This is a genomic window from Gardnerella sp. DNF01199S (genome assembly GCF_049244155.1).
Lineage (GTDB): Bacteria > Actinomycetota > Actinomycetes > Actinomycetales > Bifidobacteriaceae > Bifidobacterium > Bifidobacterium piotii.
Genome location: NZ_CP058380.1, coordinates 1,441,787 through 1,499,457, shown reverse-complemented (window position 1 = coordinate 1,499,457; position 57,671 = coordinate 1,441,787). Strand labels below are relative to the sequence as shown.

Sequence of the window (57,671 nt, the reverse complement as noted above, 5' to 3'; positions counted from 1 at the left end):
GTGGCGATGAGCGTGAAAATGAGCGTGAGAATATTGCGCATAATAGTGGCAAAAAATCAAAAGTGTCTTACTTAAAGAAAGCATTATTTGCCATTCTCAGTGCCTTCTCAACTGTAATAAACATTGTTTGTGCTTTGTTGATTCCTGTTTGCGCAATCGCAGCAATGTTTGCTATAGCAAGCAGGCCGCTTTTTGGCTTAGGTGTTAAAGACTACGTTCTTGTTGTAGTTGTTTGCGCATGCTTAAGATGCTTAACGCTTGTTGCGTCTTTTGCAGGACTAGACCTTCACCACGCTCACTTACACAAGGCAGGTCTTAGTATGAGCGTTGGAATGATTCTTTCGATTATTCCAGCAATCGTTTTGCTAAGCTATTTTAGTGTTCAAATCGCGATTTTTGCGTCTGTGATTTGTTTGCTAATCGTGTTTGTAATCCCAGGATTGTTTAGTTTGAGCCTTAAAAGCTTTATTAATAAAGTTCATCTAGATCAAAAAATGGTTGAACTAGAAGTAGATGATGTAGAGCTTGGTTTGCAAGAAGTATTGGCATTCCGTCAAGGAGACTATTGCGTTAAACGAGTTGTTGATTCAATGCGAAAATTGGCTCAGCAACGCGTAAGATTATCGCGCAAAGTCGGCAGAATGCAAGCGATTCTTATGTCGGTTTCTCTTATTGGAATCGCAAACGCAATAATGCTTGTTTCTAGCACAATACATCCGCTTGTAACTAAGAATCCGCAATGGAACGTTGTGTACGCAGTTATGGCAATCATTATTCTTATTAGCCTTATTCAGCAAGTGCTCAACATTGTTATACGTCGTATTCCTTGGGTTGTAGATATTAATCATGCTGCGCAATCGTAGTAACCGTAGAGTAGGTGATGCGCGCTATAGCAACGCTCCAATCTCTAGGAGCGTAACGTCTTTTATATGGCTTATTGCGCTCGCGATTCTTGTAGGCATTGTTATTGGCTTAGTTTTGCCTAAAATCAACCAAGATGTTGGGAATATTACTGGAGAATACGTTGCCAGTGGAGATGCTGCAGAAAAGCTTAGCAAGCTAAAAGTAGATAAGTCGCATGCTTCTGGATATAACAGAAGCGTTTTTGGGTATAGAACTACAGACGATAATAAAAACGGTTGTGATGTTCGAGAAGACGTTCTTGCGCGCGATTTAACGCATGTTCGCTTTAAGTATGCGGGATCTTGCAAAGTGGCGTCTGGGCTTTTACATGACCCATATACAGGATTAGATATTAACTTTGTGCGAGGCAGAAAAACTAGCGCGCTTGTTCAAATTGACCACGTTGTTGCTCTAGAAAACGCTTGGCAGTCGGGTGCTTGGAAGTGGAATCGCGCTAAGCGACTTAAGTTTGGTAACGATATGCTGAACCTTCTTGCTGTGCAAGGAGCAGCAAACCAAGAAAAAGGCTCTGCTTCTGCGGCCTATTGGCTTCCATCTAATAAGTCTTTTAGATGCGGTTATGTAGCTAGGCAGATTGCTGTTAAGTATAAGTACGACCTTAGCGTTACAAGCGCCGAAAAGCAGAGTATGGCGTCTGTTTTGCACGGGTGTTCTGCGCAAGAGCTGCCTACAAAGTAGAGCGGTGAGCGGTGTTGTTGCGTTGTGGCGCTGTTGCGCTGTTGCGTTGTTGTGCTGTGCAAATAAAAAAGTGTGCAAACCAAAACTGATTTGCACACTTATTAATCAACATTAATATTAAAGGCTTAAAGCTATGTTAGGCTTTTAGGCTTCCCACTTAGTAGGCTCAATAACCTCTTTGCCACCCATGTATGCTTGCATAGCTTTTGGAATATCAATTGAACCATCTTCGTGCTGATGATTTTCCAAAATAGCAACAAGCCAGCGAGTAGTAGCCAAAGTGCCATTAAGCGTGCTAACTGGGCGAGTTCCGCCATCTTCTATGCGCTCGCGAACATTCAAGCGACGAGCCTGATACTCAGTGCAATTAGAAGTAGAAGTAAGCTCGCGGTAGCGACCCTGAGTTGGAACCCAAGCTTCGCAATCAAACTTGCGCGCAGCAGAAGAGCCAAGGTCTCCAGCAGCGGTGTCAATAATGCGGTAAGGCACTTCCACCTTAGCGAGCATCTCTTGTTCCATTCCAAGCAACTTTTGATGTTCTGCGCGAGAATCTTCTTGCTTGCAATAAACAAACATTTCTACTTTATCGAATTGATGCACGCGAATAATGCCAGAAGTATCTTTTCCAGCAGCACCAGCTTCTCGGCGGTAGCAGCTCGACCAGCCACAGTAGCGCAAAGCGCCATTGCTTAAGTCAAGGATCTCATCCTCATGCATGCCAGCAAGAGCAACTTCGGATGTGCCAACTAGGTATTGATCATCTGGCTCGCGAAGGCGATAAATCTCGTCTGCGTGAGAATTCAAGAATCCAGTTCCGCGCATAACTTCTGGACGCACAAGTGTTGGCGTAATCGCAAGCGTAAAGCCGTGCTCTTCTGCTTGGTCTACAGCCATTGTAAGCATTGCGATTTGCAAGCGGGCAACAGCTCCGCGCAAGAAGTAGAAGCGAGAGCCTGCAACCTTAACGCCTCTGCGCATATCGATTCCAGCAACGCCAGTTCCAAGAGTTAAGTGGTCTTTTGGCTCAAAGCCTTCTGCCGCAAAGTCGCGAGGTGTGCCAACCTTTTTAACAACAACGTAGTCGTCTTCTCCGCCTTCTGGAGCTTCGTCTTCTACAATGTTAGAAAGCTTCCACATTGCTGTTGTGTAGTCGGCAGTAGCTTGCTCGGATTGAGCCTTAAACTGTGCAACTTTTTGCGCTAACTCTTTTGTTTGTGCAATAAGTTCGGCTTTTTGATCTGCACTTGCGGCTGCTACCTTTTTGCCGATTGCTTTTTGATCGGCTCTAGCTGCCTCAAATGCCTTTAAGCTTGTGCGGCGCAAATCATCTGCGCGAAGCACTTCATCGACAAGTTCTACGGACTCGCCACGCTTGCGTTGCGACTCCTTAACTACGTCGGCATGTTCACGAATAAATTGGATATCAAGCATGTTTTCTAGCCTAGTGCCGTAAGGCGACAGATGATGCGAATAGCTACAGATGATGTGAATAACTACAGTGCAAATGAGTATGTGTTCGTGTAAAATTTATTAAATCTTGTTTTAAGGAGTAAAAATGGCACTTATTCACGCTACTCAAGAAGATTTTGAGAAGATTGCAAGCACCAACGAGGTAGTTGTTGTTGATTTTTGGGCCACTTGGTGCGGTCCTTGCCGCGCTTTTGGGCCGATTTTTGAGCAAGTAAGCGCAAAGTTTGAAGATGTTCCGTTTGTTAAAGTAGATATTGATCAGTCTCCAGATTTGGCGAGTGCAGCTGCGATTAAAGCGGTTCCAACAGTTATGGTTATTAAGCGCGGAGATGTTATTTATCGCCAAGCTGGCGCTTTGCTTCCAGCTGATTTAGAAGATTTAGTTAATCAAGCTAAGGCTTATGATCCTAGTAAAGATGATGAAAATAATAAAGATAATTAAAAACAGTAAAGATAATTAGGTGATTCTGTAAGCGAGTAAAGCGAATTTAATAAGAGTGTGAAATAATCGCAAGAACCTTGATTTTTAGCGCTTCTCTTTACGTAAGACTACAATTACATATACTTTGTGCAAAAAGTCGTATAACTAAAAATCGTATAAAAGATCGTATAAAAAGTCGTATAACGTTTTAGATTTACACTTTGCACTAACTTCTATCAAGGAGAGTTATGACAAGTCACAGAAAGAAAACTGTTACGCTTACTTCATTGAGCATGCGTCAATGGGCAAGAGTTGCAGTGATTTTCGTTAGTATTGTGGCTGTTGTAGTTCTTGGAGTTGTTTCTCGAAACTTTTATTCTGGTTCCAAATCAAATTCCGCAAAGTCTTATGTAACTGCCTATTCGGCTACAGATAGCGAAAATCAGGTTTCTCGTGGAGCATACAGAAACTCGCTCAACCCATCTAAAAAAGGCGCAACTTCTTATATTACTGTAAATATAAATGGCCATCATCGCGCGGTTTTTGGAACAGATTTTACAAACGTTAAGTCCGTTTTAGAAGCGGGAGACATAACTTTGGATTCGCACGACGTTGTTACGCCGTCTCTTGATTCAAAGGTTAGTGAATCTACAGTTATAACTATTAAACGCGCTGGTGCAAAGCTTGAAACTTCCGACGAGCCTATTGCTTTTAATACGGTTAAAAAAGAGACGTCGGCTCTTCCAAAAGGTACAGAAAAGGTTAAAGATCAAGGTGCGCCTGGCGTTATGGAAACGAGCAAAATCGTTACGCGTGCAGGTAAGAAGATTGTGTCTTCCAACGTTTTTGTGTCTTTTGTTAAGCAAGCTCCAAAAGATAGGGTTGTTCTTGTTGGAACTGGCGGCGCTAGTGTAGATTCTGCTTCTGCTGAGTCTATTGGAACCACAGTTCCAGCTGGTGAGATGCAAGAGTGGGCGCATTCGTGGCTGCTTTCGAATGGATACAGCGAGGCTGATTTTACTGCTACTGTGTTTATTATCTCGCATGAATCTGGTTGGCGCGTAAACGCTATGAATCCTTCTGGCGCATATGGCTTGCCTCAAGCTTTGCCTGGAAGAAAGATGTCTTCTATGGGAGCCGATTGGGCAACTAATTATCAAACTCAGCTTCGTTGGTTCTGGAATTATTGCAATGGTCGTTATGGCTCAATCCAGGGCGCGTATAGGCATTGGCTATCGCACAGAAGCTACTGATTTGGCGTGTAGCTACTGATTTGGCGCGTAATGAATTTTTTGAGAATCGTTGGTTTTTGAGAATCGTGTGTTTGTAGTTTGTAGTTTGTAGCTTTGTAAAACAACAAACTCACGGAGTAGTCTTATAGCTTGTTTTAAGGCGATTATTGTAGAGTCGAGTATATTTCTTGATTTTGCAATAATCGCTGATTATTTTATGCGTGTTTTGCAAATATGGAAGGAAGTTTAAGTGACAATATTGCCTAGAAAATCATGGTTTAATAAGAGTAGTGACTCTGTTAGCAAGTCTTATAAATGCAAGCCTTTTGGGAATTTGCGTGAACTTAGCCATGCTCTTGTTGGTGAGCAGGCGTATAAGAACAATCGTCTTACTCGAGCAGCCTTGGTTTCTTTGGCAATTCTAACCTTTATAACGTTTATTGGTAATTTTGCGCAATTGCAACTTACGGCCGCGCTGCCAACTATTGTGCGCGAATTTAACATTAGTGTTACTACAGGTCAGTGGCTTACATCTATTTTTCAGCTGATTATGGCCATTATGGTGCCGCTTACTGCGTTTTTAACTAGGCGATTTTCCACTCGTCAAATCGTTATATCGTCTATGATTCTTTTTACGCTCGGCTCAATTATGGCATGGCTTAGCAATGACTTTATTATGGCGCTTGCTGGTCGAACTTTAGAGGCGATTGGCACGGGCGTTATGTGGCCAGTGTTGCAAATCACCGTGTTTTCCGTGTACCCAGTAACACGGCGAGGAATGGCAATGGGCAGCGTTGGTATGGCTATGAGCATTGCGCCTGCAATCGGCCCAACTGTTGGAGGAATACAAACTGATTTTAACGGGTGGCGTTCAATTTTCTTGTCGCTTAGTATTATTGGCGTAATTTCTATTGTTCTTTCTGCATTCTTCTTGCACAATTTTGGTGAGCAAGATCGCAGCGCCAAAGCCGACTTTTTCTCCGTTGGACTTTCGATTATTGGCTTCGGCGGCGTTATGTTTGGCTTTACAAATATTGAAGCGTACGGAATTGCTAGCGCGTTTTCTTGGGCGCCTATGCTTGTTGGTGCGTGCGGAGTGGCGTGGTTTGTTGCTAGACAATTGCGCGCGCACGCGAGTGGTAAGCAACCGCTGCTTGGCATTAACGTTTTGAAGAATCGCTATTTTACAGTTGGAACGGCTTGTGCATGCTTAACGTTCTTTGCGTTTAGCTCGATTATGGTTGTTATTCCGCTTTATATTCAGTCTGATCGCGGTTTTTCCGCCACTATGAGCGGACTTGTGCTTTTGCCAGGCGCGTTTGGAATGGCCATTTCGCAATACTTTGGTGGGCGTATGCTGGATCGTTTTGGTGTGCGGCCAGTGGCAATGGCTGGCTCGTTGATTTTGCTTTTTGGCACAGTCATGATGAGTCTTATAGACATGCACACGTGGATTTGGTGGATTTCTATTTGGCAATTTACGCGTCAAATCGGCATGGGTTTCTTGCTTATGCCTGTTACAACTTGGTCATTAAACTGTTTGCAACAAAGCGAGCTTGGCGATGGATCGGCTGTGACTAATACAATGCGCCAGCTTTGGGGTGCGATTGGCGCGCCTGTGCTTGTTGTAACAATGGCTACTTTTACGCAATGGCATCACGTTCTTACGGGAGTCGGAAGTGCGGATAACGTTGCAGCTAGTATTTTTGGCGTGCAATGGACTTTGAGAATTAGCGCGATTATTACGGCTATTATGGCGTTGATTGTTATTTTTGGAGTTAAGGGAGAAGGCGCGGGTTCGGCGCATCAGCTTGCGCGCAGGGCGATTGACCGTATGCGCGTTTTGCACATTCCGCACGCATCGGAGCATAAAGATGTTATGCACGATCATACGCATCATCAATACTGATAGCTCGCATGAATCTTTGTCAACCTTACTGTTGTGCGATTCCTATTTAGCGTTGCTGAGGGCTGGGTGTTTCTACGTTCGCGCGTTACAGCGCGCTCGCGCCTTCGCCGTGCAGAAGCAGTGCTTCTGCTCTAAGCGGCTCAGCGAATCGAGGTGACTTCTCGCGCATTATGCAGCTCGAAGTCGTCGATTCGCACAACGCTTCGCCTCTTACGTGTTGATTGTTGTTGCGGTTGTTCCGATTTGGCTTTGATTTTATTTTTAGTTTAAGTTTGTTTGTAGGCGTGTGTCATTGTTTTTTTGGGTATCGGCTGCCGCTCTTATACTGTTCGACCAAGAATCACCCAGCCCTCTTGCATGCTTGAACAATTGCGTATCGCTAGTCGCCTGAGATTCTCGATTTTTCTTGCTCTCTCGGCGAGTCACCACCTTCGGCGCTGCGAATCGACTTGCATGAGCGCTTAAAGCGTAGCGCGCGAATGCACTTCGATTCGCTGAGCTTGCTCAAAGTTGAAAGCACAGTGTGCTTTCAACGCAAGCGAAGACGTGAGCGCGCTGTAACGTGCGAGCGATACGCCTCGCCTCGATAGCTGCGAAAAATCTCGAATCTCTACAGTGCTTGGTAACGCGCACTTTTTACAAGCATTTGTTCGTTTTGCCAGATTTTATGTGATTTTTGTTAAATACATAACGTTTTGAGCCTAGAAACGCTCATCTGCGTTTGTTTTTTGCGTTTACTTGTGCGATAATGTTCACATGATTTCTTCACAGCGTCAACAATTGATTTTGAGCCGCCTTCGCACCAGGGGGGCCGTGCGTATTACCGCTCTTTCTAAGGAACTCGCCGTTTCTGCAATGACAATTCGCAGGGATATTGCGGAGCTTTCGGATCGCGGTCTTCTAAAACGCGTGCACGGTGGTGCTGTTACAACTAACACGCTTCTTTCAGAGCCGCTGTTTTCCGTAAAGTCGCAGATGGATATGGGTCTTAAGGATGCAATCGCCACTAAGGCGGTGGATTATGTTCAGCCAGGGGATGTGATTGCAATAGGTGGCGGCACAACCGCATACGTATTTGCACAGCATCTTCTTGAGTCTCGCAGGGCGTCTGGAATCACGATTTTAACAAATTCGATTCCAGTTGCGGAGCTTGTTCAAGCGCTTGAATCTAAAGATATTGAGGTTATTGTTACTGGCGGTGTGATTACGCGTTCCAACTCGTTGGTTGGGCCTATTGCCGATAAAGTTGTTTCGTCTTTGCGCGTAAACACAGTATTTTTGGGCACGCATTCCGTTAGTTTGCCGCGTGGATTCCTTATGCCGAATTCGTTGGAAGCTGCTACCGATATGGCTTTGATGGATATTGCGGATCGCACGATTATATTAACGGATCACACAAAGTGGACTTGCACATCGCTTTCGCTTTTTGCGCGATTTGACCAAGTTGACACGGTTATTACAGACGATTGCTTAGATGCTGATTCGCAGCTTCGCACTCGCGAGTTGGTTAAGAATCTAGTTCTTGCGCCAACAGTTACTGGTGAATAGTTTGCGCGACGACCTGCCTTTGCGCTTAAAGCGTAGCGCGAATCGACGATTTCGAGCTGCATAATGCGCGAGAAATCACCTCGATTCGCTGAGCCGCTCAAACGTAAAGTCCAGTGGACTTTACGTGCGGCGAAGACGTTAGCGCGCTTAGACCGCGCTAACGATTTTCCAATTCGGAGCGCTGAGCTTGCTTAAGGTTGAAAGCACGGTGTGCTTTCAACGCAAGCGAAGACGTTCGCACGGCTAATCCGTGCGAACGACACGACCTGCCATGTAGTGCGTTTGTACCGAATTTCGGTGTTTTTTGATACAAACGCACTACATAAACACGCAAAACTGTAGTGTGTTTGCATTTGATTTACTACATGACTTGCCTTCTCGCTTAGGCCGCGCTAACGATAAACCAGCATCATTCTCAGTTTTTTATAGTGCGACACGCGCGAAAAGTCTTTCCTTAAAAAAACCTGGGAAAATTCTTCAAAAACCTTGAAATGCGTATTTTTACGGTTTAATCGTTGTTTATCCACAAATTTTACGGCGAGTGTGGCTTAATTGTGGATTAGTTTGTGTATAACATCATTTTTTTCGGTTTAGCATGTGTGGCTGGGGCTTGACTTTTTCAAACGGGGGGGGGGTATGTTAATAGCAAACATGGCCGCACCTAGTTTGGCCGTGTGCCACAATCCGTTTTGGATTGTGGAGCAAATTTTTCTATGCGCCCCTAACGCATAGGAGAAGAAGAAAGGAAAATAAAATGATGAATAAGAAGGCTATCGCCGCTTTCGCTGCTGGCGCAACTTTGCTTGCTGGCTTCGCAATGGCAACCCCAGTGTTCGCTGCTGATGCTCAGGCTCCTAAGAATGATCAGAATCCTGCGGCTCCTAAGAATGATCAGAATCCTGCGGCTCCTAAGAATGATCAGAATCCTGCGGCTCCTAAGAATGATCAGACTCCTGCGGCTCCTAAGAATGATCAGACTCCTAAGAAGAAGGATTCTGAGTCTACAGATGATAAGATTCATGCTCTTAAGTTAGCGGATGCTAAGGCTGAGTTTGATAAGCAGAAGGCTGAGTTGGGTAAGAAGAAGACTGCTCTTACTACTGCTGCTACTGATCTTAATAATGCTACTCAGGCTGTTCAGCAGGCGAAGAATAGTGTTGATGATGCGAAGCGTGCTTTGGCTCAGAATAAAGATAAGAAGAGTGTAAACTCTTTGAAGGATGCCCTAAATGGTGCTGATGCTGCTTTGAAGAAGGCTGAGAAGGTGCAGGAGAAGAAGAGTGCTGCTTTCAAGGATGCTTACAAAAACTTTATGGAGTTGTTGACTGGTGATTATGCTAAGGCTGTTAACGCTTTAACTGCATTGGATGAGACAGCTGTTAATACTGATGATACTGTGGCTGGAGTTGAGGAAGCTTTGGCTGATGATGAGTCTGTTAAGAATGCTTTGAATATTGTTCCATCTGCAACGATTCAGCAGGGCAATACTGGCGCTACCAAGCAGGGTCAGGCTGGTGCTAATGGTGCTGCTGCTGGTGCTAAGACCACTGTGGTTGAGAAGAAGAAGGATGGCGGTAAGAAGTTGCCTGGTACTGGTGTTGGCGTAACTTTGACCGCTTTGGCTGCCACCATGCTTGCTGGCATGGGTGCTGCTGTTCGCAAGGCTCGTCACTAAGCACTGCGCGCGCACTGGTGTTCGCTGGTGCGCGTGTAAAAAATAGGCTTGCGTTAGGCGGCGGCGCGTGTTTTGTGCTGCAGCTTGCACGCGGGGTTTAGAGTTTGCTCGGTTTGCCGAAATTTCCTTTTCTTACCGTGTAGGTTCTTTATTCTGCTTGTGGGTGCTTAATGCTTGTTGCTAGAGATGGTTTTCCGCTAGGGACGGGACTCTGTTCTTTAGTTTTAAAGGCTTGTTAGGTTTCTAACAAGCCTTTTTCTTTTACGTGTTTTGTTGCTCAATGCGCTGATTATAGCTACAAAAAGCGTCTACTGGTTTATCAAACTGCTTTTAGGCATAGTTATACTTGTTTCTAAAGTATATTTGTCTATAAAAGATGGTGTTATCTCTTCTCTAGAATTCGAATAATTTGCAGCGTAGGCCGCAATTTCTGCTGCTTGGTTTGTAGTGTAACCATATAGCATATATGCTGCTAGTGCTGATACAAAAGCATCACTGCAGTTGCTATACTTCTCGATGTTGGGTTCGTTGCTATTTACTATTTTTTCTTCTTTGTAATCAGATAGTAAGTATCCTTTATGCAGCATATTTATAATTACTGTTTTTACGCCTTTATTTATAAAAGATGAGGACTTTTCTTTTGCTATTTCCTCAATTCGATCAGTGCTTTTACTATCTATATTCGTAAATAAAATATCTATTTTATCTATTATTTCTTTCGGTATGTTTTCGGATGAAACATGATTGAATATGATTTTTGCACCAGCTTTTTTAGCGATTTTGCACGCAGATATTATTGCATCGACAGGTATATCTGATTGAATTATGCAATATGCTGTGTTTTCAAACAAATTAGCTCTATCTTGTATGTTTGATTGATTTAATGTGCTATTTGCGCCAGATATTACAGATGTTATTGAATCTCCGCAAGCGTCTACTAATGTGTACGCTTTTCCAGTGTGAGATTCATGTTTGCGTATTACGCCAGATGAATCTATTGCCCATTGTGAAAGTGTTTTATATATTTTGTCTGCATCCAAGTCGTATCCAACATTTCCTATTAGGGTTACACGTTGGCCAAGATTAGATACTGCTATAGCTTGGTTTATTGCGCTACCGTTTGGATAAGTTTTAGAAGTTTGAACATTAATGCTTTCATTTTTACTTGGCAAATTTTGCACAGATAGGCATGTGTCTAGGTTAATAGATCCTATAATTGTTATCTTTTGTTTTCTTAGCTGAGATGGTGATCCTATAGTTCTTGTGTTGTCCAGATGGAATTCTTGAACGAAAGAAGTCTTTGATTCATTTCTTTTTTCTATTTTGTCTATAAGCTTGCTGCACAAGTATGACCCAAAATCAGCGTTGCGGATTGTATATGTAGATATTTCAGAGTTTTTTGCCAATATAGGCTGTTCGTTTGTGTCATTTTTTATGGATACGAGTGACACGTCCTCGGGAATGCTTCTATTTAGAGAAGTCATTAACTGTTGAAATTCTAAAGCTTTTCTATAATGAGAAGACACGAGCGCAGTAATAGAGTGATCGCTTATTTTTTCTACTAATTTGTCGTTGAGGTCAAAAAATATTCTGCTTTCGTCAAAATCGAGGTGATGGTCAAATAAGCATGATTTGAATCCGTTAAGAAAATCTTTTGTTCTTCTTCCATCTGTCATTAAACATCCTATTGATGTGTGACCATGCGATATTAGTTGTTCCGTCAGTTTATATGCTGCATCTGAATAGGGCAATAATAGTGATTCGTCGCCTCCTATTGATCCAATAGTTAGCCATGGTATTTCGTGTTCAATTCCTTTTAATTTATTAAAGCTTTCTTTGCTTACTGGCTCCCATATAACACCGTCGATTTTGTGTTTGCTAAGCGCGCTTATATTTTTACTTTCTTGTTCTATGTTTGAATAGCTATTGAAAACTACTGTTCCATAGCCTGATTGTTGGGCTGTTTGTATTATTCCGTCTAAAGTTGTGTCAAAAGATATTGAAGATCTAAGAATTACTGCAATATGCCAAGTTTTTGATTGCGATGATATTTTTGCATATGGAGTGTAGTGATATTGTCGTATTACAGATAAGACGCGCTCGCGAGTTTCAGAACTGATTGAATCATCTTTACTGTTAACAATTTTTGACACAGTTGATGCTGAAACTTTGGATAATCGAGCTATGTCTTTAATGTTCATTTGATTCCTTCTTTTTTGTCTTCAAAGATATAGTTTATTCATAACTGTGCATTATTGACAATAAGTATTTATTATTCTAAGATGAATTATGAAAACTGTTTAGGAAACAATTTTCATACAGTGTTGTTTTGTTGAAATTTTGAAAGAATTAACAACTTTGCAAGACTTATCAACATTTTGTTGAAGGGTGGTGCATGATGGCAAAGAAGCTATTGTTTATTGAGAATATTAAGAATCAATTCTCAACTAAATCGTTAGTTTTGATTCCTATTGCAGTAGGTATAAATCTTATTGGCGGCACGCTGTGCTCGACTCTAAAGCTCCCTCTGTTTCTAGATATGATTGGAACTATGGTAGTTGCCTGCTTATCGGGACCGTGGGTTGCTGCCTTAACTGGGTTCTTAACAAATGTATTTTTAGCATTGGTGGCAAATCCAGTTAATTTACCTTATGCGGTAGTTAGCGTTTTATGTGGTCTTGTTGTTGGTTATATGGTTAAGGCAGGTTTATTCAAAAAGTGGTGGGGTGTTCTAATTGTTTGGGTTGTTGTAACCTTAGTAAACGCCGTTTCTGCATCACTTATAACAGTATTTGTTTTTAGTGGAGCAACTGGCATTAATGGAACCTCGGTGCTTACTGCAACGCTTGTTGTAGCAATGAAAAATATTTTTGCTTCTGTATTTTCATCATCAATTATTGAGAACCTATTAGATAAGGGAATTGCTGTTGCTGTTGCCTACTTTATTGTTAAAAAGGTGCCTAAGAGGTTCTTAAGTCAATATGCTGCAGGCAATTCAGATGATTCGGATAATTCTGATGAATCAGATGAATATGATGAAGATTCTGTTGATTAATTAGTTTTTTGGCGAAGAAGCTGATTTAACAATCTTGAATCAGCTTCATGGTTTTATAGTTTCATAAGTTTAACGAGGGAGTTATGTTGCAATGAGTGATAATAAAAGTTGTTTAACATGGCAGCGTTGCGATAATAATCCTGTTTCTATGCTGAATCCTATAACAAAAATAATTGCTATTTTTACTTTAGGAATCTCATCTATGGCATGGCCAGATCCTTGTCTAGGAATTGCATTTATTGTAGTTCTTTTTGTTGTAGCAATTATTGCAAGGATTGTTGTTCCATATGTAAAACTTATGTTTGGCTTTGGAATACCAATGACATTAATGCTTATGTTTATACAAGGGCTATATAGTCCCAGTAATAAAACCTTTATAGCGGATTTTGGATTTGCAAAACTTGGTCTCGAAGGAATGATTTATGCGGGAAGAGTAGTAGTTACTGTTCTAGTATTTTTGGGCAGTTTTTACATTATGAATAAAACTACTTATATAGGCAGTATGGTCGCTGCTTTAACTGGCATAGGTTTTCCTGCAAAAATAGGTTACTTAGTTTTAGCAAGCTTAAATGTTGTTCCGCAAATGCAAAGACGAATGTCTGTTATTAGCCAGGCTCAAAGCGCTAGAGGGTTAAAAATGTCTGGAAGTGCGATTGGCAGATTGCGTGCGCTAATACCTTTACTTGGGCCTGTTGTTTTAAGCTCTTTGACTGATGCTCAAGAGCGAGGAATGACATTAGAAACGCGTGGCTTTGGTGTAAGTGGAGTAAAAAGAACAAGCATAGTAGAAGTCCAATGGAGAGTTTATGACTCAGTTTTGACTTACATGTTATTACTAATTCTTGCTATCTCTTTAGTCTTGTCTACCTGTTTCTATGTTGGAATTATTCCTTATTATGGGGGTCTAAAATGAATAATATTCTCTCCGTAAAAGATTTTTCATATAGATACAGCGGTAGTAAGAAAAGTGCATTAAAGCATATAAGTTTTGATGTTAAAGAGGGAAGCTTTTTATGTATCATAGGCGCTAACGGATCTGGTAAATCAACATTATGTAATGCATTAGTTGGTTTAATACCGCATTATTTTGTTGGCAAATCGCGTGGGAAAGTGGTTGTTGACGGCAATGATGTTTCTTCTTCTAGTGTAGCTAAACTTTCTAAAACAATCGGTCTAGTATTTCAAAATCCGTTTAATCAACTTAGCTACACTTCGGGCACTGTTGCAGAAGAGCTTGCATATGGATTATGTAATCAAGGTGTTGCTCGTAAGGAGATGACTGAAAAAGTTATTCAAGTTGCAGAATTAATGCGTATAAGTGATATTTTAGACCGAAATCCTCTTGAGCTTTCGGGTGGACAGATTCAAAGAGTTGCATTTGGGTCAACTTTTATTATGGAACCTAAGATTTTGGTTTTAGATGAGTGTACAACACAACTTGATCCACTTGGCAGCGAGGAGATTTTTGACATTGTAAAACGTCTTAATAATAGTGGCGTAACTGTGATTATGGTTGATCACGATATGGAGCGCGTTGCAAGGTGCGCTGATACTGTTATGGTGCTGGATAATGGCGAAGTTTTTACAAGTGGATCGCCTTATGAAGTATTTACAAATCCAGATATTACTAATCACGGAATTGAACCTCCAGATTACGTAAAACTCGGTTTTGCTATTGCTAATTGCGGAGTAAATGTGACTAAAATTCCTATCACCGAGAATCAGGCAGTTGATCTTGTTAAAAGTAGCATACGTTCTAATAAAAGTGAGGTTAACTCATGAAGTTAGATGTTATCAATCTTGTGCACGAATATAAATCGGGGCACAAAGCGCTTGATGGTGTTTCTTTTAGTATTAGCGGCAATGAGCCTGTTGCAATAATTGGTCAAAATGGCGCTGGTAAAACAACGCTTGTTAAGCATTTTAACGGTATTCTTAAAGCAACTTCGGGCAAAGTCTTAATTGATGGGATAAATGTTGATACTAAAGATACCTCTGAATGGGCTTGCGAAGTTGGGTATGTATTCCAAAATCCAGATGACCAGCTGTTTTTAGAGAGTGTTCGTAAAGAATTTTCGTTTGGTCCAGAACAAATAAAAATGGATTCAAAATTAATCGAAGAACGCATGGAATTAGTGTCAAATCTTGTTGGTCTTAACAATAAGTTAGATATTCATCCTTTTGACCTATCTTTAACAGAGAAAAAATTCTGCACTATTGGCGCAATACTTATGATGGATCCAAAAGTCATTATTTTTGATGAGCCTACATGTGGTCAAGATGTTTTAGGAAATCTACGTCTTAAGAAGATTATAAAGACGCTGCAATCTCAAGGAAAATTGTGCATAACAATATCGCATGACATGAAGTTTGTTACGGAGAATTTTAGTCGAATAATTGTTATGCAGTCTGGAAGAGTTTTGTTAGATGGGCCAGCAGAGAAGGTGTTTTCTCAAACGGATATCTTGCGATTATCTTTTGTAACTCCTCCACCGATTACAAGAGTTGCGCAAAAAGTTGGTATGAATGGCACTCCATTTACTGTGCCAGCGTTTGTTGAATTGTTTAACAGTGAAAGGTGAATAATATGGCTGACGTTATTGTACAAATTTATGGAATTAGGACTGTGGAAGATGCGCGTATGGTTGTAAGTCTTGGCGCTAAGCATATTGGCGTAAGCTATGGGCATATTCAACATACTCCAGGTCAGTTGTCTTGCTCGCAAGCAAAAGAGATTTTTAATGGCGTACAACCAGGTGCCGTAAGAATTGGCTTAACGTGTTCGGAGAATATAGACGAAATTAGTGAAGACTTAAATTTAGCAATGCCAGATGTTTTGCATTTATCTGGAAACATAGAAGGTATAACTCCTGAACAAGTTGGTGAGTTAAAAAGTAGGTTTCCTGAGCTTCTTATTATGCAAGCTATACCTGTTCTTAAAGGCGTTCCTTTAGAAGAGCAAAAAGTTCTCCAATATGTTAAAGATTATGAAAAAGTTTCCGACTTCTTTTTAATAGACACAAAATCACCAGATGCTAACGACATAGGCGCAACTGGAATTGAGCACGATAGGTCTATCGATAAGGAGATTATTGACTCTACATCTGTTAAATGCATTATTGCTGGAGGCCTTGATGCTTCTAACGTTGCTGATGCGATTCATGATACTAACCCGTATGGTGTTGACTCATTTAGTCTTACAAATTACAAAGACGAGCGTGCAAATACGTTGAGATGTAAGGATCCTGTAAAAGTGGAAGCTTTTATTAAGGCGGCGTTAAATGCATAATGTTATTGTTGTTGGCGATGCAAATGTAGATATTATAGTTCCTTATCCGCGATTTTTGAATGAGCAAAGAACTATTGTTGAGTATCCTGATGTATCTATTCAAGGTGGAGGTACTTCTGCCAATACTGCTGTTGCGCTTTCTAGATTAGCAGTTAATACATCTTTTGTTGGTTCTATAGGGAATGACCAATATGGTCGTTTTGTTTTAGATGATTTTGCTAAGGAAGGTGTTGACACAACCTATTTGCGCACGCATGCTGAGTTAAATACCGTTGGAGTGTTTGCGTTTGTAGATGAGTTTGGTGAAAGGTATTTGTGGGGTTGGCCAAGAGAGAGCCAATCCTTTAAGGTGCTAGATCTTGATGATCGCATTATGAATGCTGTTAGAAACTCTGATTGGATTCATTCTTCTGGTATGTGCCTTGTGTATAACAATTCTGCAAGAGATTCTATTACGCGCATATTTAGAGAGGCTTATAATTTCGGAATTCCTACTTCATTCGATTTGAATTTACGAGTTGATAATGGCGTATTAAATCCTGATTTTTATGATGCTTTGATGGGAATAATGCCATATGTAACTCATTTATTAGGTTCTGGTCCAGACGAGTTTTCTTATTTAGGAGATGATACATGGGAAAATAATGCAAAAGATTTATCTGTTAACGGACGTACAGTTGTTGCAAGAGATGGTGCAAACGGCTCTATAGGATTTAAGAATAGTAGCGTTATATCTGCTCCACCGTTCAATGTTGATGTTGTAGATACTATAGGTGCTGGCGATATTTATAACGCTGGTTACATAAAATCTATGTTGGATTGTTCTAATATTGAACGATCCTTACTGTATGGGAATGCTGTTGCTGCGTATTCAGTAGCGCATAAAGGTGCTAGGAATTCTCCTAATATCAATCAAATTAATGAATTTTTGTTGCATTATGATGTAAAAACTTTCAAATAACAATTGAGGTTATTGATTAATAAATCATGCAATAAATAATAAGTTACCAAACAATATGATAAGGAAGTCATTAATAATGAGTAATAAAAAGAAAGTAATTTTGGATTGTGATCCAGGTCATGATGATGCATTTGGAATAATGATTGCTGTTAAGCATCTTAATGTTCTAGGAATTACAACAATTGGCGGTAATAGTCCATTAGAAAATGTGACGACTAATGCAATTAAAATTCTTGAAGTTTTAGGCGAGGCAGATAATATTGGTGTTTACCCTGGGCATAGCTGTCCTATGGTTGCGCCTCTTGTTACTGCGCCTCAATTCCATGGTGTTACTGGTCTAGATGGTCCAGTTCTTCCAGATCCTGTTCATACGCCACAGAATAAGCATGCTGTAGATTTTATTGTTGACACAGTTATGAGCACAGATGATGTAACTCTTATAGCTACAGGTCCGCTAACAAACATAGCATCTGCAATAAATAGAGAACCTAGAATTGTTGATAGAGTCAAAGAAATATGCATCATGGGTGGTTCTGTTACTTTTGGAAATTGGACTCCATCGGCAGAATTCAATATTTTTGTTGATCCAGAAGCAGCATCTAGAGTGTTTAATTCTGGAATTCATGTAAAAATGACTGGAATTAATTTAACTCGTCAATGCGATCTTAAAGCAGAGCATGTTGCTAAATTTAGGCAAATTGGAACAAAAGCAGCAATGTTAGCTGCTGATTTAACTGAATTCTTTATAGGAACATGTGCTGAAGAAACAAATCTAACAGGCGCAACAATGCATGATGCTTGTGCTGTAACATGGGTTGCCTTCCCTGAACTTATTAAGGCTGTTCCAATGCATATTGACGTTGAGCTTGATGGAAAGCTAACAAGAGGAATGACTGTATGTGATTACAGGCATCTACGTGGCGAAAATCCAGCTGTTGATTTAGAGCGTACTCCAACTATGGAGCCAAGAGGTAAGGAACCTAACGCAGAAGCAGCTCTTGAGCTAGATTTCCCTGGATTTGTAGATATGCTTTACAAGACTCTTGAAAGTTATAACTAATTTAGTTTTAGAAACAGTATTAAGAAACGCTATTTAGAAACATTGTTCATTATTGACAATCTATAAAGAAAGGGCTTGGGATGAGGTATAAATTAATCCTTTGGGATTTTGATGGAACCATAGCCAGTACAAGCGAAGACGTGTGGCGTTCCATAAACTATGCCGCATGTGCTTGTGGGTCTAAGCTTCCTGAAGGATTTATATCTAATAGTTCTAATTTGAGTAAGTCAACATTAGAAATATTTAAGTACCTCATCCCATATCCTGGATTTGAATTTTATAAAAAATTCGATTCAGATATTAGTAATCATTATAGGAATTTAAATAATTTTCATAGTACGCACATGTATGCGGGCATTGCTCAGCTTATTTTGAAACTTAAAAAATGCGGAGTAATAAATGCAATAGTTACGAATAAGCCATTGGTTGCATTGGAAAAGATTTTGAATATAAAAAAATGGATTGAGCTATTCGACAGTTGGATTTCTCCAGATTCTTTGTATTCTGAATCGAAAGTTTATATGAGCAAGAAAGAAATGATCTCTTTAATGATTAGTAAATATAATATTAGCCCTTTTGATTGTGTATATATTGGAGATTCCTATAGCGACGTTGAGTCTTCTAGAGAAAATTGTGTTGATTGTATTGCTGTATCTTATGGAGACGGTGAAATCTCTGCATTGAAGTTGGCCAGGCCAAAGTATTTAGCTAATTGCGTAAATGACATTTCTTCAGTTCTATTTTCTTCTGATATTGCAAATGAAGAAAGAAACTCTTTGCTGGAGGTTCGGTAATCATGATTAATAATTTTGATCTTTGCATTGGAACTAAGTTTGTGTTTGGCAGGAATGCTCAATGTAAAGTTGGAAAAGAATTAAAAGATAGAGGTATATCCAAGGTTCTTCTTCATTATGATGGGGGAGAATACCTTTCACATATTCTTTTTGATATTAAAAATAGTTTGCATAAATACAATATTGATTTTGTTGATCTTGGTGGAGTTGAGCCAAATCCGAAGCTATCGCTGGTTAGAAAAGGTATTGAAGTTGTAAAAAATAATTGCATTGATGGCATCGTTGCAATTGGAGGTGGTTCGGTAATTGATTCTTCTAAAGCTATAGGTATTGGAGCTGCTGGTAATTGTGATGTATGGGATTATTTTACTGGGTTTGCGAAAGTAAAGTCTAGTTTGCCAGTGTTTTCTGTGCTTACTTTGCCTGCGTCGGGTAGTGAATCAAGCAAAGTAGTGGTTATAAATAATGACTCTGAGCATCTTAAGCTGCTTATATCTAATACAATAGTCAGACCTGTTGTTGCTTTTATGAATCCAGAGCTAACTCTTAGCGTTCCAGCATATCCAACAGCATGCGGAATAGTAGACATGTTTAGTCATATTTGCGAAAGATATTTTAGCGATGATAACGATTTCGGGGTAGTGGATTCAATGTGCGAGGGCGTTCTGCGCACTCTAATTTCCATAGGTCCGCGCTGTTTGGAAAATCTGGAAAACTATGATTTGCGTGCGCAGATTATGTGGATTTCAACAATTGCTCAGAATAATACTTTTAGTATTGGTCGCAATGAAGATTGGTCTACGCACACGTTAGCGAATGAGATTAGTGCTCTATATAACACTCCTCATGGTGCAACATTATCTATAATCATGTGTTCATGGATGAAGGTTGCTTCTAGCAAGAATGCTAAGAGATTTGCTAGATACGCAAAAGAAGTGTTTGGCATTTCTACTGAAGCAAATGTTAGCACTGTAGATAGTGAATCTTATTTAGCAAATAAGGGAATTTTGGAAACTGAAAAGTTTTTCAAATCCTTAGGTATGCCTACGAGTTTTGAAGATGCGGGTTTGCCAAAAGATGGAATCGATAAGATGCTGAGTCAAATTGAGTTCTTTGGTGAAGATAATTCTATAGGTTCCGTTGCAAGGCTAAATCCAGATGATTGTAAAAAAATATATCAGCTTTCTATGCATAGGGAAATCTGTTAGAAAATTCGTTTTTTAGTGGGTATTGCTGATTTAGCTGATTTATAAGTAAATGTTGTTGACATAAGTCAAATGAAGATTTGTGCCAGCGATGCTGCGTCAAAAATATAGGCGTGGCAAAAATATTCCATTTAATTGGAAGAATAGAAGAAAGGAATAGCCATGACTAAAGTTGAAGTCAGTGAGCGAACTAATGGCATTCCAGTTCCTGAAGAGGGAACTGAAGAGTTCGCAAAAATGAATAAAATGGCAAAAGTTGCAATTCCTGTTGTGCTCGCTATTTTTACTCTTGGCGTATTGCAGCAGCAGGCTTTTGGAATGATTTACGTAAATATTGGAGACCAGCTAAAACAAGCAAACCTTGCTCCATTGATCACGTCTTTGCCAGGAATTGTCTTGGGTATTGTGTGCGTTATTTATGGTTCGCTTGGTGATTTTGTGTCGCTAAAGAAGATGATGACATTAGGAACTGTTGTGTTTGTTGCTGCATCGGTTCTTGGATGCTTTGGTCATCTTAATATTTGGATTGTAATTATTGCTAGGATTTTACAATCTGCTGGATGGCAAGTTTCTGGCTCTATATTCTTGGTGCTGGTTTCTAAGTATGTAGAAAAGAAGAAGCGAGTTATTTGGTACGGAATATTTGTTGCAGTATTCCGTGCTGCTGCCGCTTTAGGTGTGTTCCTTGCAGGATATATGACCCTAGTTGATTGGAGAATTCTGTTTGGCATTGGCGTGTTGGCAGTGTTCTTGCTGCCAGTATTGCGTAAGAATCTGCCAGATGAACATTGCAAGGGCGCAAGGATTGATGTTATTGGCTTTGCGCTTATAGGTCTATTTGCAGCATCTGTAACTATGTTCTTTACAGATATGAATTATTTCTGGCTTGCTGCTTGCGTGGTTACGTTAATCGCATTTGTTGTTTATATAAATAAGGCTAAGAACCCATTCATTACACCTAAGATGCTTACAAATCCAGCATTTGCAATGACTATGGTTGTAATCTTTGTTGGATACTTCTTTAGCTACACTTTGAATGCAGGATGCAATGCTATTGGATTAAATGTTTATAAGATTGATTCTTCCCAAGTGTCTAATTGGCTTGTTTGGTCAATCATCTTAGCTGCGATTATGGGATTTGTTGCTGGTCCTATTATTCAAAAGATTGGACGCAAAGCTTCGGTAATTCTCGCTCTTGCGTGCATGGGATGCGGCTTGATTGCAATAGCTATTTTGATTCCTGCAGGTCAGATTTGGGCGCTTGCTGTTGCTCCGTGCATCTACTACTTTGGCACTTCATTCTTCTACCAACCAATTGTTGATACTGCAACTTTGACAGTAGAACCTGAAGAATCTGGTAGAGCTTTAGGATTTAATGATTTGCTTCAAGCTATTACTGGTTCGATTGGTGTATCGTTATTCGGACAGCTTATGGCCAATGGCTCGATGAGCGGAGGATCTATGTTTGGAACAGCAAGCGGCCTTGCTTCCACATATGCAAACGTGTTTATGATAGGCGGAATTATCGTTCTTGCAGCTATGGTTATTTTCATCTTCTCTATGAAGATGATTTATAGCCATTCGCACGTTGAGAAAGATGAGGCGTAGTAGAGTCAGGTATTGTAGTCATGTATTTTAGTAAATAAATTATTTATTGCCGTATTTAACTGTAATTGTTAAATTGCAGAGTATTAGGCATTGTTGAAAATTTTAGAAAGGTTTATAAGCAATAAAAGCCGCAGTGGATTTTTCGTTGCGGCTTTTATTTTGTTGTTGAACACGCTGATTATAACTACAAAATGCGGAAGATTTGCGGTTTCATGTAGTGCGTTTTCGCGATGACCTGCCTTGCGCTACGCTTTAAGTTCTCATGCAAGTAATTGTTCGCGCGGTCTAAGCGCGCGAACGTCTTCGCTTGCGTTGAAAGCACACTGTGCTTTCAACCTTAAGCAAGCTCAGCGCTCCGAATTACCTTTTCGTGCTACGCTTTAAGCGAAAAGGTAATTCGTCGCGCAATCACACTACAGTTTTGTGTAATGCATACTTTCTTCTTTGATTGCCAACTCTTTACATCAACTGTCTTATTTTATTAATTAAGATTTGCGCAGCATTTTTATGTGCTATTTTTCCAGGGTGACTGCATGCGCCAAGATTATTATCGCTAGTATTTTGTAATTCAATATAAAATATTTTCTTGTCGCTCGTTTTATTGCAGAAATCATTAATGGATTGTTTAATAAGATTCTCCAGCCTATTTCCAAGCATCCCATAGCACCAAATTATGGTTGAGTCTGGGTTAATCTTTCTAACTGTTTCTAATAGGTTATTTACGCCGTTTTTAACTATCTTTGCAGACTCATTATCTAAGAAGCCATTTTCACTTGAGTTTAGAGCGTTTTTATCTAAACTTAACTTGAATTTTTTATGCGTTTTCGGGTCTTCCCACTCGTTTGCAAGGCAAGCTGTGGCGTCGTTTGTTCCAAGATTTATAACAATAAAATCAGTGTTGATTACTGGTTTATAGCTATCGTTGCAACCAAATTCAATGTTTCTCCCTTGAGCAGGTTTACAAATTTTTGAGTATATATTTGTTAATGTGCAATTAGGATTATTTTCGCAGTTGCAAACTATTCCCCAGCCTGCTTGAGATATTACGCTAAAATCTGCATTTAAGGCGTCTGACACTATTCTAGGGTATCCATTCCAAGCGCTAAAAATGGCGGAGCAATATTTCTGTATACTCGCATTCGCGCATGCTCCTTCTGCGCTTGTTATACTGTCTCCTATAAATTCAAGGGTTAAAGATGGTTTTTCTGGATTCCTAAAAGTTCCATCATATATGACTTTTTCTATAACAAAAGTTTGGGTTGGGTCTTCGTGCATAAACTGTGTTTCTTTTAGCAAACGTATTTTATGATATCTGTTATCTTCTAAATCGTTAGACAATTGGATTAAGTTAATGCCATTGTTAAGTGCTTGTTTGCTTATTTGGCATCCATCTATGTCTACGCTTACCCAAGGTTCATATTGTGTGTAAGATGACTCAATTACAAGTTTTAGTGAGTTTCCTGAATACAAAAATTCAACGCCGCTTCCAGTCCAATAAGTTGAATAGTATTTTTTGTTTCCACAAGGATTTTTTACATTATTATATCTTCCTAAAACTCTATGTTTTACATCGAATATGTTAGATATTTTTAATCCAGAGTCTAGAATTGCTTGTTCGTTGATTGAGCAGTTTGTGTTATTCATAAAAGCCTTCATCTTGTATTTATAATTTTCGTAAAATAGTCATAGGATAATAAACAGTAATAAAAAGTAATATATTTAATTGGAATTTTTTAGCAGCCAATCTATGTACCAATCAAAAACTTGTCGAATCCTGTACAAGTCTGCAGATTTTCCTATAGAATTCCACCTATTTGCATATTGAACAAACCAATTGTTTATAGTCTGTACAAAGTAAGCTACTTGGTCTTTGCTTATTTTACTGCTGCTATTTGAATATTCTGCGCTTGCGTTAAGAATATACAATCCAAGGCTGTTAAGTATTTGCTGGCCTTGAATGCTTAAAATTGTTGTGTTTATAAAGTCTTTATTTATTCTTTCTTTGAGTGTGTAGCATTTGGAGCAAGAGTACGTTTTATAAAGATCATTTATGCATTTGTACAATGTGTTGTTGTATTTTTCTGCATTTAATATTTGTTGATTTCTATCAGTCAAAAACTGTTTTCTTGCTTCTTTTAGAGATATGTCTTTTTTGAATCCTAATAAGAATAAAACATCTTTGTTTGAATCGCCATTATCATCAAGCTCTTTAAATTGCACCGCGTCTGACCAGCTAAATGCTTGTGAGTGTGATGCTTCTTGAAGAATATTGCATAATTGAGGGCAAACATTATCGGTAAGAATATTGCTTATATCTTTTAATAAGGTATTTAGCGAATTGATATCTGCAAAATCGTGTTCTACATTGTTTTTACTTATCTTGCTAGATCCCCATGAGTATTGAGCAGTCATAATCAAATAAGGCAAAGAGAGAATTGGGTCATTTATATGACCATAATCTCCCCAGTCTGTGAGTAATAATCCACAAGCGTTATTTTTGTGAGCATATTTACACATTTTAGATATGTTGCTAACTGCGCAATCAAAGTCTGGTATTAGTCGATTCCAAGTTTGTGTTCCAGGGCATACGTATTGCTGTGCGTTTTGATTATGTATTAATTTAACACTATCTTCTGTAACGTTTGCTGCATAATTCCAGTTTGCAAAAATAACATTTTTTGGAATGGCGCATAACATATTTGTATGTTTTAATGCAATATCTGCATACATTATTGGCTGTGATCCTATTTCTTGTAACGTATTGCATAATTTTTGAACGTAAGATGAATATAGGTTTGCTACGCCATCTTTTTGCGCAATTTCTTTGCTTTCTCCGCAGCCAAGATCAAAGGTTTCATCTGCACCAATGTTGAATTTATTTGATCTAAATAATGCTGCATAATCTTTAATTCTTTTACTTATGAATGGTATTGTTTGTGGGTTTACAGGATTAAATGTGTGATGCAGCATTCTTTCTACAAAGCTAAACGGCCTTTGTGATTGGTTAGGGAATTCGCCAAGATTTTTATAAGACGGACTTCTTAAAACTTCGTACATATGGCCAAAAGTTGCCATAGTGGGAACAAGCTCAATTCCTCGGTTGTAGCAATATTCGTCTAGTTCAATAATTTCACTGCATGTAAGTGGAGTATGCTTAATCCACGATTCAATAGTATTTTCTAAATCAATAGTATGCTCAACATAAAGCTGTAACTGGTTATATTTGTATAAGCACAATTGATCTACCAAAATTTTTAGCCAAGAAAGCTTAGGTATTCTACCTCTTGAAACGTCGTAAGAGTATGCTCTGACTGGTATTTTTGGAAAGTCTTCAATTTCTATTAAAGGCATACTTGTTCCAAATTGTTTAATTAACTGTCTTATAGTTTGTATTGCAAAACAAATACTCTGAATATCTTTAGCTTCTACAGTGATTATTGCACGATTTATTCTTGGTTGATTATTTGCTAATGACGTATAAATTTTATATTCTTGTGCGCAAAGATCCTTGTTTATTGATACATTTATGGCGCTTTTATAGCCATCCCCGTAGCTAACATTCCAATCAAAATTAAATTGATTTTTTAAGTCTACGCATAACTGTTTTCCAGCAGTAGTAATTCTTGTATCTGGTTTAATATTTTTGAAACTAATATAGCTTGACTCTGGAAGAGTTATGGAGTCATTTCCTGTAATTTTTAATTTTTGTGGATAAGGCACAAGTATTATTGTTGATTCTTTTATATCCATGATTAATGCTTCTTTGCTATTTTTGTTTAAGTTTTATCTTTTAATACATATTCAATATGATTAAAGATTTTTATTGGTAAATATTGGTATATTTTCGTATATTAAAGATGCATAATTCTGTTTTGAATAACAGAAATACATTCCCCAATAAGCGTTATGTCGTTATTACATGTACAGCGTCTTACTGTGCACAAGTGTTTTGGATTATAAGGGCCGTACTCTTGTATGGCTTCTTCCGTGGCGCTTATAAAGACTTTGTTTACAATGTCGGATGGTCCATAAATAACAACATCTGTTAAGTCTAAAAGATTAATAGTTGTTGTAAGAGCTTTTCCTAAATAATGACCAGCTTCAGTTAGTATGTCTATTCTTGCTTGATCAGATGTGAACATTTTTTTATGCAATATTTCTGCAGATATATATGTTTCTAAACATCCCTTTTTTCCACATGTGCAAGTTGGACCATTAGGGTCAATGGTTATATGACCGATTTCTCCTGCAGAATTGTTTATGCCAGTAATTATTGCGTCATTTATTAATATAGATGCTCCAACGCCTAGTGATAATTGTATAAATATAGTGTTTGAGACTCCGTTGCCGAAAAATCTTTCTGCTAGAAGTGCGCTATTTGTATCGTGGTCAATAATAATAGGGCAGTCAAAATATTTGTTTAATTCTTCTTTAAGATTTATATTTTCCCACTTAAGATTTAATGAACGTATAACTTTTCCGTTGTTGTCTACAATTCCAGGAACAGCAATGCCTATTCCCAATATATTATTATTCGATTGCTTTATAAGAGTTTTGCACAATTCAACTATTTTGTCTGCGCTAACATCTGTGTTTTTGTATAGTGATATTTCTGATCGTTTTAATATATCTCCGCATAGGTTGAGGATTGCTCCTTGTATTAAGCATGGTTGAGAAATATCAATAGCTATAATATTCCAATAAGTTGCATCAACTTCTAGTAGTGTTCCTCTTTTTCCTCGTTCTATTTTTGATTCATGCCCACTTTCTATAAGCATGTGGTCATCTAGCATTTCAGAGACAACTGTAGAGATTGATGCTTTTGAAAGTTCGGTCTTTCTTACAAGCATTGCTCTAGAAAGTATTTGCTTTGGGAATAAATAATTGAATACTAGCATTCTATTATTTATTCTTGCGTCTGCGGGTATTGTTTTTTGAGAAACCGTCATCAGCTGATTTATCATCGACTGAGGTATTTGGGTATCTTCCATATTGCATCCCATCTTCAAGCCCTTTTATTTTTATATGTTACATATTATCAGATAAATATATAGTTTGGAACATATACTAAAAGATGTTTTTGGAAATTATTTTTTTGAATTTAAGTTTTTTGTATTAATAAGTTATATTGCGAAACGCCTTTATTTTCAATGTTTTTCTATAAATATTGTAAACGGTATTGCTTTTTTATTTTTTAGTGCAATAATTGTACTTAATCCAATAAATATGGACTTTACTTCAAGGTAGAGGTAATTGTAAGGAGTTTATTATGGCACTTGATTCGCCAATACGTATAGGTGTAGATGTTGGTGGCACAAAGGTGCTGTGTGCAGCTTTTGACACGGACAATAAGCCGATCGCGTATTCTCAAGTGTCTACTCATCAAGGAGAAAAAGAAATCGTTGATGAGGTGTGTAATCTCATATCAAAAGTGATTAAGCAAGTTAATAATATATATGGAAAGGAAGTTGATTTAAGTATCGGTATTGGAGTACCTGGATTAGTGAATCAAAACACTGGTTGCGTATGTGAATCGGTGAATTTGGGATCGCATAATCTAGATTTCAAATCTGAAATCTTAAATAGATTTGGAATAAATGCCTACATTGATAACGATGTTAATGCTGCAGCATTTGGTGCATACCATTATTATGGAGCAAATTCAAGCAGCTTAGTGTTCTTGAATTTAGGCACTGGCGTTTCGGCAGGAGTAGTTATTAATGGGTTGCTTTTCCACGGTTCAACTGGGATTGCAGGAGAGATAGGACACATCGTTGCAGACAAAGATGGTGCAATGTGCCCATGCGGTCAGCGTGGGTGTGTAGAAACAATAATATCTGGAAGCGCTTTAGCGCAAATGTGGCCTACCAAAAATGGATATCCTATTGCATCGTTGCTAAGAGAAGTCTCCAATAAAAATGAAAAGGCTGAAAAGGTCTGGCATAAATTCATATTCACGCTTGTAAGCACAATACAAATGCTCACAGTAACTTTTGACCCAAAAATTATTGTTATCGGCGGTGGCATAAGCAAAATAGGAACAATTTTATTAAAGGATATACAAAAAGTTATTGGTGAACTTGAGACAAAATCGCCATTTTTGTCCTCATTAAATATATCTAATCGTCTAGTGATTGCAGATCAAGAGGTGTTTTTTGGTGCGTTAGGAGCAGCTCTTATCGGCAATCACAATGACGATATAAAAAAGGAGGGAAATAATTAATTACATACATTTTCCAACTAGATATTGCTAATACGTAACTGTTAATACATAAATTGATTTCAAAGGAGAAACATTATGAATGCTATTGGTAAAGGTGTTATTGCTGGATGCGTCTCAATCGCAGCCGCACTATCGTTATGCGCATGCGGTTCTTCTGCAAATAATTCCGAATCTTCTACAGTATCTTTCCAAACTTGGAACCTTAAGAACGATACTTACACTCCATATTTTACAAAACTTATTAGTGAGTTTGAAAAAGAAAATCCTGGAGTAAAAGTCAAGTGGGTTGATCAGCCTGCAGAAAACTATGATTCAAAGTTATCTACGGATGCTGCAGCTGGTCAATTGCCAGATATTGTAAATGTTAACGAACAGCAAGCATACAATCTTGCAAAGTCTGGAGCGTTGCTGAATCTTAGTAAAGAAGCTGCAGGAATGGCCAAGGACTATTTGCCTCAGGTTTGGGATGGATCTAAATTCTCGGGCAACGGTATTGACGAAGGAGTCTACGGATTCCCATGGTACTTGAATATTGATGTTGCTTATTTGAACAAGGATGTTTTTGCTAACTGCGGTCTAGACATTAATAAGCCGCCAAAAACCTACAATGATTTATTTGATCAGGCAAATACGGTTAATGAAAAATGCGGTGGTAAGAGCTACATGATTGCTGTTCCATACGTATTCCCTTCGCAGTTTGAAGAGTATGGTGTTAACTTCTTGAGTAAAGACAGATCAAAGTTTACATTTAACTCTAGCAAGGGTGTTGAGTATATTCAGCATTATGCAGATCTTTATAAGAAGGGTGCCATTCCTAAAGATGGAATGAACGCAAACATAATTAACGCAGAGAAACTATATTTCCAAGGAAACATAGCGTATATGCTTGATTCAACTTCTTCTGTTGCCGCATTTAAGGCAAATGCTCCGCAAGTCTATAAGCAACTTGATGTAGCACCATTGGCAACAAACAAGAAGAATACACTTAACCCAATGCTAATGGCAGTAAATTCTCAAACAAAGAATAAGAAAATGGCTTTGAAGCTCGCTAACTTCTTAACAAACAAGAAGAATCAAGTTGAGTTTTCTAAGAAGTCAAATACTTATCCTTCTGCAGCTGGCGCAATGGATGATCCATTCTTTAAGAGCATTGACGAATCTACTATAGAAGGCAAGGTTCTTAGAGTTGCTAAGGAAGAAATTGACAATGGTACTGTTGCAAACTTCCCGCCAGAGATTTCCGATACTGACGGTGTAAACTATCTATCTCCTGAATTAACTCAGGCAATTCAAGGAGAAAAGGGAGTTAAAGAAGCGCTTGATAAAGCAGTTGCTGCACTAAACGACAGGTTAAAGTAATGATTTCTCCTATGAATAATCCACAAACCGAGTCGGCAGTGAGTCGCAGTAATGCGGCTCCTGCCCCTCGGGGCATCTTCCGTAAAAAATTTAACGAAGATGGATGCATATCTTGGTTATTTGTTCTGCCAGCTTTAATCATACTTATATTGTTTTGCATTTATCCGTTTATAAACACCATCTTAAGATCTTTTACAAACGCTAGAATGCTTATACCTGGGCACAATGTTGGATTTGCAAATTACGTAAAACTATTTGGCGATAGTCGTTTTGTAACTGCTATTTTCAATTCTGCTTTATACACAGTATGCGTTGTGCCATTTATGATTATTTTGCCTCTTATACTTGCTGCTTTAGTGAGTAAAGATTCAAAAATAATAGGATTCTTTAGAACAACCTACTACTTCCCAGTAGTGTTGTCTGCAGTGGTAATAGGGCTTATCTGGACTAACTTGCTCGATACAAGGGGATTAGTTAATTCCATTCTACAGATGATTCACGTAGTAACAGGGCCATTGCCATTCCTTACAGACAGATGGCTAACAATTTTTAGTGCAATGTTTGTAACAATATGGTTAGGTCTTGGATATTACATGATTATTTATTTAGCAGCTTTAGCTAACATAAATAAATCATTGTACGAAGCTGCCGATATAGACGGAGCTGGAATAATGCGCAAATTCTTCTGCATTACAGTACCAGGAGTTAGATCCACAATGACTCTAATAATGATGCTTTCGTCTGTAGCAGCATTCCGAGTGTTTAACGAGGTGTATGTAATTACTCGTGGTACAGGCGGAATAGGCGGAAAAGACATAACAATGACAATGCTGATTCAGCAAGAAGGAACAGGATTGAGTGCTCGTACTGGCTACGCTAGCGCAATAAGCGTTGTTCTGTTAATTATTGTTGGTTTTATAACAGTTATTCAGCAAATATTTGTTCACAGGGGTGCTGGAGATGAAAACTAATAACACTCATCGCGTTAGAATCGGAACGATAGTTCAATATTGCATTCTTGTATTAGTGTTCATATTGCTAGCTGGTCCATTAGTATGGGAAATTGCACTAGCATTTAAGGGCCCTAATGACAATGTTTTTGCAATGCCTCCGTATTTGATTCCGCATGATTTTACAGTGCAAAATTTTGTAAAAGCATTTAGAACAGTTCCTATACTTCACTATTTGTGCAATACATTGATTGTTGTAGCAATGAATGTTTTGGGGAATATAATCGGATGCTCAATGGCTGGATATGCTTTTGGGTGCTTAAAGTTTAAGTTTAGTAAAATCGGTTATTTGCTTTTTGTTGCCGCAATCATCATGCCATGCGAAGGTATTCTTGTTTCTACATTCCTTCTAGTAAAAGGTATGGGATTAACGAATACTCTGTTTGGTTTGGCTTTGCCTGGTTTGATTGGCCCGTTAAACGTATTGCTTATGGTAAATGCGTTTAAATCTGTTCCGCAAGATTTACTAGAAGCTTCAAAAGTAGATGGAGCGAATATTTGGCAAAGATTCGTGTATGTAGCATTGCCGCAGGTAAAAGGAACGCTTACTGTTATTGGAATATTATCATTTGTTGGAAGCTACAACGACTTCTTGTGGCCATTGGTTGCATTAAGCGATGACGATAAATATACGCTTACTGTTGGCTTGAATCGTTTACAAGGAACGTTCTATACGGATCCTAGATTAGTTGCGGCTGGTGCAATAATATCGCTTATTCCTATAGTTGTATTCTTTGCTCTATTCCAAAAGCATCTTTACAAAGGATTACAAGAAGGTGGGTTGAAAGGTTAAAATGAAAGTCTTATTTCTTCCATTAGACGAGCGACCTTGTAACTATAAGTTCCCAGAGCTTTTAGCTAAAAGTAGTGATTTTGACCTTGTAAATGTGCCGTTAGAATTATTAGGCAATAAAAAACAGTCTGCAGATATTAATGGAATAGTTGATTTCTTGATGGATAATGCCAAAAAATGTGATATTGCTATAATATCTGCAGACATGCTTGTATATGGGGGGTTGGTTCCTTCAAGAGTACATAATTTACAAAGCGATTGTTTGCAAAGCAGACTGAGCGTATTGGAAAAGCTCAAAAAAGTTAATCCAAATATGACTTTATTTGTTTTTTGCACTGTTATGCGAGCGCCTGCGTATAACAGCAGCGATGAGGAGCCTGATTATTACGCAGAATATGGCAGGAGTCTTTATTTAAGAGCATATCTGAGTGATAAAAAGATTAGATGCAATGATCTAACACAATCGCAGGAGAAAGAGTTAGAATCTTTTGATATTCCTCAATATGTTATTGATGATTATGAAAATCGTCGTGATAAAAATCTTGGTATTAATATATCAATTCTTGATTTAGTAGCAAATAATACTATTGATTATCTTATTTTTCCACAAGACGATTCTAGTCCATACGGATATACTGCAGTGTCTCAAAGAAGACTTCAATCAGCTGTTTATTCTAAGAGGTTAAACAGTAGAGTTGCTATGTATCCTGGATCAGATGAAGTTGGCATGACTCTGCTTGCAAGAGCGTTTTGTAAATCGCATAGAATAAAGCCTGCCATAAGTGTTGAATATTCGTCTATATTAGGGCCAACAATAGTTCCTTCTTACGAAGATAGGCCTATGTTTGAAAGCCTAAAATCTCATGTTTTAGCTTGTGGAGCAAGGCTTTTAGAAAATTGGGAAGATAGCGATTTAGGTGATTTAAGCGGTTTAAGTGGACTAAACAACATTTGTTTGATGATTAATGCTCCTGGAAAAGTTATGCAAGAAGCAGAATTTTCTGTATCTAATCATGATGTAACGTATGACACGTATAGAAATTTAAATTATTTTACTAATCATATCTGCACGCTAGTTGAATCTGGTAAGAAAGTTGCATTATGTGATAGTGCGTATTCAAATGGTGGGGATTTGCAATTATTAACTTTGCTAGATGATAATAACGTTTTAGACAGAATTATTAGTTATGCGGGATGGAATACAAATTGCAATACTTTGGGAACAGTTTTATCTCAAGCAATTTTAGGCATTGATTCAAAAAGTATAAAGAAAAATATTGCATATAGAATAATCGAAGATGCGTTATATCAATCAAATATTCGATGGAATATAGCTAATAGGATTGATAATTATGGTGGTAATTATTTTGATGTAAAGCCATGCGAAGCGTGGGCTAAGTGCGAAGCTAAAAACTTGTTGCAGAAAGAGTATAGCAAGTTGAATTTATCGAAAGCGCTTCCTTTGAAAATCAATAATGTAGATTTTCCATGGAAAAGGATGTTTGAAGTTAATTTTGATTTGTTGTGAGGCTTATTGTGAGTTTATTGTGAGGTAAAAATGTGTGATTTGTTAAAAGAAGATGAAAAGTCATACCTGATTTCGCAGACTGCAGAAGATGTTGAAAATCTGTGTAACGAATTGCATTTTGATGATTGCCTAACGCGCACAATAGTACAATCTTTTAAAAATATAGATATTTCTGTTTTGATGGATTGCATACAAGACCTTTTTAATGACGGGTTTAATCAAGAGCTAGCAGTTGCAAAATTGAATGAATATTGTGCTGATGATAGCGGAATGCGGATTCTTTCAATATTTATGGTATGCGTTCTTTTGGTGCGTAGAAGATATGAACAAGCTGGAATTAAAGATGAAGTATTTTTAAGTACTTTTGGTTTTATTAAAAGATTTGTTAAGAAGATTCGTGTTGGCAAGTATCCTTTTGTTTTTAGCGAAGAATTTTGGTTCCCGCGTCTTCTTTCTATGAAAATATTTAGATTAGGTGAATTAGAATTTGAGTTTTGCAAAAAGCAAAATCTGGTAAGCGTACATATTCCGTCTGATGCAAAGTTAAGCATAGAAAATTTAACGATAAGTTTTAAGTTGGCTAATGAGTTTATAGATAAGTACATTCCTGAGTTAAAGAATTGCACTTTTTATTGCATATCGTGGCTTCTTGATCCTGCTTTAGATAAGTTGCTACCAGAAAAGTCGAATATTCGAGTATTTAGATCTATGTTTCGAGTTTTTGGAATTGCATATTCTGACGACTATAAGCGTTGGGTTTTTGGAGAAAATTGCAAGATTTTTGGGCGTGGTGAAAATGGTGTAAATTGTGGCAAGGAAAACAATGTAGAAGCGTGTGGGGAAGTGCACATGGAAAGTGGCATGGAAAGTGGCAAGACGGAAACAAGTTTGCAAAAAAATATTAGGGAATATGTTGAAAATGGGGGAAGGATGGCGATTGGGTACGGAGTTTTAAAGAATGTTAGGTAGAAAATTTAACAGTGTTTGCTATTCGACACGCCAACGGGCGGCGGACTTGAATTTATAAATATTTCTGGTATAGTAGTTACTCGTGCTTCGGACTGGCATTAGTTAGCGAGAAAGCATTGCGGACATAGCTTAGTTGGTAAAGCGCAACCTTGCCAAGGTTGAGACCGCGGGTTCGAGTCCCGTTGTCCGCTCTAGGTCTGGTGAGTTATCGGCCTTGTGGTGGGTTAGCCAAGCGGTTAGGCAGCGGCCTGCAAAGCCGTATAGATGAGTTCGACTCTCGTACCCACCTCGATTGAGCGTGTTAGCTTAATAAACAACCTGGGCGGTTGGCGCAGTGGTAGCGCACTTCCCTGACACGGAAGGGGTCACAAGTTCGAACCTTGTATCGCCCACTCGAAAGGATTGCCTTTCACGCATAATTAAAAAAATTTTGGGTGATTGGCGCAGCGGCTAGCGCACTTCCTTCACACGGAAGGGGTCATAGGTTCGATTCCTATATCACCCACAATATGTTTGTTTTCGCGGTATTTTACCGCGTTTTTTTTTTACTCATTGACGTTAGCGCGCTTAGGCTGCGCGAACGACATTCTCTATTTGCTGTAACGCGCGAGCGAAATGCTTCATCCGCTGCGAAAAATCTCGAATCTCTACCTCATTTGGCGCAACCACGCGCGACTTGCTGTTCCGCACTTTGTACCATTTTTAGGTCAAATATGGTACAAAATGCGGAATTTTTTCCGGGTTTTGTACGTAATTTAGGTGGAATATGGTACAAAACCCGGAAAGGCAGGTCGTGTCGTGAGCGCGACCTAAGCGCGAATGCAGGTCGTCGCGCCCAGGCAGGTTAGCTGCAGAATTCAAAAAAGCGGGTAACAAAAAGGCCCAGAGCAATCGCTCCAGGCCTTTGTTTGTTGGTTTATAGTTACTTAGCGCGTGCTAGCTAGTTGCGCTTCTTGCGGCGAGATACAGCCCTTCCTGCAGCACCCATGCCAGCAAGCATCGCAGATGCAAGAGCGCTTAATGCAACACCAACGCCAGTATTGCCTAGAGCACCTTTATCTCGTCTAGATTCACTATTAGATCCACTATTGCTAGATTGGTTTCCATGATTATTGCTGCCATTCTTGTTGGCGTTGTTGGCGTTATTGGCGTTGTTGCCGTTGTTGGCGTTGTTGGCGTGGCTTCCGCTTTCGCCGTTATCACCGCTGCCGCTGTCATCGCCGCTATCGCCGCTATCGCCGCTATCGCCGCTATCGCCACTACCACCGTCTCCAGGCTGCGCAATCGTGCCTGTAACAGTACTAGACGAGCCTTCAGCAGTGTTATCAGTGCTATTCTTTGCAACAGCGGTGATTGTGCTTCCGTCTTTAACGTTTGCAGCTGGAATCGTAACAACGCCAGTATTTGGATCAACAGTTACGCCGCTAGGCGCAGGGCCGTCAATCTTCCACACGCGCATATCGCCCTCGGCGATAACGGTGATTGTAACAGTTTGCGGCGTGCTTCCGTCGCCTTCAGGCGTATACGTAATAACAACCTTATCTATGCGCGTATCCGTAAGATTTGGCGTTATTGTGGCACTTCCGTCTGCAGGCGTGTCTATGCGTGGAACGGCAATATCTCCGCCAACCGTTACTTCAACAGTGTTTCCAGTCTTAGCAAAATCACCTGTGCCGTTTGTAGGCGTAAGGTTTACAATCGCGCCAGGCGTTTGCTTGTTGATAGTAATAGTGAAGTTGCCATTCTTATCTGCAACGCCTGTTCCGATTTGCTTTCCATCTTTGTCGGTAACAGTTACCTTCGCGTATGGAAGCGTCTTTCCAGTGATGATTTGCTTAGTAGAATCATCTGGATTATCTTTCAGTGTTTGCTCGCTAATCTGTGGAGTCTTAAAGCCAGTCACAGCAGTAGCAGGATCAGATGGTTTGTCTGTCTTGTTCTTAGATACTGCAGTAATAGTGCTGCCATCCTCCAAATTCTTTGCTGGAATAGTAACAACGCCAGTATTTGGATCAACAGTTACGCCGCTAGGCGCAGGGCCGTCAATCTTCCACTTACCATCGTTATCCTTCTTAGCAATAATTGTGCGAACTGGCTGTTCTGGACCATTGATTGAATTTGGCTTAGCATTGATTTCAATCTTTACAACCGTTGTGTCGCCAGTTGGCGGAGTTACAGTTACGTTTCCGTCGTTCTTCTGGTTGTCGGTTGGTACCGTAATCGTTGGCTTTTGTGGTTTAGCCGTGACGGTTACTTCTACTGGAGTGCCTTCTTCATTACCTTTGCTTGGAACAAGCTTGAGTGTTGTACCAGGATCCTTCTTATCGATTTCGATAGTGAAGTTTCCGTCTTCGTTGGCAGTTCCAGTACCAACAGTATTACCGCCATTGTCTTTGACAGTTACGGTGTTTCCTGGCTGAGTTTTACCAGTAATAGTGGTCTTATCAGGCTTAGTTGGCGTGTTTTCAGCATTGCCATCATTAATAAATGGCTTGTCTGTAACGTTTAGAGTTACTTGCACTTCTACTGGGTTATTTACGCCTGGAATCTTGACGAGCACAGTGCCTTTAGTGGTGCCTGGCTTGTCAGTATTTGGAGCAGCATCTTTCTTCCAGTCGAAGGTGGTTCCCTGAGGTAAATCATCTTTGTTGGAGATGCTGTCTTCTGGCTTTGGCTTGGCGTTTACTGGCACGCTCACCGTCTTGCCTTCTGGATTTGGCACAACAAGCACGTTTACAGGCACATCTACAGGAGTCATTCCTGGAACCGTAATAGTCACAACGCTTGGCTGGTTGCCAACGTGTGACGTATCAGGCTTGCCGCCTTTCTTGCCGTCTGCGTCTTCCTTCCACTTGAACTGTGTACCATCTGGGAAGTTGCCCTTATTTGCAATAGCATCTTCTGCGTTAGGTTCTTTGCCAGTTGTATTGCCATCCTTCTTTTGCAGCACAGTCATATCTTTTGCAACAGGTGCTGGTATAACGTTTACGCTTACAGGAACTGTTATAGGGTCTTTTATGCCTGGAACAGTTACAACAACGATGCCAGGTACGCTATTGCCAGCCTTAGACGTGTCTGGCTTGCCAGACTTTCCGTCTTTGCCTGTACCCCAAGTAAAGGTAGTGCCATCTGGGAAGCTGCCATTGTTCTCAATGCTGTTCTTAGGATCAGGATCGCTGTTCTGAGCAACGGTGGTTTCCTTCGCTATAGGCTCAGGAGTTACGTTCACAGGAACTTCGACATCAACAGTGTAGCCTTGCTTGCCATTTACACCTGGAATAGTGACGGTTATTACGCCTTTCTTGTCTTTGCCAGACTCGTCTGTTTTTGGCTTAGTCTTCCACTCGAACGTAGTGCCATTAGGGAACTTATTCTTATCGGTAGAATCCTTAATAACATCCTTAGCTTCTGGCAGTGTGCCATTTAGTGGAACGTTCACAACATTCGCTTCTGGCTTTGGCAAAACGTTCACTGTTACAGGCACTTCCACAGGGGATTGGCCTGGTAGGGTGACTAGTATAACTCCATCTTTCTTTCCAGAGTTGCTGGTATCTGGTGTATTCTCAGGTTTCCATGTAAAGGTAGTTCCGCTAGGATACTTACTCGTTTCGCTAGAATCCTTAATAACATCCTTAGCATCTGGCAACTTGCCTTTTTGTGGCACGTTGACTTCAGATGCACTTGGGTCAACCACGTTTACATCTACTGACACTTCTTGAGGAGTATCAGATCCAGGAATAGTAATCTTTACTTTACCTTTTATGCCGTTGCCTTCATTAGACGTGTCTGGTTTCTTTAACCACTCGAACTGCGTTCCTTGTGGGAAGTCACCATTGTTAGCAATGCTGTTCTTAGGATCTGGATCGCTGTTCTTTGGCACAGTCACAACTTTAGTCGCGGCTTCTGGGTTGCCAATGTTTACTGGCACGTCAATCTTAGCAACGCTTCCATCTGGGTAGGTAACTGTTACAGGAACGTTGAAAGTGCCGCCCTTTTTGCCGTCTGGAATGCTCGTAGAATCAACAGTCTTTGTGACTTTGCCATTGCCTTCTGGCCAATTAGGAATCTCTACAGCCTTTTTAATGTCTTCAGCAGTAGGTGCTTCGCCATTCTTCTTGGTAATGCTATCTGCCTTAGGTGGGTAAAGTTCAGACTGCTTATTGCTAATAGTTACTGGAACATTAACAATGTCAGTCGTGCCATCTGGGTAGGTGACTTTAACCTTAACGTTTACGGTTTTAGGAGTCTTACCATCTGGCAAAGTCTGGTTAGGATCGTTCAACTCAATCGTTAACTTATCCTTGTCTGCTTCTGGCCAATTAGGAACAGTTACATTCTTAGTTATATCATCAGATGTAACCTTCGTGCCATACGGCTTAACAACAGGCTTTGCTTTTGGCTCGAAAGTATCCGACTGCTTGTTCTTAATAGTCACATCAACAGTAACTTTATCAACAGTTCCATCAGGATACTGAACATCTACATGTACATGATAAGTACCAGGCTTTGTGCCGTCTGGAATATCCTCATCTTTGCTGGTGATAGTGACTTTTGGCTGTGGCTTAGTTTTATCATCTTTATCTGGCCAATCAGGAACAGTTACAGCCTTCTTAACAGCTTCCTTAGTATCGTTTCTGCTGGTACCATACTGCTCTTCCACAGGGTCAACGTTTGGAGTGTATTCGTCTGCGTTTGTATCCGTTACAACAACAGGAACCTGTACGGTTGTGGTAGTGCCGTCTTCATACTTAATAGTTACAGGAACATTAGTTGTACCAGTCTTGTTTGTATCTGGAATCTTATCCGTGTCTACAGTAATGGTTGGCTGCTTCTCAGTTTCAGCAACTCCAGTTGTGACATGCTTTTTAATGTCATCTTCATTTGGCTTATTTGTATTGTCTTTATTGCGCTTCAACTCTATAGGCGTTGCAGAAGCCTTATGAGTCACGTTATCTGGATTGCCAACTGTTACAGGAACTTCCACGTGATCCTCAGAACCGTCAGGGTAGGTAACAGTAACCTTAACGTTTACGGTTCCAGGAGTCTTAGTGTCGATAGGTGTTTGACCTTTATCAACTGTAATTGTTGTACCGTCTGTTGGAGGTTTGTTGTTATCGTCAAACTTGACTTTACCTTTGATTTCTTCATCAGAAGGAACCTTACCGTTATATCCAACGCTGATTCCATCAGGCTTATTTGGCTCATACTTCTTATTCTGAGGCTCGCCAACCTTAACGGTTACCGTTGCATGATCTGTTGAACCATCGCCATAGGTGATAGTTACAGGAACAGTAAAATCGCCAGGCTGAGTGCCATCTGGAATAGTGCTATTGCTGTCAATGGTCACTGTTGCGTCAGTAGGCAAAGTCGTGTCAGCGCCATTCTTCTTTAGCTTAATGCCATTCTTCTTTACACTATCCTCTATGGTAGTGTTCTTCGTCTTACTGTAGTCAACCTTAATAGTTTGGCCTTCTGGCGTGTAATCCTTGTTTTGTGGATCCAAAACTTTAACAGTTACTGTTGCAACGTCACTAGAGCCATCCGAATACGTAACCTTAACCTGCACTTGGCTTTCGCCAGGCTTATCGGTGCTTGGAACAGAACTGTTGTCTACAATAGTTACAGTTGGGTCTTGTTTTGGTTTGTTGTTATTTTCCCAAGCAAGAGAACTTACATTCTTAATCTTATTAATTAATTCGTTAGTATTAGAATGCCAAGGAACTTCAATCTTATTCCCAGTAGGCTTGTAGATCTTGTTTTGCAACTTAATCAATACTGGTACTTCAACCGTAGTTGTGGAGCCATCTGGATATGTGATTGTTACAGGAACAGCATGTATTCCATTAGTTTTAGGAATATCGCCAACTTTGAAGGTTAACTTGCTTCTATCAACAGTGGAGTTCGGGTCATCCTTCTTTGTAATAGTAATAGCGTTTGTAATCGCGTTATTATCTGTAGGATTCTTAACTGGCGTAGATGTAGGAGACGGAGCAGCATTATGCTCTTCAGCATCCGTGTATACGGAAATCTGAACCTTTAGCTTAGACTCGTTGCCAGCTTCGTCTGTAACAACAAGTTCACGAGACCACTTATTGTCTGACGAATTGGTTATATTCGCATCTCGCTGAGCAGTGCCTTTAATATGAATAGTCGCAGGCTTTTCTGCAGAATTCCCGTTTTGATTGTCAATAGTGATTTTTCCGTCATGACCTGGGAATGTTGGTATTGTTGCACTCTTGATCTTTCCGCTGTTGTCATAAGCGTTGATATCAATGCTGAACGGTTTGCCATTATGTACCTTGAACTGGTAGTACTCAGGTGTTTTATCGGTATCTGCTCTCTTTGCCTTATTGGTACTAGGTGTGTTAATAACAGGCGCGATATTGTCCTTAACGGTAACAGTTGTAGTTACGTCTTTAGTTGAACCGTCCTTAAATGTTATGCGAACTTTAGCATCTTTCTGCTCGCCAGGCTTATTCCAATCTGGTTCTTTAGCCCAAGAGTAGGTAGCGTCGCTAGGTAGTTTCTTTAGATCATCTGCATTAATACCGCTCTTAGGATCTGGATGCGTTGTTCCGCTACTCATGTTGTACGTAACAGGCGTGCCTGTGACTTTGCTATACTTATCTGCCTGCGTCTTAACAACAAACTTCACAGACACGTTTGTAGTGTTGCCCGAAGGATCCACCGCCGTGATAGTACGCTTATACTCGCCAGGCTCAGTGTTGAGTGGAGTAGTGCCGTCAAGCGTCAAAGTCTTAGGATCTGCAGTTGTGCCAGTTCCAGTAGAAGCTTTTTCTGTCTCGCCTGGAGTTTTAGGCGTTAAAGTAAGAGTTGTAACTTCTCCGCTGTTGTCGGTTGCAGTAATCTTAATATCGTTCTTATCACCGCGGTATGTAATAATAGTGAATTCTGGTGCGTGTTTTGGACCATCTAGATATTCACCATTAATTGTGTTATATGTACCACCATCGCCTTTTTGCTGAATCGTAACTTTAGGACTTTCGCTATCCTTAACAGTTACCTTAACGGCAACAGTTTCAACGCGCGGATTCTTTGGGTCGTTAGTAGGAATAGTTACAATAACTTTTCCAGTCTTTTCCTTGCCAACGGTGGAAGTGTCCGGCTTGCCATCCGTTGCCCAAGCAAACGTAGTTCCTTTTGGAAGCTGGCGACTATTGGCAATAGCTTTCTTTGCATCTTTTTCGGTGAGCTTGTGACCTAAGTCAACAGCAATATTCTTTGACTTAATGTCTTCTTTTTTCTCCACTTTTACAGTCACAGTTTTTTCTGTTTTGTGACCAGCAGCATCAGTTGCGGAGAACGTAAGAGTATAAGTGTCAACTTCTTCAGGCTTAAAGCCAGAGAAGCTATAAGTGAAAACCTTTTCCTTATCAGTATTCGTTGTGTAATCAGTTTTTGCACGCGCTGCGACAGCCATCATCTTACTGAGATCATTTCGAGCAAAAGCCATCGTTGCTGTTGCTGTGTCAATAGACTCAATCTTTACATCATCTTTTGCAGTAAGCTGAATCTTCAGATCGTCGCCAACTTTTACGGTAAAGCTATCTTTATCGGCAGTAAGCGTTGGAGCTTTGTCGTCTTTAGTAGCATTCTTAGGTTCGCTTACTGGCGACTGAACCGACTGATCCTTAGTTGGATCTGCAGGATTTGTAGACGTTACGGCAGTTACATTTCCAGCAGGAATGCCGCCATCAACCTTAATTGTAACTTTGCCATCAGCTCCAACGGTTCCCGTGCCGATTGTATTCTTACCGTTATCCTTAAGAGTTACAGTGCTTCCAGCTGTGCCAGGGCCTGCATTAACTACAACTTCCTTGCCCTTTACGCCTGCAACACCAGTCAAATCAGTTTCAATTGTAGGCTTCTTAGGGCGAACCGTGAAAGTAACCTTTTCTTCCGCTGTGCTGCCATCATTAAACGTGACTTTAGCAGTGTAAGTTCTCTTTCCTGCAACGTCTGTGGAAGGCTCGCCATTAACCCACTCTGCACTCTTGATGTTATCTTTAACCTTCTTATCGGTTATACCAAGATATTCCTTAGCGTCAACCTTGCTGCCATCTTTGGTCATTGTGAGCTTATCTTTAACGCTCACTTCAACAGTGTGATCCTTAAGCTCGCTCTTATGTTGCAAAGAAAGTGGCTTATTAACTGTTACAGGTATTGTTACTAAATGATAAGAGCCGTCATTATAAGTAATTTTTGCAGTTACGTTTACTTTATTGGCGTTAGGATACTTGTAATGGTCGTCATCTAATTCTGTGCTTGGCAATTTATCAATAAAGGTTACTGTACCGTTGCCGTTCTTACCTTTTCCATCATTGCCTTGAATCTGCTTCTTGAGTTCTTCTTCAGTAAGCTTATGTCCCCAATCAACAGTGAGTGCATTGGCGGTTGGGGAAGGATACTTCTGGTTCAGGTTCTTAAGATGTACAGTGACTTTCTTTTCTGCTTTGTTGCCGGAAGCATCGGTTGCAGAAACAGTAATCGTGTAGTCGGAGTTTATTGGCGTATTGCCGTTCTTGTGCTCAAACTTAACATCTTTAATTTCGTGTTTGTAAGGATTCTTTTCAGTTGCGTCAAAACCTTCGGCTTTATCCTCTGTAAAGTTTGCGTTATTTATGTTATTAGGGAATCCATTTACAGAGAACTTCGTCACCTTTCCGCTGTCATCTGATGTGCCGAAAGTGATTGTAGGAATATCTCCCTGATACACGGTAATGTTACTGGAGTCGTCTGTAAGCTCCTTGCCATTAAAATACAGCTTTGGAGCAGTGTTGTCGCTTTTTGTAGGTGGCACATTTTCATCTTTTGTACGACCAGAAATAAAGGTGTAAGCAGAATGAGTAGTTCTACCATAAGAGCTGCTATTTGCCCAAGTAAAGGCATTTTTGATTTCTTCATCGGTTACGCCTGGTCTAAGCTTCAACTCGCAATGCATGTGAACAGCGTAATCAACGTGAGTTGTTGTTATGCCAATGCCATAGTTGTAGCCGTTATAAGGTCTTTGGTTTGGTGGGAGAGCCTTTTTAATAGCAGAATCCAAAGCATCTGGGTTAACATGGAAGTTATCTTTTATGTCTTGATCACCTGGTCTGCCAGGGCGTACACCTATAGAGTAGTGATATGTTGAGTTATTGTGATCCTGGCTATCTTTCAAGAAGTCTTGGCTGAACGATTTGCTTGCGTCGTAATCGAACAAGGTAATATCGTGAGAAAGATTTGCATACGTCTGAGGTGATTTGTCATTGCGCTTGTAGAAGTCAAATCTAAGATTGCGCATAGTGTCATTCTTATATCCGCCGTTGCTTAAATCGGCAATTGCATAAGGAATTTGCCACACGTATTGATGCTTTTTTGATGCAGAAATCATGGATTTACCGTCGTTGTTAAAGAACACGTCGAAAACCATGTATTTGTTATTGCCTTCGCCTTGAACGTGTGCATACATGTCGGTTTTGTTGATGATTCTATCCCAGTCGCCGACTTTATCGTCTCCAACGTAGCCAAATTCGCCTTTACTGTTTAAGTAACGGTAGCGCTGATACTCAAGAATGTTTGGCGTATGTAGCCAAGGAGTAGGGTCTGCGTTACGCACTTCTTGCGCAAATGCCGCAGTAGTTGGAGGAAGAAGAATATTAGAGGATGCGAGGATTGGCTGACCGCCCAAGCAAGTGGCGGCAGTAAGAACTGTTGTAAGTGCGCTAAGTGACAGTTTGCGTGCGGTTGATGCACTAAAATTGGCGCTTACATTTGCAAATGAGCGATACTCTTGATTGCGAGCGTGCTTTTGACGAGTGCTCTTTACCATAATAATCCCCGTTCTTTTTGTGTTCTTCTTTTATTCGTCCGCTTTATGGAGCATGCGATGCATTGCGATTGCTAATTTGTGCTTAACATGCATGCATTCAAGCTTTGCTCAATTACATGAACAGATAAATATTCATCAATTCAAGATATTATATCGTATTTTTGTTTTTTGAGTGAAATTTTTTAAGCGTGACGTTGTCTATAAGTGTAAAATTTACTGATGGGGGGGGGTATTTGACGCATATTATGTTGATATAACGATATATAGAGGATTTTATTATAAATTTTTAACCTTTTATGAAAATTTATTCATATGTTATTTTGGCGTGTTGCACAACTAAGCGATTATACGCGGCGGGCAATAGTATAAATAAGGAGCAAAACGCGCGCGAATGGCAAGCAGAATAGATAGAACAGCTGTTGCGCAGCAAAAATCACATATAGCCAATAGGAGTGATTATGAACACCACTAATAATGATGAAAACAAAGCCGTAATCACCGTAGTGGGCAAAGATGCTGTAGGAATCATAGCAAAAGTTACGACTCATTTAGCAAATAGCAAGGCGAATATTTTAGATATATCTCAAACAATCGTCAACGGATTCTTTAACATGATGATGATTGTAGACGTAAACGAAATAAGCGTAGAATTTGGCGAGCTGGCCGAAGAATTGGCAAAGCTGGGCGAAGGAATAGGCGTTAGTATACACTGCCAGCGCGCAGAAATATTTACAAACATGCACAGAATCTAGGGATTAGTAGGAGAAGCCCATGCTAAACATTATGGAAGTGAGCGAAACAAACTCCATGATCGAGCAAGAAAAGCTCGACGTTAGAACCATAACAATGGGAATAAATCTGCTAGACTGCGCAGACGCAAGCGTGCAAAAAGTGTGCGAAAACGTGTACAACAAGATTACGCGCCTTGCAAAAGACTTAGTCAGCACGGGCTGCGCGATTGAGCGCGACTACGGAATCCCGATTGTAAACAAGCGCATAACCGTAACACCAATAAGCCTAGTTGGAGCAGCAGCGTGCAAAAGCCCAGACGACTTTGTGCAAATTGCGCACGCGCTAGACAAAGCAGCAAAAAAAGTTGGAGTAGATTTGATTGGCGGCTACTCTGCTCTGCCTGCAAAATCCATGACAGCTGCCGACCGCATGCTTATAGAATCGCTGCCAAAAGCCTTGAGCGAGACGGATATTGTGTGCTCGAGCGCAAACGTGGGGTCTACGCGAACTGGAATCGACATGGATTGCGTTCAGCTGCTTGGGCGAGTAGTCAAGCAAATTGCGCGCGCGACTGCAGACCGTGATTCGTACGGATGCGTAAAGTTCGTTGCATTTTGCAACGCTCCAGACGATAATCCATTTATGGCAGGCGGATTCCACGGCGTAACCGAAGGAGACGCTGTAATAAACGTTGGCGTATCTGGGCCAGGCGTGGTTTCGCGCGCGCTAGACGAGGCACGTGGCAAGGATTTTGCGTTCTTATGCGAGACGATTAAGCGCACAGCTTTTAAGATTACGCGAGTCGGTCAGCTTGTTGCGCAAGAGGCATCTAGAAGGCTTGGTGTGCCGTTTGGAATAATCGACTTGTCGCTTGCGCCAACGCCAGCCGTGGGAGATTCCGTAGGCGAAGTCCTAGAGAAAATCGGACTTTCTACTGTTGGCGCGCCTGGTACAACAGCCGCTCTTGCAATGCTTAATGATCAAGTTAAAAAGGGCGGAATAATGGCCAGCAGCTACGTTGGTGGTCTTTCTGGCGCGTTTATACCTGTTTCGGAAGATGCAAACATGATTGCTGCTGCAAAGTCTGGATGCCTTAGAATAGAAAAGCTAGAAGCAATGACGTGCGTATGCTCCGTAGGCCTAGATATGATTGCGATTCCTGGAAGCACAACTGCTGCAACAATATCTGGAATGATTGCGGATGAGGCAGCAATCGGCATGATAAACCAAAAAACAACTGCTGTGCGCATAATACCTGTGGAAGGTAAAAGCGTTGGGCAAATGGCTAATTTTGGCGGTTTAATGGGATATGCGCCGATTATGCCAGTGAATACCGAAAGCTGCGAGGAGTTTGTTTCGCGCGGTGGAAGAATTCCAGCGCCTGTGCATAGCTTTAAGAATTAGGCGAGTTAATCGTAAGTTAAATTGTGATTTGATTGCGGCTTGAATTAATACTTAATCACGCTTAAATCACGAATTAATGGAATTTTACGAAAGGATTTATGATGGAAAAGACTACGCCACTAAGCGGCGAAATACTTGCTAGCGCGCTAAAAAAGATAGGTGAATCAAGCAATCGCGTTGCTGTAGTAGGCTCCATGAACGCAGACTACACAATAGTCGCAGATCGTCTCCCAAATCCTGGGGAAACTGTAAACGGAAGTGATTTGCGCGTTCTTCCAGGCGGAAAATCGGGGAATCAGGCCGTTTCTGCAGCAAAAATAGGTGCAAACGTGCAAATGTTTGGCGCAGTAGGCAGCGACGAAAATGCAAAATTCCTATTAAACACGCTAGAATCTGCTGGAGTAGACACGTCTAGAATTTTGCGTGTAGAAGGCGTAAAAAGTGGCGCAACAGTAATAACAGTAGACGCAAAAGGCGGCGAAAACACAATCGTTTACGCTCCAGGGTCTAATGCAAAAGTGAGCGTTGAATACATTAATCAAAACGATGTTAAGCAAGCAATTTGCGGCGCAAGCGTTTTAGGACTTTGCCTAGAAAGCCCAATGGAAACCGTAACGGCGGCGGCAAAAATTGCGCGTGCGGCTGGCGTAAAAGTTTTGCTAAATAATTCGCCTTTTGTAAGCGAGCTGCCACGCGAGTTGATTGAAAACGCAAGCATACTTCTTGTAAACGAGCACGAGATGGCGCAATTGCTTAAAATTAGCGAGCCAGAAGATGGAAATTGGGATGATTTTGATTGGCATGATGCGGCGCGCATTATGCACGAGTATGGTTTTGACGAGGCGGTTGTAACGCTTGGCGCAGAAGGCTCGGTTGTTTTAGACTATGCTGCGCAAGATGGAAAGAAGGCTGTGCGAATTTGCCCTCAGCGTGTTAAAGCAGTAGATACAACGGGCTGCGGAGACGCGTTTATGGGAACCGTTTTAGCAGGACTTGCAGCTGGATTTAGTCTGGATCAAAGCGCGCAAGTTGCAACTTACGTTTCGGCGTATGCAGCAATGGGATTTGGAGCGCAAAGCTCGTACGGCAATGCGCAGCAGGTTGTTCGCGCGTTTGAATAGTGGCGCTGTATGCTGCTAGACTAGTCGCGTATGCGTTTTTACTGATTTTGCAAACGGGAAGGCAAATATGTCAACAATTCTTGAAGGCACTCCAAAAAAGCAAATGATGCTTGTAACGGGTAGAGCGTATCCGCAACTTGCGGAAGAAACCGCCAACTACCTTGGAATAGACGTGCTGGAAACAACTGCCTACGATTTTGCAAACGGTGAGATGTATGTGCGCTTTACGCAGCCAGTTAGAGGCGCAGACGTTTTTGTTTTGCAAGCGCACACAGATCCAATCAACAATTGGATTATGGAGCAGCTGCTTATGGTGGATTCTTTAAGGAGAGCATCCGCTAGAAGCATAAACGTTGTTGCGCCTTTCTTTGGGTATTCGCGTCAAGACAAAAAGCATCAAGGCCGCGAGCCAATTACAGCGCGACTTATGTTTGACTTGTTCCGATCTGCTGGAGCTACTCGTATTTTGACTGTAGACATGCACGCTGCTCAAGAGCAGGGATTCTTCGACGGTCCTGTGGATCACTTGACTGCTATGCCAGTTTTGATTGACTACGTTCGCAATACTATGAGCCTAGAAAACACTACGATTGTTTCTCCAGACGCAGGGCGAATCAAGGTTTCGGAGCAATGGGCTGCAAAGCTTGGCGGATTGCCATTAGCGTTTATTCACAAAACGCGCGATATAACAAGGCCAAATCACGCGGAAGCGCATGGAATTATTGGAGATATTCAAGGCCGCGATTGCATTGTTGTAGACGATATGATTGATACTGCTGGCACGATTTGCGAAGCTGTGCGCACACTTAAAGGCGCTGGTGCAAAATCCGTTACTTTGGTTGCAACTCATGCGCTGCTATCTGGCCCTGCAGTAGAGCGACTTAAGAGTTGCGGCGCGCGTGAAATCATTTTAACGGATACAGTTCCTGTTTCCGAAGAAAAGCGCTTAGAAAATATGACGGTTCTTTCGATTGCGCCTCTTTTGGCTGCTGGAATTAGGTCTGTGTTTAGGTCCGGATCGCTTGTTTCGCTTAGAAACGCGCTTCCAGAAGACATGAAGCATAGGAATATTTACGCTCATTAGTGTGGTTGATTAGCTGTGCGGCGGTGAGTCGCAAGCATGATGTAGACTTAATAGGTTGTTCGTAAAATTAAATATGCAAAAATTATTGCGTAATAATCGCGTAATAAATTGTGTAATAACTTGATTTACGAACGATTTTGCAAACACACTCCTGCTGTGGAAAGCCCGCAGCCGAATAGTCCGAAGGAGGTGGGTGATGTCTGCACACAAGTATGAACTGATGTTCATTGCCGATCCAGAGCTTGACGAGCGCGGTCTTAAGAAGTTGACCGAGCAGTATCTTGAGCTTGTCACCAAAGAGGGCGGTTCCGTTGATGGTACCGACTATTGGGGTCGCCGTAAGCTTGCTTACGAGATTGATGGCAAGAACGAAGGTAACTACGTTGTAGTGAATTACACTGCCGAGCCAGCACTTAGCGACGAGCTTGACCGTGTTTTGAACCTTAACGAATCTGTAGTCCGCACGAAGATTCTTCGCAAGGACGCAAAGTAAAGCGAAATAAAGCAAAGTAAAGTCAAGAGTTTAGGGATAATATCCAAAATTTTATTTAGATTAGTTTGATTAATTTATAGTCAAATAGTCAAATTGGATTTGCTCTAAATTGTTCCACGAAATTGTTCCAAGTCTTAATAGAAAAGAGGCTACGATGGCTGGAGAAACTGTTATAACGGTGATTGGTAATTTGGCTAAAGAGCCAGAGACTGCTACCAGTTCCAATGGTAGTGTTAGAACGTCTTTCACGATTGTTTCTAATTCCTCTACTTTTGACAGAAGAACAAACAGCTACGTTAACGGCACGCCATTATCGCTTAGATGCGTTGCTTGGGGCGACTTAGCTGAGCATTGCGCGCAAACGCTTACAAAGGGAATGCGCGTTATTGTTCAAGGTAGGTTGCGTGCAAACAACTACGTTGATAAAAACAGCAACGAAAAACGATATAGCATTGATTTGATGATTGATGAGATTGGGCCATCCTTGCGTTTTGCAACCGCTCAGGTTAATCGTTTGAGCTCGAAGGGCGGTTTTGCTGGGAACAATGGCGGATTCAATCAGGGCGCTGGTGCTGGAGCTGGTATGAATGCTGGTGGATACACTGGCGGTTATGCTGGCGGCGCGAATTATGCGAATAATGCGTCTGCTGGTGCTGGAATGAATGCGCAAAATGGCGCTAATCAGGGCGTAAACGTTGAAGACCCGTGGAGTGCTTCTGCTCCATCAAACGGCGGATTTGCAACGTTTGGAGCTAGCTCCGATTTTGGTGGATCAGACGAAGAGCCAGAGTTCTAGTTTTTCTAGTTTTATGCGCGCGCTAATGGCGTCTAGCCGCCGCTGCTTTAGGGCAGATAGTTTAGCGAATATGACTTATTGCTTGTAAAACTAATGCTGGTAAAAATCTAAATACGACTTTACAATTAAAAACATCAGTTTAGCGTATAAACAAAAACAAAAGTTTAACGCATTTAAGAGAGGACATCCTATGTCACGTAAGAGGCCGCAACCACCGGTCAAGCCTTTTAAGAAGAAGCCAAATCCTTTGAAGGCTGCCAAGATTACTGAAATTGATTACAAGGACGTTGCTTTGTTGCGTAAGTTCGTTTCGGACCGCGGCAAGATTCGTTCCCGTCGTATTACTGGTGTAACCGTACAGGAACAGCGCAAGATCGCGAAGGCCGTTAAGAACGCTCGCGAGATGGCTTTGCTCCCATACGCCACCACTGGTCGCTGATTGAGAGGATAAGAACATGGCAGAAACCAAGGTTATTCTCACCAAGACCGTTGCAAACTTGGGTCACTCGGGTGACGTTATTACTGTTAAGGCTGGTTACGCACGTAACTACTTGATTCCACAGGGCTTGGCCTTTGCGTGGAATAAGGGCGCTGCTTCCCAGATTGAAGCGATGCGTCGCGCTCGCTTGGCTAAGGCTGTGGCCACTCGCGAAGAGGCCGTTGCAGCTAAGGCCGCAATCGAAGGCACTGTTGTAGAAATCGCCGCTAAGGTGAGCGAGTCTGGCAAGCTCTTCGGTGGTATTTCCGCCGATAAGATTGCTGCTGCTTTGGCACCAAAGGCCGCCGTTGAAGCACGCGCTATTAGCGTTGCTGCAATCAAGACCACTGGCGAATTCCCAGCAACTGTGGCTCTTCACCCAGAAATCAGCGCTTCCTTTACTGTTAAGGTTGTAGCTGAGTAGTTAAACGTGTTCCAGCTTCCCACGCGGGTTTTGTGAGTTCTTGCAAGTTATTGTGATTTTGCGAGTTTTGCAGGATTTGCGTATTCTTGCAGGATTTCTGCGAAATTTGCGATGGGAGGCAATCCATTTGGATTGATCTTAAGCATTGGCTCTGTGCGAATTGTGGTGAGTTTTACTTGCTGCGACTTGCGCAGAGCTTTTTTATCTTCCGCGTTTTGTTGCGAATCGACTTGCATGGGCGCTTTGACTGAGCTTGAAATTGCATAACGCATTTCAAGCTCCTTCAAAGCGTGATTTGGCTCAAATGTAAAGTCCAGTGGACTTTACATGCCAAATCAGCCGAACGGCTACTAATAGCCGTGAGGAATAGCGTAGCGCGCGAATGCACTTCGATTCGCTGAGCCGCTCAAACGTAAAGTCCAGTGGACTTTACGTGCGGCGAAGACGTGAGCGCAGCTAATCTGCGCGAGCGATATTTCCGCTTTTTGTACGTGATTTAGGTCAAATTTGGTACAAAGTGCGGAGTTGTTTTCCGTGTTTTGTTGTTGAACACGCTAATTAGAGAAACAAAATTCGGGAAATGTGAATGTGTTGTGTGTGTATTGCACAAATCGTGGTGTTTAGTCGCTTTAGCTACTAAATTATAAAAGTTGTGCAAATAAGCTTAAACGCGCATCAATTAAGCAATGCCAGCGAGTGAGCCAGATGAGTCGCAAAGGAGGATTAGTGACTGAGTGCAACACTTTAGCGAATCGCCACGTGTCTAATTCGTGCGATTGCAAGAATGCGCACAATAATGAGCATGTGCGTGCGAGCGCGAAAAATCGCATACACAATCGCATTGGCGTTGGGCAGACTTGCGCAAAAGTAATTCTTTTTGGTGAGCATTCGGTTGTTTATGGCTACAGTGCAGTAGCTCTTCCGCTGAAAAATCTTAAGATGCGCGCAACAGTTAGTAGCGCAAACGAAGAAAACGCATCAATTGCAGAAAACGCATTAAACACAGGTGCGCAAAAGTCGCAAGCAACCGACGAGCTAGTTGCACAAATCGAAAATAATCCTAATAAAAACAGCTTGCAAGAGCTTGCTCAAAGTTACGTAACGCTTAAAGCGTTGAATTTTTGCGGGCCATTAAAAAATGCACCAAAGTGTTTGAACTCCATTAAAACCGCGATTTATAAGGCTTTGCAATTTGCGAATTGGCGCGGCGAAGCGTTACAAGTGGAAACAGCTTGCGATTTTCCGCCAGAGCGAGGATTGGGGTCGTCGGCTGCAGCTGCAGGCGCTGTAATTCGCGCGATTCTAGACTATTATGCGATTGAAGCCAGCGAGGATCAGCTTTTTGCGCTTACGCAGGAGGCGGAAAATGTTGCTCATGGAAAGGCATCGGGATTAGACGCTAAGGCTACTGCTTCGGCGCGCGCGGTGCGATTTTTGTGCGGCGAATTTAGCAACATAAATATACGATTGCACGCGTGGCTTGTTTTGGCTGATTCGGGATGCAAGAGTCAAACGCGTGATACGGTTGAAGCATTGCGCAAAAAGCGCGATTTGAATCCGCATGCGGTTGATGCGATGCTAGAGCAGCTTGGGAAAATTGCTATTAGCGCGCAAGATGACTTAGAGCTTGGGCAGCCGCTGGAAATTGGGCTTAAGATGAGCCGCGCTCACAAGATTCTTGCGCAATTAGGCGTGAGTACGCCACTATTAGACGAGTTGGTTAGTGCTGCGTGCAAAAGTGGTGCTTTGGGAGCAAAGCTAACTGGAGGCGGCGGTGGCGGATGCGTTATCGCGCTTGCGCAAAGTTACGAGGATGCGCTTAAAGTGGCGCTGGCTTTAGAGCGTGCAGGTACTGCCAAAACGTGGATTGTGGAAATCGGCAGTTAGAAAGGTTATAGAAAGGTTATTGTGGAAAACGTTGAAATTGAGCCAAAAATAGCGTTTGACGAGTCGATGCAAACGCATTGCGCAATCGCGGAAGCAAACGCAAATATTGCGCTAATCAAGTATTGGGGAAAGCGCGACGAGCAGCTTATTTTGCCGTATTCTTCCTCGCTATCTTTGACTTTAGGCGGATTTTCCACTAAAACTAGCGTGCATTTTGACGATTTTCTAAAAGAAGACTCCGTTTACTTAAACAACACAGAGCTTAGTGGCGATTTATTGCAAAGCGAAGAGCGTGCGCGAATCGTAAGAATGCTAGACATGGTGCGGAAAATGGCTGGAATTGAAAGCCATGCGCGAGTCGTAAGCAAAAACACGTTTCCAACGGCTGCAGGTCTTGCGTCTAGCGCCTCGGGTTTTGCGGCGCTGGCTGCGGCGTCAGCGTATGCGTCTGGTCTTAGGTTAAACGCGCGCGAACTTTCGATTTTATCGCGCAAAGGGTCGGGGTCGGCATGCAGATCGATTTACGGCGGATTGGTGCTGTGGAACGCGGGCGTGAGTAGCGAAACAAGTTATGCGGAGCCAATTGAATCGCCAAAAGATTTGAATCTTGCAATGGTGGCTGTTGTTTTGAATACAAGCAAAAAGAAGATTTCGAGCCGCAATGCAATGCGGCAAACGGTTGAAACATCGCCGCTTTATAAAAGTTGGATTGAAAGTTGTAAAGATGACATTGCAACGGCTTTGCAAGCGATTAAAAACTGTGATTTAGAGGCTTTGGGCGAGGTTTCGGAGCGAAACGCTTTAGGAATGCATGCTGCAATGCGCGCGGCCAATCCTAGCGTTGACTACCTTAGCGAAGAATCGCATGCCGTGCTTAGAGTTGTGCATCAAATGCGCGGCGAGGGGTGGCCTGTTTGGGCTACAATGGACGCAGGTTCAAATGTTAAGGTTTTAACTAACGCGGAGCATGCTTTGCGCGTTAAAAATGAGTTGAGTTTGCGCGTGTTGAGTGAGATTAAGAGTTTGCGCGAGTCGCAGAAATCGGCGGATTTGGCGGAATCTGTGGAATCAGCGGAATCTGTGGAATCAGCGGAATCTGTGGAATCGGCGGAGTCGTCGCAATCCAATCCGCAGTTTGTTATTGCGCGCCCAGGCGATGCGGTTAAAGTAAGGTTGTACGGAGAAAATCATGACTAAATTTCAAGCGGCAGCTCCTGGAAAGCTTTATATAGCAGGCGAATACGCTGTTGTAGATGGAAGAGCTGCAATCGTAACAGCCGTGAATCGTTATGTAAAAGTTACGGTTGATGCGGCTGGAGCTTGTGATTTTCTTGAAAATGGTGCATGTAGTAGGAATTTTTACGGAAAAATTACGTGTGAGGATAAAAATTTTGAGCCGTTGTATTGGAAGTTTTGCGGCGGCAATGGTTGCGGCAATGGTGATGGCACGCGTTTTGGCAATAACAAGGAATTTATTTTAGATAAAAATGATGGATGCGGATGTGATTCGCGCTCGGTTGCTTGCGACTTGCCAGCGGAAAAATCGCCAGAAACCAACGATTTGCTAGAACAAACTAATGTAGAAAAAATTAAAAAATACTACGCGTATGTGATTTCCGCAATGAACGTTGTAGACGAATATGCGCGCGAGGTGGGCGCGTTGGGTGCGGCGGAAGCACTGGGCAACACGCGCGAGTATAACGTACACATTGAAAGCGATTTAGACGATAAAAAAACGGGCAAAAAATACGGGCTTGGATCTTCGGCTGCAGTAACGGTGGCTGCTGTGCGCGCGCTGTGTGAATGGTACGGATTGGCGCTTGCAACGCCAGAACTGTGCAAATTAGCCATAATTGCGTCTTCGCTAGTAAAAAAGTCGGGAAGTGGCGGAGACGTGGCAGCCAGCGCATACGGTGGGTGGGTAATGTACCGCGCGTACAATCGCGAATGGCTTAAAGCGGAAGTAGAAATGATTGAAAGCGGCGACTCAAGCCTACACGAGTTGTTGCAAAAAAAGTGGCCGCGATTTGAAGTAAAACGCTTAAAAGTGGGCGCTGGCTTGCGACTCTTAGTTGGCTGGACAGGTAGCCCTGCTAGTAGCGCGGAGCTTGTTGGAAGCGTGAAGGCTGGCGTTAAAGCTGGCGCGAATGCTGGCGCAGCAACTAGTGATTTAACCGCGCGCAATCCTACTAAAACTTACGCTAAAACCTACGAAGATTTTTGCGCGCAAAGCGAAAAATGCGTGCAAAAAATCGCAAATGCGCTAGAAAATTGGGACTTTAGCGTGTTGTTAAGCGGATTCGCGCAAAATCGTGCGTTGCTAAAAGATCTTGGCGAAATCACGGGAACACTAATCGAAACGCCAAAACTTACGCGACTAATAGAAGCAGCAAATTGCGCAGGATTGCCAGCAAAAACAAGCGGCGCAGGCGGCGGAGATTGCGGAATCGCGATTGCGCGCGCACAAGATTTTGATGCCGTGTTTGCTCGCATTAAAGACGAATGGCAAAAAAGTGGGATTGAGGCGCTTAATCTGAAAGTCGCGGAATTTGATGAAAATCGCGACTCTTCGCTTATTGAACAGCGCAAAGACGATCACATAAAACTTGCGTGCGAACAATATAAATCGCACGCGGACGCTGGTTTTGAACAAGTGCGATTTATTCCAAATGCGTTGCCGCAATTGGCGCTAAGCGATGTAGATACAAGCGTGCGCGTGTTTGGAGAATCCGCAAAATGGGACGTTCCGCTGTACATTAACGCAATGACGGGCGGCAGCAAGAATGGCGAAAATATAAACGCAATGCTTGCAAAAGTGGCAGCAAAAACTGGTGTAGCAATGGCTTCTGGCTCGCTAAGCGCAGCGCTTAAAAATCCGCGTCTTGCAGAGACTTTCAGCGTTATTCGGCGCTTTAATCCGCGCGGATTTGTTATGGCGAATGTAAGCGCTGGGGCAAGCGTTGAACAGGCGATTAAAGCTGTTGAAATTTTGCAAGCAAACGCGTTGCAAATCCACCTTAATGCGGCGCAGGAGCTTGTTATGAGCGAAGGAGACCGCGATTTTAGTGCGTGGCTTAGCAATATTGAGGAGATTGTGCGCGCGCTTGATTCAATGAAAGTGCCAGTTGTTGTTAAGGAAACTGGATGCGGAATGAGCGCTGGGGATGTTCTGCGATTGCAAAATGTGGGCGTGCGCGCTGTGGACGTTGGTGGGCGCGGCGGCACGAATTTTGTTGCGATTGAAAATGCAAGGCGTGGGGGTGTGCGCGGCTACGAGTTCCTTGATTCTTGGGGGCTTACCACTGTTGAGTCGTTACTAGACATAGCGCAATGCGATGAGATTTTGCACGATTCTTGCGATTCTTGCGATTGTGCGGCTGCTTGCGATTGTGCGGCTGCTTGCGATAGTGCGCAAATGCAAGTGTTTGCAAGCGGAGGAGTGCGTACGCCGCTTGATGTTGTGCGCGCGCTAAAGCTTGGGGCGAGTGCGGTTGGAGTTGCGGGCGAGTTCTTGCATACGCTCACTTGCGGTGGACAGGATGCGCTTGTTGATCAAATTGAGGATTGGAAGGCGCAGATTCGCGTGATTATGGCGTTGCTTGGATGTAAGAATGTTGCGGATTTGCGCCAAAATTCGCGCATCTTGATTGATGGCAAGCCGTTCGCGCTGTAACGCGCGAACGACACGACCTGCCTTGTAGTGCGTTTGTATCAAAAAACACTCAAATCAGGTACAAACGCACTACAAGAAATGCACAAAATATTGAACAAAAGTCATCATAAGCAATAAAGCACGGAAAACAACTCCGCTTTTTGTAGCTCTAAATGGCGTGTCTAACAACAAAAAGCGGAAATAGTTGACGCATTGTTCAGCTCGAAGTAGTCGATTCCTCGCGTATGTTGTAATGTCTGGCGTAGTGATATACTTGTGTAGTTGTGCGTTCAGGCATGCTTATTTGTTTATGCGATTTAGCGTCGGTTAGTCGCGTTTGGATTTGCATGGATGAGCGACGCAAGACTTGCAAGTCAAAGAAAATAGGAGTCCATTATGGCAGCTCGTTGCGCATTATGTGGCAAGGGACCGCAGACCGGTTTCAGTGTTTCACATTCGCACATTCGCAATAAGCGCACCTTCCGCCCGAACCTTCAGCCAGTTCGCACCACCATTGATGGCGAAAATGTTCGCCTTCGTGTGTGCGTAAAATGCATTAAGGCAGGCAAGGTTCAGCGTGTTGAAGCGTGAATCGCGTGTTAAATGTAAGGCCCTGAGCAGTGCTCGGGGCTTTTTCTATTTCCCTATTTTTCGCTTAAATCGTAGCGCAACGATTATAATCGAAGTATGGCAGCACGCATAACACTAAACACAGCAATATCGTCAATCGTAAGCAACAAGCGCCGCGTGTCTGCCTTAAAATCGCTAGGTGTAGTCACAGTAAAAGACGCGCTAACGTACTACCCGTTTAGAGTCACAAATCCGCTAAAACGCGCGCATTTAAGCCAAATTTTGCCAGGTCAAGAAGTGGCATTTTGCGCGATTATACAGTCCATAAACATAGTACAAATGAATGCGCGAAGAGGGTACCGCCTAGACGTAAACGTTTCGCAAGATGCCTCGCGCGCTCAAATCGTCTATTTTTCAAAAAGCAAGCAATACGCTCAATGGGTTAGCAGCCGCATGAGCGTTGGTCAAACCGTTGTTGTGGGCGGCACGAGCGGCGCGTTTAATGGCGTTTTGCAATTTACGCATCCGCAAGTTATAAGCGTTTTAGCGGCGCGTAGCGATGATGAAAAGTCGAGCAATGATGAGAAATCTAGCAACGATGAGAGATCCAGCGCGTCTGTCGATTTTGTTGCACAAAGTGTTGAAGAAGCGTTTGAAAAGTTATGCGCTCCTCGTCCGATTTACCACGCAAATTCGCGAATTTCTAGCGACCATATTCACGAGACGATTTTAGGATTATTGCAACTTTTTAAGAGTTGCGATAGTGGCGATTTTGCGCCTGAATCCTTGCCTGAATCCTTGTCTGAATCCCTTCCTGAATCCCTGCCAGACATTCTTCCGCAATCCGTAATCGTAAGTAAAAATCTTATGCACCGTGCGGATGCGTTTGAATCAATCCACAATCCGCAAAACAAAGAGGACTTTGCGCGCGCAATCAACACAATGCGTTTTGAAGAAGCGTTTATATCTCAAATCGCTGTTTTGCAATCGCGCGAGAATTCGCGTCTAGGCTCTGCTTATAAATGCAACAATGGCGATTTAAGGCAGCAGTTTGAAGAAAGTTTGCCATTTGCGTTGACGGAAGGCCAAAAAAACGTTATTAGCGAGATTACGGAAGATATGCAAGGCGCGCAGGGCGAATCGCAAGCAACCGACGAATCGCAAGCAGCCGACGAATCGCCATTAAAACCAATGCGTCGTCTTTTGCAAGGAGAAGTCGGCTCTGGAAAGACGGTTGTTGCAATGAGCGCAATGCTTCAAGCTGTTGGTTCGGGCCATCAAGCTGTTCTTGTTGCGCCAACTCAAGTGCTGGCTCATCAACACGCCGAAAACTTGCGCAAAATGATTGCGCGCGCACATATAAACGTTGAAATTACGCTTGTAACAGGCGGAATGAAGCTGGCGGATCGAAGAAGCGCCCTGGCAAAAGTGGCAAGCGGCGATCCTGCGATTATAGTGGCCACTCATGCCGCATTTTCCGCCAGTTT

At 41.6% G+C, this 57,671-nt stretch carries 43 protein-coding genes and 4 tRNA genes (2 of these 47 running past the window's edge); 40 read left to right on the top strand and 7 right to left on the bottom strand.

The genetic code is table 11. The annotated features are described in order from the left end of the window. On the top strand, nt 1–863 hold the 3' end of the coding sequence (locus HXT45_RS06115) for an ABC transporter ATP-binding protein (RefSeq protein WP_421781670.1). It extends 1,687 nt beyond the left edge of the window; only the last 863 of its 2,550 coding nucleotides appear in the window; its start codon lies off the left edge, out of view; it ends in the stop codon at nt 861–863. After that, on the top strand, nt 847–1,602 hold the full coding sequence (locus HXT45_RS06110; RefSeq protein ID WP_421781668.1) for an HNH endonuclease family protein: 756 nt from the start codon (nt 847–849) through the stop codon (nt 1,600–1,602). The genes HXT45_RS06115 and HXT45_RS06110 overlap by 17 nt, the downstream gene beginning before the upstream one ends. A gap of 144 nt (nt 1,603–1,746) precedes the next feature. Here the strand turns inward: HXT45_RS06110 and serS are convergent, their stop codons facing one another. Next, nucleotides 1,747–3,033 carry a serine--tRNA ligase gene (serS, locus tag HXT45_RS06105; RefSeq protein ID WP_004131752.1) on the bottom strand — a complete coding sequence of 429 codons (1,287 nt, stop codon included), beginning with the start codon at nt 3,031–3,033 and terminating at the stop codon, nt 1,747–1,749. Between the two features lie 124 nt (nt 3,034–3,157). On the opposite strand from serS, the gene trxA reads away from it, so the two are divergent. From trxA to HXT45_RS06080, 5 genes are all read left to right on the top strand, one after another. Further along, on the top strand, nt 3,158–3,514 hold the full coding sequence (gene trxA / locus HXT45_RS06100; protein ID WP_060785879.1) for a thioredoxin: 357 nt from the start codon (nt 3,158–3,160) through the stop codon (nt 3,512–3,514). A gap of 227 nt (nt 3,515–3,741) precedes the next feature. Continuing rightward, on the top strand, nt 3,742–4,746 hold the full coding sequence (locus HXT45_RS06095; protein WP_004131757.1) for a G5 domain-containing protein: 1,005 nt from the start codon (nt 3,742–3,744) through the stop codon (nt 4,744–4,746). Nucleotides 4,747–4,975: 229 nt separating this feature from the next. After that, nucleotides 4,976–6,634 carry an MDR family MFS transporter gene (locus HXT45_RS06090; RefSeq protein ID WP_116689378.1) on the top strand — a complete coding sequence of 553 codons (1,659 nt, stop codon included), beginning with the start codon at nt 4,976–4,978 and terminating at the stop codon, nt 6,632–6,634. 756 nt (nt 6,635–7,390) lie between these two features. After that, nucleotides 7,391–8,182 carry a DeoR/GlpR family DNA-binding transcription regulator gene (locus HXT45_RS06085; RefSeq protein ID WP_016636371.1) on the top strand — a complete coding sequence of 264 codons (792 nt, stop codon included), beginning with the start codon at nt 7,391–7,393 and terminating at the stop codon, nt 8,180–8,182. Nucleotides 8,183–8,936: 754 nt separating this feature from the next. Further along, a complete protein-coding gene (locus HXT45_RS06080; RefSeq protein WP_421781665.1) occupies nt 8,937–9,857 on the top strand; it encodes a hypothetical protein in 921 nt (306 codons plus the stop codon). 308 nt (nt 9,858–10,165) lie between these two features. Here the strand turns inward: HXT45_RS06080 and HXT45_RS06075 are convergent, their stop codons facing one another. Beyond that, complete coding sequence (locus HXT45_RS06075; RefSeq protein ID WP_421781663.1) at nt 10,166–12,058, bottom strand: PfkB family carbohydrate kinase; 1,893 nt, start codon at nt 12,056–12,058, stop codon at nt 10,166–10,168. A 197-nt stretch (nt 12,059–12,255) separates the two neighbouring features. Here HXT45_RS06075 and HXT45_RS06070 point away from each other — a divergent pair, with 197 nt between their 5' ends. The 10 genes from HXT45_RS06070 to HXT45_RS06025 all read left to right on the top strand — a co-directional run bounded on the left by HXT45_RS06070 (nt 12,256) and on the right by HXT45_RS06025 (nt 21,829). Then, nucleotides 12,256–12,912 carry an ECF transporter S component gene (locus HXT45_RS06070; protein ID WP_032813263.1) on the top strand — a complete coding sequence of 219 codons (657 nt, stop codon included), beginning with the start codon at nt 12,256–12,258 and terminating at the stop codon, nt 12,910–12,912. Nucleotides 12,913–13,060: 148 nt separating this feature from the next. Beyond that, nucleotides 13,061–13,825 carry an energy-coupling factor transporter transmembrane component T gene (locus tag HXT45_RS06065; RefSeq protein WP_020757488.1) on the top strand — a complete coding sequence of 255 codons (765 nt, stop codon included), beginning with the start codon at nt 13,061–13,063 and terminating at the stop codon, nt 13,823–13,825. Continuing rightward, entirely contained in the window at nt 13,822–14,694 is an 873-nt protein-coding gene (locus HXT45_RS06060) for an energy-coupling factor ABC transporter ATP-binding protein (protein WP_004133372.1), read from the top strand. Before HXT45_RS06065 ends, HXT45_RS06060 begins: the two co-directional genes overlap by 4 nt. Continuing rightward, nucleotides 14,691–15,494 (top strand): energy-coupling factor ABC transporter ATP-binding protein, encoded by an 804-nt coding sequence (locus HXT45_RS06055; protein ID WP_004133370.1) that lies wholly within the window; start codon nt 14,691–14,693, stop codon nt 15,492–15,494. Before HXT45_RS06060 ends, HXT45_RS06055 begins: the two co-directional genes overlap by 4 nt. Nucleotides 15,495–15,499: 5 nt before the next feature. Beyond that, nucleotides 15,500–16,201 carry a phosphoribosylanthranilate isomerase gene (locus tag HXT45_RS06050; protein WP_004133368.1) on the top strand — a complete coding sequence of 234 codons (702 nt, stop codon included), beginning with the start codon at nt 15,500–15,502 and terminating at the stop codon, nt 16,199–16,201. Next, nucleotides 16,194–17,162, top strand: coding sequence for a carbohydrate kinase family protein (locus tag HXT45_RS06045; RefSeq protein ID WP_020973637.1), 969 nt, complete (start codon nt 16,194–16,196; stop codon nt 17,160–17,162). Before HXT45_RS06050 ends, HXT45_RS06045 begins: the two co-directional genes overlap by 8 nt. 76 nt (nt 17,163–17,238) lie before the next feature. Next, nucleotides 17,239–18,222, top strand: coding sequence for a nucleoside hydrolase (locus HXT45_RS06040; RefSeq protein ID WP_004133365.1), 984 nt, complete (start codon nt 17,239–17,241; stop codon nt 18,220–18,222). Nucleotides 18,223–18,302: 80 nt separating this feature from the next. Beyond that, nucleotides 18,303–19,016: an HAD family hydrolase gene (locus HXT45_RS06035; RefSeq protein WP_128832025.1), complete on the top strand. Its 714-nt coding sequence runs from the start codon at nt 18,303–18,305 to the stop codon at nt 19,014–19,016. Nucleotides 19,017–19,018: 2 nt separating this feature from the next. Then, a complete protein-coding gene (locus HXT45_RS06030) occupies nt 19,019–20,224 on the top strand; it encodes an iron-containing alcohol dehydrogenase (protein ID WP_016785560.1) in 1,206 nt (401 codons plus the stop codon). Between the two features lie 159 nt (nt 20,225–20,383). Further along, nucleotides 20,384–21,829: an MFS transporter gene (locus HXT45_RS06025; protein ID WP_016635358.1), complete on the top strand. Its 1,446-nt coding sequence runs from the start codon at nt 20,384–20,386 to the stop codon at nt 21,827–21,829. A 459-nt stretch (nt 21,830–22,288) separates the two neighbouring features. Here the strand turns inward: HXT45_RS06025 and HXT45_RS06020 are convergent, their stop codons facing one another. The 3 genes from HXT45_RS06020 to HXT45_RS06010 form a co-directional block, all read right to left on the bottom strand. Then, a complete protein-coding gene (locus HXT45_RS06020; RefSeq protein WP_421781660.1) occupies nt 22,289–23,473 on the bottom strand; it encodes a GDSL family lipase in 1,185 nt (394 codons plus the stop codon). A 75-nt stretch (nt 23,474–23,548) separates the two neighbouring features. Further along, complete coding sequence (locus HXT45_RS06015; RefSeq protein WP_128832027.1) at nt 23,549–25,579, bottom strand: family 20 glycosylhydrolase; 2,031 nt, start codon at nt 25,577–25,579, stop codon at nt 23,549–23,551. Between the two features lie 101 nt (nt 25,580–25,680). Then, nucleotides 25,681–26,820, bottom strand: coding sequence for an ROK family protein (locus HXT45_RS06010; protein WP_128832028.1), 1,140 nt, complete (start codon nt 26,818–26,820; stop codon nt 25,681–25,683). Between the two features lie 278 nt (nt 26,821–27,098). Here HXT45_RS06010 and HXT45_RS06005 point away from each other — a divergent pair, with 278 nt between their 5' ends. The 10 genes from HXT45_RS06005 to HXT45_RS05960 all read left to right on the top strand — a co-directional run bounded on the left by HXT45_RS06005 (nt 27,099) and on the right by HXT45_RS05960 (nt 34,216). Continuing rightward, on the top strand, nt 27,099–28,052 hold the full coding sequence (locus HXT45_RS06005; protein WP_128832029.1) for an ROK family protein: 954 nt from the start codon (nt 27,099–27,101) through the stop codon (nt 28,050–28,052). Between the two features lie 75 nt (nt 28,053–28,127). Next, on the top strand, nt 28,128–29,411 hold the full coding sequence (locus HXT45_RS06000) for an ABC transporter substrate-binding protein (protein WP_016785565.1): 1,284 nt from the start codon (nt 28,128–28,130) through the stop codon (nt 29,409–29,411). Continuing rightward, complete coding sequence (locus tag HXT45_RS05995) at nt 29,411–30,382, top strand: carbohydrate ABC transporter permease (protein WP_004131799.1); 972 nt, start codon at nt 29,411–29,413, stop codon at nt 30,380–30,382. Before HXT45_RS06000 ends, HXT45_RS05995 begins: the two co-directional genes overlap by 1 nt. Next, complete coding sequence (locus HXT45_RS05990; protein ID WP_102704738.1) at nt 30,372–31,214, top strand: carbohydrate ABC transporter permease; 843 nt, start codon at nt 30,372–30,374, stop codon at nt 31,212–31,214. Before HXT45_RS05995 ends, HXT45_RS05990 begins: the two co-directional genes overlap by 11 nt. Nucleotide 31,215: 1 nt before the next feature. Beyond that, nucleotides 31,216–32,742, top strand: a complete 1,527-nt coding sequence (locus tag HXT45_RS05985; protein ID WP_128832030.1) for a DUF4127 family protein — start codon at nt 31,216–31,218, stop codon at nt 32,740–32,742. Nucleotides 32,743–32,772: 30 nt separating this feature from the next. Then, nucleotides 32,773–33,711 carry an acyltransferase domain-containing protein gene (locus HXT45_RS05980; protein WP_421781656.1) on the top strand — a complete coding sequence of 313 codons (939 nt, stop codon included), beginning with the start codon at nt 32,773–32,775 and terminating at the stop codon, nt 33,709–33,711. Between the two features lie 118 nt (nt 33,712–33,829). Beyond that, a tRNA-Gly gene (locus HXT45_RS05975) sits at nt 33,830–33,902 on the top strand. A 27-nt stretch (nt 33,903–33,929) separates the two neighbouring features. Further along, nucleotides 33,930–34,000: transfer RNA gene (locus tag HXT45_RS05970), tRNA-Cys, on the top strand. Nucleotides 34,001–34,031: 31 nt separating this feature from the next. Further along, a tRNA-Val gene (locus tag HXT45_RS05965) sits at nt 34,032–34,103 on the top strand. Nucleotides 34,104–34,143: 40 nt separating this feature from the next. Next, a tRNA-Val gene (locus HXT45_RS05960) sits at nt 34,144–34,216 on the top strand. 435 nt (nt 34,217–34,651) lie between these two features. Here the strand turns inward: HXT45_RS05960 and HXT45_RS05955 are convergent. Beyond that, on the bottom strand, nt 34,652–43,543 hold the full coding sequence (locus HXT45_RS05955; RefSeq protein ID WP_421781654.1) for a Rib/alpha-like domain-containing protein: 8,892 nt from the start codon (nt 43,541–43,543) through the stop codon (nt 34,652–34,654). Between the two features lie 458 nt (nt 43,544–44,001). Between HXT45_RS05955 and HXT45_RS05950 the strand changes: the two genes are divergently transcribed. The 8 genes from HXT45_RS05950 to rplI all read left to right on the top strand — a co-directional run bounded on the left by HXT45_RS05950 (nt 44,002) and on the right by rplI (nt 50,075). Beyond that, nucleotides 44,002–44,295 carry an ACT domain-containing protein gene (locus HXT45_RS05950; protein WP_004131818.1) on the top strand — a complete coding sequence of 98 codons (294 nt, stop codon included), beginning with the start codon at nt 44,002–44,004 and terminating at the stop codon, nt 44,293–44,295. A 19-nt stretch (nt 44,296–44,314) separates the two neighbouring features. Beyond that, on the top strand, nt 44,315–45,679 hold the full coding sequence (locus tag HXT45_RS05945) for a PFL family protein (RefSeq protein WP_016806625.1): 1,365 nt from the start codon (nt 44,315–44,317) through the stop codon (nt 45,677–45,679). Nucleotides 45,680–45,777: 98 nt separating this feature from the next. Next, nucleotides 45,778–46,800 carry a ribokinase gene (locus tag HXT45_RS05940; protein ID WP_421781651.1) on the top strand — a complete coding sequence of 341 codons (1,023 nt, stop codon included), beginning with the start codon at nt 45,778–45,780 and terminating at the stop codon, nt 46,798–46,800. 67 nt (nt 46,801–46,867) lie between these two features. After that, nucleotides 46,868–47,884: a ribose-phosphate diphosphokinase gene (locus tag HXT45_RS05935; RefSeq protein ID WP_115761538.1), complete on the top strand. Its 1,017-nt coding sequence runs from the start codon at nt 46,868–46,870 to the stop codon at nt 47,882–47,884. Between the two features lie 196 nt (nt 47,885–48,080). Further along, on the top strand, nt 48,081–48,377 hold the full coding sequence (rpsF, locus tag HXT45_RS05930) for a 30S ribosomal protein S6 (protein ID WP_004131822.1): 297 nt from the start codon (nt 48,081–48,083) through the stop codon (nt 48,375–48,377). 154 nt (nt 48,378–48,531) lie between these two features. Next, nucleotides 48,532–49,173 (top strand): single-stranded DNA-binding protein, encoded by a 642-nt coding sequence (ssb, locus tag HXT45_RS05925; protein WP_421781649.1) that lies wholly within the window; start codon nt 48,532–48,534, stop codon nt 49,171–49,173. A gap of 190 nt (nt 49,174–49,363) precedes the next feature. After that, nucleotides 49,364–49,612, top strand: coding sequence for a 30S ribosomal protein S18 (gene rpsR, locus HXT45_RS05920; RefSeq protein ID WP_004105399.1), 249 nt, complete (start codon nt 49,364–49,366; stop codon nt 49,610–49,612). Between the two features lie 16 nt (nt 49,613–49,628). Further along, complete coding sequence (rplI, locus tag HXT45_RS05915) at nt 49,629–50,075, top strand: 50S ribosomal protein L9 (protein WP_004112972.1); 447 nt, start codon at nt 49,629–49,631, stop codon at nt 50,073–50,075. A 47-nt stretch (nt 50,076–50,122) separates the two neighbouring features. Here rplI and HXT45_RS05910 read toward each other — a convergent pair whose 3' ends face one another. Then, on the bottom strand, nt 50,123–50,347 hold the full coding sequence (locus tag HXT45_RS05910; protein ID WP_004131824.1) for a hypothetical protein: 225 nt from the start codon (nt 50,345–50,347) through the stop codon (nt 50,123–50,125). Nucleotides 50,348–50,801: 454 nt separating this feature from the next. Here HXT45_RS05910 and mvk point away from each other — a divergent pair, with 454 nt between their 5' ends. The 5 genes from mvk to HXT45_RS05885 all read left to right on the top strand — a co-directional run. Continuing rightward, nucleotides 50,802–51,962, top strand: coding sequence for a mevalonate kinase (mvk, locus tag HXT45_RS05905; protein ID WP_421781646.1), 1,161 nt, complete (start codon nt 50,802–50,804; stop codon nt 51,960–51,962). A 21-nt stretch (nt 51,963–51,983) separates the two neighbouring features. After that, nucleotides 51,984–53,159 (top strand): diphosphomevalonate decarboxylase, encoded by a 1,176-nt coding sequence (gene mvaD, locus HXT45_RS05900; protein ID WP_415704477.1) that lies wholly within the window; start codon nt 51,984–51,986, stop codon nt 53,157–53,159. After that, the gene (gene fni, locus HXT45_RS05895) at nt 53,152–55,635 is read left to right on the top strand and encodes a type 2 isopentenyl-diphosphate Delta-isomerase (protein ID WP_421781644.1); all 2,484 of its coding nucleotides are present in this window, start codon (nt 53,152–53,154) and stop codon (nt 55,633–55,635) included. Before mvaD ends, fni begins: the two co-directional genes overlap by 8 nt. 375 nt (nt 55,636–56,010) lie before the next feature. Continuing rightward, entirely contained in the window at nt 56,011–56,205 is a 195-nt protein-coding gene (gene rpmB, locus HXT45_RS05890) for a 50S ribosomal protein L28 (RefSeq protein WP_004128912.1), read from the top strand. A gap of 96 nt (nt 56,206–56,301) precedes the next feature. Further along, nucleotides 56,302–57,671, top strand: the 5' portion of a protein-coding gene (locus HXT45_RS05885) for an ATP-dependent DNA helicase RecG (protein ID WP_421781642.1). Its footprint extends 1,075 nt past the window's final position; 1,370 of the gene's 2,445 nt are visible here — the first part of the coding sequence; the start codon lies at nt 56,302–56,304; its stop codon lies beyond the right edge, outside the window.

What these genes read in the sequence shown, in the direction of transcription:
- HXT45_RS06040 (WP_004133365.1), top strand. Translation starts at nt 17,239, where the DNA reads ATGAGTAATAAAAAGAAAGTAATTTTGGATTGTGATCCAGGTCATGAT.
- rplI (WP_004112972.1), top strand. Translation starts at nt 49,629, where the DNA reads ATGGCAGAAACCAAGGTTATTCTCACCAAGACCGTTGCAAACTTGGGT.
- HXT45_RS05985 (WP_128832030.1), top strand. Translation starts at nt 31,216, where the DNA reads ATGAAAGTCTTATTTCTTCCATTAGACGAGCGACCTTGTAACTATAAG.
- HXT45_RS06095 (WP_004131757.1), top strand. Translation starts at nt 3,742, where the DNA reads ATGACAAGTCACAGAAAGAAAACTGTTACGCTTACTTCATTGAGCATG.
- HXT45_RS05935 (WP_115761538.1), top strand. Translation starts at nt 46,868, where the DNA reads ATGTCAACAATTCTTGAAGGCACTCCAAAAAAGCAAATGATGCTTGTA.
- HXT45_RS05980 (WP_421781656.1), top strand. Translation starts at nt 32,773, where the DNA reads ATGTGTGATTTGTTAAAAGAAGATGAAAAGTCATACCTGATTTCGCAG.
- HXT45_RS06020 (WP_421781660.1), bottom strand. Translation starts at nt 23,473, where the DNA reads ATGAATAACACAAACTGCTCAATCAACGAACAAGCAATTCTAGACTCT.
- HXT45_RS06080 (WP_421781665.1), top strand. Translation starts at nt 8,937, where the DNA reads ATGATGAATAAGAAGGCTATCGCCGCTTTCGCTGCTGGCGCAACTTTG.
- HXT45_RS06055 (WP_004133370.1), top strand. Translation starts at nt 14,691, where the DNA reads ATGAAGTTAGATGTTATCAATCTTGTGCACGAATATAAATCGGGGCAC.
- HXT45_RS06000 (WP_016785565.1), top strand. Translation starts at nt 28,128, where the DNA reads ATGAATGCTATTGGTAAAGGTGTTATTGCTGGATGCGTCTCAATCGCA.
- HXT45_RS06045 (WP_020973637.1), top strand. Translation starts at nt 16,194, where the DNA reads ATGCATAATGTTATTGTTGTTGGCGATGCAAATGTAGATATTATAGTT.
- HXT45_RS05990 (WP_102704738.1), top strand. Translation starts at nt 30,372, where the DNA reads ATGAAAACTAATAACACTCATCGCGTTAGAATCGGAACGATAGTTCAA.
- HXT45_RS06030 (WP_016785560.1), top strand. Translation starts at nt 19,019, where the DNA reads ATGATTAATAATTTTGATCTTTGCATTGGAACTAAGTTTGTGTTTGGC.
- serS (WP_004131752.1), bottom strand. Translation starts at nt 3,033, where the DNA reads ATGCTTGATATCCAATTTATTCGTGAACATGCCGACGTAGTTAAGGAG.
- HXT45_RS06005 (WP_128832029.1), top strand. Translation starts at nt 27,099, where the DNA reads ATGGCACTTGATTCGCCAATACGTATAGGTGTAGATGTTGGTGGCACA.
- HXT45_RS06035 (WP_128832025.1), top strand. Translation starts at nt 18,303, where the DNA reads ATGAGGTATAAATTAATCCTTTGGGATTTTGATGGAACCATAGCCAGT.
- rpmB (WP_004128912.1), top strand. Translation starts at nt 56,011, where the DNA reads ATGGCAGCTCGTTGCGCATTATGTGGCAAGGGACCGCAGACCGGTTTC.
- HXT45_RS06070 (WP_032813263.1), top strand. Translation starts at nt 12,256, where the DNA reads ATGGCAAAGAAGCTATTGTTTATTGAGAATATTAAGAATCAATTCTCA.
- HXT45_RS06050 (WP_004133368.1), top strand. Translation starts at nt 15,500, where the DNA reads ATGGCTGACGTTATTGTACAAATTTATGGAATTAGGACTGTGGAAGAT.
- HXT45_RS06065 (WP_020757488.1), top strand. Translation starts at nt 13,061, where the DNA reads ATGCTGAATCCTATAACAAAAATAATTGCTATTTTTACTTTAGGAATC.
- HXT45_RS06110 (WP_421781668.1), top strand. Translation starts at nt 847, where the DNA reads ATGCTGCGCAATCGTAGTAACCGTAGAGTAGGTGATGCGCGCTATAGC.
- trxA (WP_060785879.1), top strand. Translation starts at nt 3,158, where the DNA reads ATGGCACTTATTCACGCTACTCAAGAAGATTTTGAGAAGATTGCAAGC.
- HXT45_RS05940 (WP_421781651.1), top strand. Translation starts at nt 45,778, where the DNA reads ATGATGGAAAAGACTACGCCACTAAGCGGCGAAATACTTGCTAGCGCG.
- HXT45_RS05955 (WP_421781654.1), bottom strand. Translation starts at nt 43,543, where the DNA reads ATGGTAAAGAGCACTCGTCAAAAGCACGCTCGCAATCAAGAGTATCGC.
- HXT45_RS06025 (WP_016635358.1), top strand. Translation starts at nt 20,384, where the DNA reads ATGACTAAAGTTGAAGTCAGTGAGCGAACTAATGGCATTCCAGTTCCT.
- HXT45_RS06060 (WP_004133372.1), top strand. Translation starts at nt 13,822, where the DNA reads ATGAATAATATTCTCTCCGTAAAAGATTTTTCATATAGATACAGCGGT.
- ssb (WP_421781649.1), top strand. Translation starts at nt 48,532, where the DNA reads ATGGCTGGAGAAACTGTTATAACGGTGATTGGTAATTTGGCTAAAGAG.
- HXT45_RS05945 (WP_016806625.1), top strand. Translation starts at nt 44,315, where the DNA reads ATGCTAAACATTATGGAAGTGAGCGAAACAAACTCCATGATCGAGCAA.
- HXT45_RS06075 (WP_421781663.1), bottom strand. Translation starts at nt 12,058, where the DNA reads ATGAACATTAAAGACATAGCTCGATTATCCAAAGTTTCAGCATCAACT.
- fni (WP_421781644.1), top strand. Translation starts at nt 53,152, where the DNA reads ATGACTAAATTTCAAGCGGCAGCTCCTGGAAAGCTTTATATAGCAGGC.
- HXT45_RS05950 (WP_004131818.1), top strand. Translation starts at nt 44,002, where the DNA reads ATGAACACCACTAATAATGATGAAAACAAAGCCGTAATCACCGTAGTG.
- HXT45_RS06010 (WP_128832028.1), bottom strand. Translation starts at nt 26,820, where the DNA reads ATGGAAGATACCCAAATACCTCAGTCGATGATAAATCAGCTGATGACG.
- HXT45_RS05910 (WP_004131824.1), bottom strand. Translation starts at nt 50,347, where the DNA reads ATGCGTTATGCAATTTCAAGCTCAGTCAAAGCGCCCATGCAAGTCGAT.
- rpsR (WP_004105399.1), top strand. Translation starts at nt 49,364, where the DNA reads ATGTCACGTAAGAGGCCGCAACCACCGGTCAAGCCTTTTAAGAAGAAG.
- HXT45_RS05995 (WP_004131799.1), top strand. Translation starts at nt 29,411, where the DNA reads ATGATTTCTCCTATGAATAATCCACAAACCGAGTCGGCAGTGAGTCGC.
- HXT45_RS06085 (WP_016636371.1), top strand. Translation starts at nt 7,391, where the DNA reads ATGATTTCTTCACAGCGTCAACAATTGATTTTGAGCCGCCTTCGCACC.
- HXT45_RS06015 (WP_128832027.1), bottom strand. Translation starts at nt 25,579, where the DNA reads ATGGATATAAAAGAATCAACAATAATACTTGTGCCTTATCCACAAAAA.
- rpsF (WP_004131822.1), top strand. Translation starts at nt 48,081, where the DNA reads ATGTCTGCACACAAGTATGAACTGATGTTCATTGCCGATCCAGAGCTT.